Origin of the sequence: Gardnerella bivia, assembly GCF_049262715.1 — a bacterium.
In the GTDB taxonomy this organism is placed as follows: Bacteria; Actinomycetota; Actinomycetes; order Actinomycetales; family Bifidobacteriaceae; genus Bifidobacterium; species Bifidobacterium vaginale_A.
The window spans coordinates 57,672-115,342 of the sequence record NZ_CP058399.1; the positions used below are offsets into that span (position 1 = coordinate 57,672).

The 57,671-nt window shown below is 38.6% G+C and carries 57 protein-coding genes, 1 tRNA gene and 3 pseudogenes (2 of these 61 cut by a window edge); 14 read left to right on the top strand and 47 right to left on the bottom strand.

Annotated features, from left to right (window positions below):
* The 23 genes from HXT27_RS00370 to HXT27_RS00480 form a co-directional block, all read right to left on the bottom strand.
* On the bottom strand, positions 1-714 hold the 5' portion of the coding sequence (locus HXT27_RS00370; protein WP_103043219.1) for a phage major capsid protein. 471 nt of this gene lie to the left of the window's left edge; the window shows 714 of its 1,185 coding nt (coding positions 1-714); the start codon lies at positions 712-714; its stop codon lies beyond the left edge, outside the window.
* A gap of 2 nt (positions 715-716) precedes the next feature.
* Entirely contained in the window at positions 717-1,451 is a 735-nt protein-coding gene (locus HXT27_RS00375; RefSeq protein WP_081264724.1) for a head maturation protease, ClpP-related, read from the bottom strand.
* Positions 1,399-2,697: a phage portal protein gene (locus HXT27_RS00380; RefSeq protein WP_103043220.1), complete on the bottom strand. Its 1,299-nt coding sequence runs from the start codon at positions 2,695-2,697 to the stop codon at positions 1,399-1,401. The genes HXT27_RS00375 and HXT27_RS00380 overlap by 53 nt, the downstream gene beginning before the upstream one ends.
* A 9-nt stretch (positions 2,698-2,706) precedes the next feature.
* Positions 2,707-4,299: a terminase large subunit gene (locus tag HXT27_RS00385; protein WP_422113159.1), complete on the bottom strand. Its 1,593-nt coding sequence runs from the start codon at positions 4,297-4,299 to the stop codon at positions 2,707-2,709.
* A gap of 121 nt (positions 4,300-4,420) precedes the next feature.
* Positions 4,421-4,693, bottom strand: coding sequence for a hypothetical protein (locus HXT27_RS00390; protein ID WP_103043221.1), 273 nt, complete (start codon positions 4,691-4,693; stop codon positions 4,421-4,423).
* Positions 4,686-4,973: a DUF2089 family protein gene (locus tag HXT27_RS00395; RefSeq protein WP_103043222.1), complete on the bottom strand. Its 288-nt coding sequence runs from the start codon at positions 4,971-4,973 to the stop codon at positions 4,686-4,688. Before HXT27_RS00395 ends, HXT27_RS00390 begins: the two co-directional genes overlap by 8 nt.
* Before the next feature lie 221 nt (positions 4,974-5,194).
* A complete protein-coding gene (locus HXT27_RS00400) occupies positions 5,195-5,419 on the bottom strand; it encodes a DUF7678 domain-containing protein (RefSeq protein WP_004117088.1) in 225 nt (74 codons plus the stop codon).
* Positions 5,420-5,553: 134 nt separating this feature from the next.
* Entirely contained in the window at positions 5,554-5,838 is a 285-nt protein-coding gene (locus HXT27_RS00405) for a transcriptional regulator (RefSeq protein WP_103043223.1), read from the bottom strand.
* Between the two features lie 105 nt (positions 5,839-5,943).
* The gene (locus HXT27_RS00410) at positions 5,944-6,174 is read right to left on the bottom strand and encodes a DUF4314 domain-containing protein (RefSeq protein ID WP_233186106.1); all 231 of its coding nucleotides are present in this window, start codon (positions 6,172-6,174) and stop codon (positions 5,944-5,946) included.
* A complete protein-coding gene (locus tag HXT27_RS00415; protein ID WP_103043225.1) occupies positions 6,171-6,806 on the bottom strand; it encodes a virulence protein in 636 nt (211 codons plus the stop codon). Before HXT27_RS00415 ends, HXT27_RS00410 begins: the two co-directional genes overlap by 4 nt.
* 66 nt (positions 6,807-6,872) lie before the next feature.
* On the bottom strand, positions 6,873-8,360 hold the full coding sequence (gene dcm, locus HXT27_RS00420) for a DNA (cytosine-5-)-methyltransferase (RefSeq protein ID WP_103043226.1): 1,488 nt from the start codon (positions 8,358-8,360) through the stop codon (positions 6,873-6,875).
* Complete coding sequence (locus HXT27_RS00425) at positions 8,353-9,621, bottom strand: site-specific DNA-methyltransferase (RefSeq protein ID WP_103043227.1); 1,269 nt, start codon at positions 9,619-9,621, stop codon at positions 8,353-8,355. The genes dcm and HXT27_RS00425 overlap by 8 nt, the downstream gene beginning before the upstream one ends.
* A 14-nt stretch (positions 9,622-9,635) precedes the next feature.
* Entirely contained in the window at positions 9,636-10,421 is a 786-nt protein-coding gene (locus HXT27_RS00430) for an S-adenosylmethionine synthetase N-terminal domain-containing protein (RefSeq protein ID WP_103043228.1), read from the bottom strand.
* An 11-nt stretch (positions 10,422-10,432) separates the two neighbouring features.
* Positions 10,433-10,984 (bottom strand): P27 family phage terminase small subunit, encoded by a 552-nt coding sequence (locus HXT27_RS00435; protein WP_101890248.1) that lies wholly within the window; start codon positions 10,982-10,984, stop codon positions 10,433-10,435.
* A gap of 160 nt (positions 10,985-11,144) precedes the next feature.
* Complete coding sequence (locus HXT27_RS00440; protein ID WP_020760705.1) at positions 11,145-11,504, bottom strand: HNH endonuclease; 360 nt, start codon at positions 11,502-11,504, stop codon at positions 11,145-11,147.
* 152 nt (positions 11,505-11,656) lie between these two features.
* The gene (locus HXT27_RS00445; protein ID WP_101887643.1) at positions 11,657-12,085 is read right to left on the bottom strand and encodes an RNA polymerase subunit sigma-70; all 429 of its coding nucleotides are present in this window, start codon (positions 12,083-12,085) and stop codon (positions 11,657-11,659) included.
* Positions 12,045-13,484, bottom strand: coding sequence for an SNF2-related protein (locus HXT27_RS00450; RefSeq protein WP_103043229.1), 1,440 nt, complete (start codon positions 13,482-13,484; stop codon positions 12,045-12,047). Before HXT27_RS00450 ends, HXT27_RS00445 begins: the two co-directional genes overlap by 41 nt.
* Positions 13,465-13,755 carry a VRR-NUC domain-containing protein gene (locus HXT27_RS00455; RefSeq protein ID WP_004125727.1) on the bottom strand — a complete coding sequence of 97 codons (291 nt, stop codon included), beginning with the start codon at positions 13,753-13,755 and terminating at the stop codon, positions 13,465-13,467. Before HXT27_RS00455 ends, HXT27_RS00450 begins: the two co-directional genes overlap by 20 nt.
* Entirely contained in the window at positions 13,727-14,062 is a 336-nt protein-coding gene (locus HXT27_RS00460) for a hypothetical protein (RefSeq protein WP_103043230.1), read from the bottom strand. Before HXT27_RS00460 ends, HXT27_RS00455 begins: the two co-directional genes overlap by 29 nt.
* A 228-nt stretch (positions 14,063-14,290) precedes the next feature.
* Positions 14,291-16,624, bottom strand: a complete 2,334-nt coding sequence (locus tag HXT27_RS00465; protein WP_103043231.1) for a virulence-associated E family protein — start codon at positions 16,622-16,624, stop codon at positions 14,291-14,293.
* Positions 16,624-16,992, bottom strand: a complete 369-nt coding sequence (locus HXT27_RS00470) for a DUF4406 domain-containing protein (RefSeq protein ID WP_103043232.1) — start codon at positions 16,990-16,992, stop codon at positions 16,624-16,626. The genes HXT27_RS00465 and HXT27_RS00470 overlap by 1 nt, the downstream gene beginning before the upstream one ends.
* Complete coding sequence (locus tag HXT27_RS00475; protein WP_103043233.1) at positions 16,985-17,743, bottom strand: phage antirepressor KilAC domain-containing protein; 759 nt, start codon at positions 17,741-17,743, stop codon at positions 16,985-16,987. Before HXT27_RS00475 ends, HXT27_RS00470 begins: the two co-directional genes overlap by 8 nt.
* A gap of 12 nt (positions 17,744-17,755) precedes the next feature.
* A complete protein-coding gene (locus tag HXT27_RS00480; protein WP_103043234.1) occupies positions 17,756-18,373 on the bottom strand; it encodes a hypothetical protein in 618 nt (205 codons plus the stop codon).
* A 402-nt stretch (positions 18,374-18,775) separates the two neighbouring features.
* Here HXT27_RS00480 and HXT27_RS00485 point away from each other — a divergent pair, with 402 nt between their 5' ends.
* From HXT27_RS00485 to HXT27_RS00505, 5 genes are read left to right on the top strand one after another with little or no spacing between them, the layout of a single operon-like run.
* Positions 18,776-19,909: an ABC-three component system protein gene (locus tag HXT27_RS00485; RefSeq protein WP_233186108.1), complete on the top strand. Its 1,134-nt coding sequence runs from the start codon at positions 18,776-18,778 to the stop codon at positions 19,907-19,909.
* Complete coding sequence (locus HXT27_RS00490; protein WP_075523302.1) at positions 19,893-20,117, top strand: ABC-three component system middle component 7; 225 nt, start codon at positions 19,893-19,895, stop codon at positions 20,115-20,117. The genes HXT27_RS00485 and HXT27_RS00490 overlap by 17 nt, the downstream gene beginning before the upstream one ends.
* A complete protein-coding gene (locus HXT27_RS00495) occupies positions 20,108-21,772 on the top strand; it encodes a DUF2326 domain-containing protein (RefSeq protein ID WP_075523303.1) in 1,665 nt (554 codons plus the stop codon). The genes HXT27_RS00490 and HXT27_RS00495 overlap by 10 nt, the downstream gene beginning before the upstream one ends.
* Complete coding sequence (locus HXT27_RS00500) at positions 21,762-21,965, top strand: helix-turn-helix domain-containing protein (protein WP_075523304.1); 204 nt, start codon at positions 21,762-21,764, stop codon at positions 21,963-21,965. Before HXT27_RS00495 ends, HXT27_RS00500 begins: the two co-directional genes overlap by 11 nt.
* 48 nt (positions 21,966-22,013) lie before the next feature.
* On the top strand, positions 22,014-23,105 hold the full coding sequence (locus HXT27_RS00505) for a hypothetical protein (RefSeq protein ID WP_075523305.1): 1,092 nt from the start codon (positions 22,014-22,016) through the stop codon (positions 23,103-23,105).
* A 173-nt stretch (positions 23,106-23,278) separates the two neighbouring features.
* Here the strand turns inward: HXT27_RS00505 and HXT27_RS00510 are convergent, their stop codons facing one another.
* The 3 genes and pseudogenes from HXT27_RS00510 to HXT27_RS00520 form a co-directional block, all read right to left on the bottom strand.
* Positions 23,279-24,175, bottom strand: coding sequence for a hypothetical protein (locus HXT27_RS00510; RefSeq protein WP_004122116.1), 897 nt, complete (start codon positions 24,173-24,175; stop codon positions 23,279-23,281).
* Positions 24,176-24,267: 92 nt separating this feature from the next.
* Positions 24,268-26,001: a type I restriction enzyme endonuclease domain-containing protein gene (locus tag HXT27_RS00515; protein ID WP_306467725.1), complete on the bottom strand. Its 1,734-nt coding sequence runs from the start codon at positions 25,999-26,001 to the stop codon at positions 24,268-24,270.
* Positions 26,002-26,067: 66 nt separating this feature from the next.
* A pseudogene (locus tag HXT27_RS00520) lies at positions 26,068-26,238 on the bottom strand (hypothetical protein); the annotation flags it as partial.
* A 557-nt stretch (positions 26,239-26,795) separates the two neighbouring features.
* On the opposite strand from HXT27_RS00520, the gene HXT27_RS00525 reads away from it, so the two are divergent.
* The 3 genes from HXT27_RS00525 to msr(D) all read left to right on the top strand — a co-directional run bounded on the left by HXT27_RS00525 (position 26,796) and on the right by msr(D) (position 30,152).
* Complete coding sequence (locus HXT27_RS00525) at positions 26,796-26,966, top strand: hypothetical protein (RefSeq protein WP_000873143.1); 171 nt, start codon at positions 26,796-26,798, stop codon at positions 26,964-26,966.
* A gap of 385 nt (positions 26,967-27,351) precedes the next feature.
* Positions 27,352-28,569 carry a macrolide efflux MFS transporter Mef(A) gene (gene mef(A), locus HXT27_RS00530; RefSeq protein WP_000417519.1) on the top strand — a complete coding sequence of 406 codons (1,218 nt, stop codon included), beginning with the start codon at positions 27,352-27,354 and terminating at the stop codon, positions 28,567-28,569.
* Between the two features lie 119 nt (positions 28,570-28,688).
* Positions 28,689-30,152 (top strand): ABC-F type ribosomal protection protein Msr(D), encoded by a 1,464-nt coding sequence (gene msr(D), locus HXT27_RS00535; protein WP_000420313.1) that lies wholly within the window; start codon positions 28,689-28,691, stop codon positions 30,150-30,152.
* Between the two features lie 117 nt (positions 30,153-30,269).
* Here the strand turns inward: msr(D) and HXT27_RS00540 are convergent, their stop codons facing one another.
* Positions 30,270-30,560, bottom strand: coding sequence for a DUF5960 family protein (locus HXT27_RS00540; protein WP_004121959.1), 291 nt, complete (start codon positions 30,558-30,560; stop codon positions 30,270-30,272).
* Positions 30,560-30,772, bottom strand: a complete 213-nt coding sequence (locus tag HXT27_RS00545; protein WP_004121956.1) for a helix-turn-helix domain-containing protein — start codon at positions 30,770-30,772, stop codon at positions 30,560-30,562. The genes HXT27_RS00540 and HXT27_RS00545 overlap by 1 nt, the downstream gene beginning before the upstream one ends.
* A gap of 311 nt (positions 30,773-31,083) precedes the next feature.
* Between HXT27_RS00545 and HXT27_RS00550 the strand changes: the two genes are divergently transcribed.
* The 4 genes from HXT27_RS00550 to HXT27_RS00565 all read left to right on the top strand — a co-directional run bounded on the left by HXT27_RS00550 (position 31,084) and on the right by HXT27_RS00565 (position 36,686).
* The gene (locus tag HXT27_RS00550; protein WP_103043235.1) at positions 31,084-33,408 is read left to right on the top strand and encodes a phage/plasmid primase, P4 family; all 2,325 of its coding nucleotides are present in this window, start codon (positions 31,084-31,086) and stop codon (positions 33,406-33,408) included.
* A 420-nt stretch (positions 33,409-33,828) separates the two neighbouring features.
* Complete coding sequence (locus HXT27_RS00555; RefSeq protein WP_004121942.1) at positions 33,829-34,776, top strand: phage major capsid protein; 948 nt, start codon at positions 33,829-33,831, stop codon at positions 34,774-34,776.
* Between the two features lie 18 nt (positions 34,777-34,794).
* Positions 34,795-34,962, top strand: coding sequence for a hypothetical protein (locus tag HXT27_RS00560; RefSeq protein ID WP_004121940.1), 168 nt, complete (start codon positions 34,795-34,797; stop codon positions 34,960-34,962).
* Between the two features lie 71 nt (positions 34,963-35,033).
* On the top strand, positions 35,034-36,686 hold the full coding sequence (locus HXT27_RS00565) for a recombinase family protein (protein ID WP_050567752.1): 1,653 nt from the start codon (positions 35,034-35,036) through the stop codon (positions 36,684-36,686).
* A gap of 90 nt (positions 36,687-36,776) precedes the next feature.
* Here the strand turns inward: HXT27_RS00565 and HXT27_RS00570 are convergent, their stop codons facing one another.
* From HXT27_RS00570 to HXT27_RS00650, 17 genes and pseudogenes are all read right to left on the bottom strand, one after another.
* Positions 36,777-37,841: a DNA cytosine methyltransferase gene (locus HXT27_RS00570; RefSeq protein ID WP_082266231.1), complete on the bottom strand. Its 1,065-nt coding sequence runs from the start codon at positions 37,839-37,841 to the stop codon at positions 36,777-36,779.
* Positions 37,838-38,020 (bottom strand): sucrose-6-phosphate hydrolase, encoded by a 183-nt coding sequence (locus HXT27_RS00575; RefSeq protein ID WP_075523306.1) that lies wholly within the window; start codon positions 38,018-38,020, stop codon positions 37,838-37,840. The genes HXT27_RS00570 and HXT27_RS00575 overlap by 4 nt, the downstream gene beginning before the upstream one ends.
* Positions 38,021-38,547: 527 nt before the next feature.
* Positions 38,548-39,066, bottom strand: coding sequence for a ClbS/DfsB family four-helix bundle protein (locus HXT27_RS00580; RefSeq protein ID WP_020757400.1), 519 nt, complete (start codon positions 39,064-39,066; stop codon positions 38,548-38,550).
* 245 nt (positions 39,067-39,311) lie between these two features.
* Positions 39,312-41,069, bottom strand: a complete 1,758-nt coding sequence (locus HXT27_RS00585) for an InlB B-repeat-containing protein (RefSeq protein ID WP_225362600.1) — start codon at positions 41,067-41,069, stop codon at positions 39,312-39,314.
* 10 nt (positions 41,070-41,079) lie between these two features.
* Positions 41,080-41,838, bottom strand: coding sequence for a hypothetical protein (locus tag HXT27_RS00590; protein WP_020757402.1), 759 nt, complete (start codon positions 41,836-41,838; stop codon positions 41,080-41,082).
* Between the two features lie 650 nt (positions 41,839-42,488).
* Positions 42,489-43,940 carry a class I SAM-dependent RNA methyltransferase gene (locus HXT27_RS00595; RefSeq protein WP_422113160.1) on the bottom strand — a complete coding sequence of 484 codons (1,452 nt, stop codon included), beginning with the start codon at positions 43,938-43,940 and terminating at the stop codon, positions 42,489-42,491.
* Between the two features lie 178 nt (positions 43,941-44,118).
* The gene (locus tag HXT27_RS00600; protein ID WP_103043513.1) at positions 44,119-44,928 is read right to left on the bottom strand and encodes a DUF3159 domain-containing protein; all 810 of its coding nucleotides are present in this window, start codon (positions 44,926-44,928) and stop codon (positions 44,119-44,121) included.
* A 239-nt stretch (positions 44,929-45,167) separates the two neighbouring features.
* Positions 45,168-46,103: a DUF3710 domain-containing protein gene (locus HXT27_RS00605; protein WP_082266323.1), complete on the bottom strand. Its 936-nt coding sequence runs from the start codon at positions 46,101-46,103 to the stop codon at positions 45,168-45,170.
* A 205-nt stretch (positions 46,104-46,308) separates the two neighbouring features.
* Positions 46,309-47,184, bottom strand: a complete 876-nt coding sequence (locus HXT27_RS00610) for an exodeoxyribonuclease III (protein WP_103043512.1) — start codon at positions 47,182-47,184, stop codon at positions 46,309-46,311.
* A gap of 242 nt (positions 47,185-47,426) precedes the next feature.
* Positions 47,427-48,011 (bottom strand): annotated as a pseudogene (locus tag HXT27_RS00615) (tyrosine-type recombinase/integrase); the annotation flags it as partial.
* A 477-nt stretch (positions 48,012-48,488) separates the two neighbouring features.
* Positions 48,489-48,758: pseudogene (locus tag HXT27_RS00620) on the bottom strand (site-specific integrase); the annotation flags it as partial.
* 53 nt (positions 48,759-48,811) lie between these two features.
* On the bottom strand, positions 48,812-49,117 hold the full coding sequence (locus HXT27_RS00625) for a DUF6725 family protein (protein ID WP_199172747.1): 306 nt from the start codon (positions 49,115-49,117) through the stop codon (positions 48,812-48,814).
* A 10-nt stretch (positions 49,118-49,127) separates the two neighbouring features.
* The gene (locus HXT27_RS00630; RefSeq protein WP_422113161.1) at positions 49,128-50,267 is read right to left on the bottom strand and encodes a prephenate dehydrogenase; all 1,140 of its coding nucleotides are present in this window, start codon (positions 50,265-50,267) and stop codon (positions 49,128-49,130) included.
* Between the two features lie 33 nt (positions 50,268-50,300).
* On the bottom strand, positions 50,301-51,092 hold the full coding sequence (locus tag HXT27_RS00635; RefSeq protein ID WP_075523987.1) for an isoprenyl transferase: 792 nt from the start codon (positions 51,090-51,092) through the stop codon (positions 50,301-50,303).
* A 139-nt stretch (positions 51,093-51,231) separates the two neighbouring features.
* Complete coding sequence (locus HXT27_RS00640; protein WP_422113162.1) at positions 51,232-52,575, bottom strand: Yip1 family protein; 1,344 nt, start codon at positions 52,573-52,575, stop codon at positions 51,232-51,234.
* Positions 52,576-52,803: 228 nt separating this feature from the next.
* A complete protein-coding gene (recO, locus tag HXT27_RS00645; protein ID WP_075523989.1) occupies positions 52,804-53,529 on the bottom strand; it encodes a DNA repair protein RecO in 726 nt (241 codons plus the stop codon).
* 53 nt (positions 53,530-53,582) lie between these two features.
* On the bottom strand, positions 53,583-54,884 hold the full coding sequence (locus HXT27_RS00650) for a DivIVA domain-containing protein (protein WP_297643436.1): 1,302 nt from the start codon (positions 54,882-54,884) through the stop codon (positions 53,583-53,585).
* Positions 54,885-54,980: 96 nt separating this feature from the next.
* Here HXT27_RS00650 and HXT27_RS00655 point away from each other — a divergent pair, with 96 nt between their 5' ends.
* Together HXT27_RS00655 and HXT27_RS00660 are read left to right on the top strand one after the other, a co-directional pair.
* On the top strand, positions 54,981-55,871 hold the full coding sequence (locus HXT27_RS00655) for a S16 family serine protease (RefSeq protein ID WP_422113163.1): 891 nt from the start codon (positions 54,981-54,983) through the stop codon (positions 55,869-55,871).
* Positions 55,872-55,961: 90 nt separating this feature from the next.
* Positions 55,962-56,035, top strand: a tRNA-Val gene (locus tag HXT27_RS00660).
* A 218-nt stretch (positions 56,036-56,253) separates the two neighbouring features.
* Here the strand turns inward: HXT27_RS00660 and HXT27_RS00665 are convergent.
* Positions 56,254-56,976, bottom strand: coding sequence for a Crp/Fnr family transcriptional regulator (locus HXT27_RS00665; RefSeq protein ID WP_422113164.1), 723 nt, complete (start codon positions 56,974-56,976; stop codon positions 56,254-56,256).
* Positions 56,977-57,436: 460 nt separating this feature from the next.
* Positions 57,437-57,671, bottom strand: partial view of a S9 family peptidase gene (locus HXT27_RS00670; RefSeq protein WP_103043549.1) — the 3' portion only. It continues 2,414 nt past the right edge of the window; only the last 235 of its 2,649 coding nucleotides appear in the window; its start codon lies off the right edge, out of view; its stop codon occupies positions 57,437-57,439.

Here is a 57,671-nt window from a genome sequence, read left to right on the forward strand (position 1 = left end):
ATCCCCGTTAAGAAAAGCGTCTTCCTCCGCGTTAGCCAACGCCATGCCGAAGGATGTAAGAATATGATTCTCGAGATTAAATGCATTATCATGCAAGAGTTCTTCAGTAACTTTTACCGCAACGTGAAGCTTATGAGCGTCAAGCAGGATTTGCGCGAACTTGGAATCCCCAAAGTTAAGGCTTGCGCCTTCTTCAATCCAAGCCGCCGCAGGATCGCTCATCGCAATATTAATCTTATGCTCTCCACTAGTAGTAATAGTGGTGGCAAGAACACGCATAATGTTTTCTTCTTTCAACGTTTCAATCAGACGATTATCGTATTCTTCCGGCACAAGATACCCGCCGTCAGCGTCCACGCCTTCCTGCAACACGTTATCGACTCGTTTAAAATTACTTCTAAGAGCTGTAAGCATTGCCTGCTTATACTCGTCACGCGCACGACCTTGTTTTTCAAGGTTCACACCTGTTTTCATAGGTTTTGCAACAATCGCCTCAGATGTTGGTTTTGAAAGCTCCTTATCCATTTTTTCCATCTGTTCCAAGCGTTCAATTTCCATACTGTAAGCTTTCACTTTCGCTTCCATCTCATCATAGGTTTTCGCGTCTTCTTCTGAAATAAGCCCGTCCTTGTCACGTTTAGACTCAAGGAAAGCTTTTGCACCCTGCCAGGCCTTGTTACGTTTCTCAACCATGTTTGAAATAGTGTTCATCATGTTTACCTCCAATTTTTGATTAAAAAAAGACGATCCATAAGATCGTCTGCACTAATATTGTTTGTTTCCTTACCGCTTATCCGGCAGGCTTTAGATATTTTTTCCAATAACGTGTTTTGCACGCTTGCTTTCGAATACAATGTTGAAACCTGTGGTATGCCAATATCAGTGGTTTCACCTCTAGTTAAAACACCGTCCGCGAACCCGAGTTCTACCGCCTTGTTAGCATCCATCCACGTTTCCGAATCCATTAAATGCGAGAGTTTCACACGGTTAAGCCCTGTTTTAATCTCGTAAGCGTTAATAATGGACTCTTTGACCTCATCAAGCATTGATATTGCTTTTTCCATTTCGTTTCTGTTGCCAAAAGCAACCGTCATAGGATTATGGATCATAAGCATTGACACCGGGCTCATATAAACCTTTGTTCCAGCCATCGCAATCACCGAGGCAGCACTTGCTGCAATACCGTCAATCTTTACCGTCACACAACCCTTGTAATCCATGAGCATGTTATAGATTTGTGCCGCAGCCACACAATCGCCGCCTGGAGAGTTAATCCACACGGTAATATTCCCACTACCCGCGTTTAACTCGTCTTTAAAAAGTTGTGGTGTAATATCATCATCAAACCATGATTCTTCAGCAATCGTACCGTTAAGAAACAGTGTCCTCTCCAATATTTCATTTGACTCCTGATTTTCCTTTTGGTTTTTCCACTGCCAAAACTTCCTCATCACCTTTTTCCTCCTTTCCGCTACTGTTTGCGAACGCTCCTGCACGGTTAAGCGGGAGCATGTTGCCGTTAATCAAATACAAGTCACCGCCTTCACAGGCTGGAATCTTATCCAAGTTTTCTAACTGTCTAATATCGTTTGCGCTCATCCAACCGTTTTGACGAGCGGTAGCATAACCATTCATACGACTCTGATAGTCTCCTCGAAGAAGACCATCCACGTTAAACTTCACATAATAGGTTTCTTTCTCCTTATCAGTAAAAAGCCGTCTCGTAATAGACTGTTCAAACCGTGCCACCCAAGGATCAAGCGTGTATTTCACAAACTCCAACGACTGCTGCTCAATATTAGAAAAACTCGACTTTTCTAAATCACCAACCATGTGTGGTGGGACTCTAAAAATACGAGCAATCTCGTTAATCTGAAACTTACGAGTTTCAAGAAACTGTGCTTCGTTAGGCGAAATAGAAATAGGCGTATACTTCATGCCTTCCTCTAAAATCGCTATCTTATGCGAGTTAGAACCCGAGAACCCCTTATTCCAACTATCCCTCATACTTTGAGGATCTTTTACTGTTCCGGGGTATTCCAAGATGCCGCTTGGTGTAGCACCGTTAGCGAAAAACGATGCACCATACTCTTCCGTAGCTATCGCCATACCGATAGCGTTTTTTGCCATCGCAATAGGCGAATAGCCAACAAGACCGTCAAAACCAAGACCGGGAATATGAAGCACGTCAAAAGGTTTAAGTTTCACACTCGTTTCTTTACCCGCTAAAACATCACTATCATTTAACGTATACTCGTAAAAAATTTGACCACTCTCATCCCGGTCAACTCTCATACGATCAGGCATTAAAGGGTATAAGCCTAAAACCTCACCTTTACCGTTTCGAATAATCTGCGCGTAAGCATTACCCCATAACAATAGATGCGTCATCAAAGTTTCTCTAAACACGAAGCTTGTCATTTCAAGATTCGGCTCATCATGAAGCACCTTATACAAAGGATGTTTAACCGCTTTAGCCGTACCCGTACTCGTCCGCTCATACACGTGAAGCGGCAGACTCGCCACCGCTTCAGACAGGATACGCACACACGAGTAAACTGCCGTCATCTGCATCGCCGAACGCTCATTCACCCTCTTACCCGACGAGGACGTACCCATTAAGAAACGATAACCACCGCCTAACATCCTGTTTTCAGGCTTATCTCTTGATTTAAATAGTCTGCTAAAAATGTTCATTGTCACCTCCTACATAAACAAAATCCCGCGATTGTCATACACGCTTTGAGTGTTCGCGTTACCGCATCTTATAGCACGGTCAAGTGCCATGATGGTGGCTATAGCACCGTCGATTTTCTCGGTTGATTTTTCCTTATCTGCCTTAATGTTTCCTGCCGGATCTGTGCGGATGAAAATGTTATCCATGTTCCAGCGAAGCACCGGATTCCCTGCGTGTGCGATTTTCTGCTCGAGTGTAAGCTTCATAAGCTCCTTGGTAGGCGGACTCATATCCTTGAATCCCTGTCCGAACGGAACCACGGTAAACCCCATGTTTTCAAGGTTTTGCACCATTTGCACTGCGCCCCAACGGTCGAAAGCAATCTCACGAATATTGAAACGTTCACCTAAAGTTTCGATGAATTTTTCAATAAACCCATAGTGAACAACGTTTCCTTCCGTGGTCTTAATAAACCCTTGTTTTTCCCACACGTCATACGGCACATGATCTCGTTTCACGCGCAAACTCAAGGTTTCTTCAGGCACCCAAAAATAAGGTAGGATACGAAACTTATCCGACTCATCTAAAGGCGGAAACACAAGCGAAAAAGCCGTAAGATCAGTGGTGCTTGAAAGGTCAAGACCCCCGTAGCAGACCCTGCCCTCTAGTTCTTCCTCATTCACCTGAAAACCGCAAGCATCCCACTTTTCCATCGGCATCCAACGAATAGACTGTTTCACCCACTGGTTAAGACGAAGCTGACGGAAAGCATTCTCTTCACCAGGATTTTGCCGGGCTGACTCGAAAGCAGCCTTAACTTTCTCCATTTGAACCGTCACCCCAAGAGAAGGATTAGCTTTCTTCCACACCTTAGGATCCGTCCAATCATCCGAATCTTTTGCACCATAAATCACTGGGTAAAAAGTTGGATCAATTTTCCTACCCTCGAGAATATCCACTGCTTTCTGATGCGTCTCATAGCAGATAGAATGCGTATCCGTACCGGCTGTGGTAATCAGAAAATACAGTGGCTGCATGCGAGCGTCCCCGGAGCCTTTAGTCATCACGTCAAAAAGTTTACGGTTTGGCTGCGTGTGAAGCTCATCAAACACGACACCGTGAATGTTAAACCCGTGTTTAGAGTACGCTTCAGCCGACAACACTTGGTAGAAACTGTTAGTTGGTAGGAAAATAATACGTTTTTGCGAAGCTAAAATTTTAACCCTACGATTAAGAGCCGGACACATTCTAACCATGTCCGCCGCCACGTCAAACACGATTGTTGCCTGCTGACGGTCCGCCGCACAACCATAAACTTCCGCACGCTCCTCATTATCCCCACAGCATAAAAGCAGTGCCACTGCCGCGGCAAGCTCACTTTTACCCATTTTCTTAGGTATTTCAATATAAGCAGTATTAAACTGACGGTAACCATTCGGTTTCACCACGCCAAACAAGTCCCTAATAATCTGCTCCTGCCAGTCAAGGAGCTTAAAAGGCTTACCAGCCCACGTTCCCTTCGTGTGTGTTAAACATTCAATAAAACTCACGGCATAATCCGCTAAATCCTTACTATACGTTGAATCTTCTTTTTTAAACTTAGTAACCTCGTATTTTTCCAACTTAAGCTCCTCCTTTCTCTAGGCATAAAAAAAGACGCTTACTTGCGCCCTTTCAAAGAAAAAGCAGTAAACCTTCCGATTTACCGCTTTAAACTATCAAGATAAATTTTCGAATGATATTTCATCCTAAGTTCTTTATTTTGAATTTTTCGTCCTCACTATTCCTTCTATGAAGCCAATCTTCGATATAAAAGCCTACCAAAACGACAGCCTGCAATAACGAAGAAAAAGCGCCAAAATTCACTGAAAATGGGATGGATACAGCAATCGTAATAATCCAAACTGCGCCAGGTATAATCCATTTATTTGCTTTTCTGCTTTTAACAACGTAAATTTCAAGCCCGGCTAAAACAATGCCCATCACTAAATATAGAAGCAATAACTCTCTATTCATTTGCTTGTCTCCTTTCATTGTATTTATCAATCAGTTTCTTCGTAGTTTCATAATCATATCTATCTTGCAAAGCTAAAGACTTAATGAACTTCACGTACGGATCTTCATCCACCTCCATAAGCTTTACCTTTTCAATTAACTGATTAAGATTACTTCTGATTATGTGGTAGGAGCTATCATAATAGTCAGCCATGCTCTTCAATGATCCAGACGATAAAATGAACTGCTTAATAAATGCTATTTCATTATCATCGAGATTAAAGATCCAATCATTCTTCATAAGCACGCTCCTTTCTCTTTTATAATAACCTATTTTCTAATAATATTCAATAATAAGCTTTTATTTTCAACTTTATTCAACTCTCAATTTAATATTATTTTGAAAAGCGCACAACAATAACCCAAACATAAAAAAAGACGCCTTCAGCGCCCACATCATTTCTTTCTTAACGAGAAACAGGGCCTTAAAAAGCCCTGCTACTTTTAATAAAACTTCGGTTTTTAGTTTCTAGCGTCTAGGATCATTTCTAAAGCCTCGTTTGCAAGCTTGCTTGTTGGCATAATATCCCAGCCTCTATCGTAGTTTGCGATAACCTTGTTATTGTTTTTCAAAGTAAGCTTGGAAATTCGCCCCTGGTTAATCCCATATTCGCTTGGCTCTTCAAAAACCTTCATGCTGTAGCTTACAACCTGATCTTCTACTTTAAGCGTATCTTGTTCCCACATGGTTTTTTCTCCTTTGCGTCTGTGCTTTTTGCTAGTACTATATATCACTCTAAAAGCACATAATAGCAAGTCATAAATGAGAAAAAATCGCAGGTAATTCCACGATTTTTCTTTGTTTTTCGCCAATTCTTCTTTTAGTTTCTTGCCTGTTTAATCACTTGGTAGGCTTTTTGAATATCCTTGTCCAAGGTTTCAGCATCCGCAAACAGTTCGAATTCTTTACTGGTTAGTTTTCCTTCGCTTACCTTCCAAAGCTCCTCGTGAGCCTGCTCAGCGCAGGTTTTTGCTGTTTGTGCAATATCGAGCATGCTGATAGCCGAGCTAATTTTTCCTTCTTCAGCTTTTTTGATTGCGTTTAGAGCGTAGCGTCTGCAGGCTTTAACTTCGCTTGTAAGTCTTTGTAAGGTTTCTTTTTTCATAGGTTTTCTCCTTTGCTTTTGCTGATACTATATATCACTCTAAAAGCACATATTATCAAGCAATAAATGGGATAAAACCGCTGATATTTCCACTAATTATTGTTCTTACAAGTCGCTAATTTTTCGGCACTTATCCACGCCATAAACAACGCTTAGCCCGCTTCCTGTTTCCCAGGAAACCATGATTGAACCCATATCATCAACACCTCGTACTCTGCCTTTAGTGCCGATAGGAAGTGCCTGAACATCATCCATTAAGATAAGCTCTACCAAACAACCTTTAGGATAAGTTTTTCTAAGCTTTTCAACCTGTTCTCTACTTAATGCTCTCATCATTCACCTCTTTCGTTTCTAAAAGCACATGAGCCTTCTAAATGGGAAAGCAGAATTTTCCTGTCTTGTTTAAACTCATCTCCGATAAACCCGAGTCTAAGAAGAAAACATCTGAAGGCATACTTATCGTTAACCGGCTTATGCTTAGTTTCATTCACATGTTTTACTTCCAAGCTCATTTTGCAAAGAGCAGAAACAAGCTTCATGTAAGTATCCATATGGTCTTGGCTTACATCTTTAAACCAAGGAAAACTAACTGTTTCATCGTTTTCCTCTATTTCAAGACTTGTCACATCGAGTGCTTTTTTAATTAAATCACCCTTGTTTTTGATGATTTTTCTAAGCTTAGTCACATCCAGCTTATCTTTTGGAAACTCGACTGTAAGCATGCGTGTGCTTTCACTCAGGTTTTCCGGAAGGCTTATACCATAATCGCCCTCAAGTATTTGTTTTAGATCCTTTAGGTCTTCAGCATCCGTAGATGTTACTGTCCCAGTTTTATCAACTGTGAAAGGACCTATCTTGTAAGCCATGCTGGGTGTTTTAAGATACGCGGCTTTAAGACCTGTTAAGTTTTCTATTGCTTGTATGAGTGGTTTTCTTTTAGAACCTTTTAAACCATATTCTAAGCTCATTTTAATACCTCCTTTAGGTTTTTCCTTGTGTATATACATCACTCTAAAGAAGGTTTATAGCAAGTCTTATGTGCTTTCTTTTCCCTGAAAATAAGCGATATTTTTGAGAACGAAATACACGCAGGGAAGTGCCACGCCGTTGCCCCACATCTTGTATTCTGCCGAATCAGTGTGAGGATTTTTAAGCCATTTGATTATCTGATTTTTGCTTTTAGGCTTACAGGCGTTCGTGACTAGTTTCCGATGTGTTTCAAACACATCCTGCCAAAAAATAAGATCTTCATCGGTTGGATTTTCTGTTTGAAGATTATCACACCAACAGTCAGGAAAGCCCTGCAGTCTTGCACACTCTTTCGGGGTTAAACGTCTAACAGCATAGTGCTTATCCTCATTTATATCGTTTATGACAGGAGGATCTTTATAGTCACTTGCCACAAGCGTGTCTGTCATTTCTGCCTGAGCATTCGTGTGATGCGAGTTTTTACTCGTACAGTACACTATTGCAAGACCGCCTTGATTAGCTTCAGGCGAGTTTAGCCCTGTGTTAATTGTTCTTGCCAGTTTCGTTTCATACACGTTAGCACGCTTGTTTTTCGTGTTGAGTGATGTTAAACGAACGTCAAAACAGGTTTTATCACAAACCACAAAAGGCTGATTATTCCCACCTGTTCCAAACGTGGAAAGCACGGTTTGAGACACGCTAAGAGGTCCTTTATACCGTGAGTCCTGTCCGTGATTTTCAAACACGAGCGGTGGATGGTTTCCCACACTTGCTGTAAGCGTGCCGCTTTTGTTTTCAAACACGTCCATTCTGTTTCCGCCCTGATCGTTTAAACAGTATCTTTCGATTGCATCACCAGTGCCTGTTTCAAAATGTCCGGTAGTTTCTTGCCACGGCTTTCTGCTCGCCGTAGAATCCCAAGGCATGCTTTCTTGCTCAAATAATATTTTTCCGGCACTTTGTCCATCAAAATCTGCGACAAGAAAGATACGTTTTCTTCTCTGGGGTACTCCGAAGTATGAAGCATCAAGTACCCGCCATGCGAGTGAGAAATCTTCTGCCATGACAAGTCCTGCACTGCTCCATTTTTCAGGTCTAAGAGCATTAAACGTATGTCCTTTGACAGCACAGATTTCTTTGATAACTTTCTCGAAGTCTTCTCCTTTATTTGAGGAAAACGCTCCCGGAACGTTCTCCCAAACGATATATCTTGGTTTTTGTCCACCTGTTTTCCTCCTCATCTCTTTAATAATCCGAACCGCTTCAAAAAACAGGTTCGAGCGAGAACCGCTAAGACCTGCCCGTTTACCGGCAATCGACATGTCCTGACAGGGGCTTCCAAACGTGATAATATCAACCGCTTCCACAGCATCGCCTTTAATCTTTGATACATCACCTAAATGCTTAACATAAGGCAATCTTTTAGTGGTAACTCTTATAGGAAACGGCTCGATTTCACTTGCCCATAAAGGTTTAATCCCTGTAAGCGTAGCCGCTAAAGGAAAACCGCCCGAGCCATCAAAAAGGCTGGCGAGTGTAAGTGTTTCACTCATCGCCAGCCTCTTTCATCATTTCAATTGCCTGCTCGTAGCTATACTGTTTCCCATCTCGTATAAGAAGCACGTCCTTGGTTTTATCATCGTGAAACTTCATATACCGTTTAACCGCAACGTCAATGAATTTAGGTTCAAGCTCCACTCCAAAACAAACTCTGCCAATCTGTTCACAGGCTATAAGCGTGGACGCTGATCCTAAAAACCCGTCTAACACAACACTGTTTGTTTGCGTGCTTTGTTTAATAAGATAAGCAATCAGCGGCACGGGCTTACTGGAAGGATGCCCACAGCCTTCTTCCTTCGAGTTTTTAATTCCGTCAAATTCAAACACGGCTGTCTGTTTCTGATCACCATACCACTTATGTTTACCGTCTTTACGCCAACCGTAAATAATCGGCTCCATGTTAAACTTCCAGTCCGTTCGCATAAGTGGAGCTCTCGGCTTTTTCCAAATTAAACCAGCCGCCACCTTAAACCCCGCGTCCTCAAAAGCATCGTAGAAAACACGTGCTTTCATCGTTGCGTAAAACTCATAAATAGACGCGTCAGCTGCCATAGAGTTTTTGAAGTTGGTAAAAACTTTCATTAAAAACTCGTAGCCTTCTTTATCACTTAAATCATCATTTTTAATTTTCCCTGACGCGGTTTCAAGGTTTACGAAATAAGGTGCGTCTGTGCAAACAAGATTTACTTTCGTTTCACCCAGCAGTTTTTCAAACGTGGAAGAATCAGTTGAATCACCGCAAATAACACGATGCTTACCAAGCGTCCACACGTCACCTGTTTTAGAAAAACACGGTTCTTCCAATTCTTTTTCAACATCAAAATCGTCTTCGTTTACGTCTTTATCAGCATCAAAAATACTGGAAAGCTCCGCCTCGTCAAACCCGAGAAGATCAAGGTTAAAATCAGCCCCTTCAAGCTCCGACAACTCAACAGCCAATAGCTCATTATCCCAGCCTGCGTTAAGTGAAAGCTTATTATCCGCGATAATATAAGCACGCTTTTGTGTTTCAGTTAAATGGTTTTCTTTCACGCACGGAACTTTTTTAAGACCCAGTTTTAATGCCGCGGCAAGCCTGCCGTGGCCTGCAAGAATCGTATTATCCTCAGATACCAGAATTGGTGAGAGGAAACCAAACTCACGAATACTTGCCGCTATCTGAGCTACTTGCGCCTCCGAGTGCGTGCGAGCGTTTCTCACATACGGTATAAGCTCACTTACGTCAGCTAAATAATACTGCATCTCTTTTTCCATAAGCTTTCCTCCCGTTAGAAAAGACCCCAGCAAGCGAACTTTTCAAAACCACCCACCGAGTCAATGTAATCTTTCGCAATTTTCACAATCTGCGCATACGGTTTACCATCAACCATTTCATCTCCGATAGCACAAGAAAACTCAACCACCCTGCCGGTTTCCTGTGCTTTCAAAAACGCGTAAATATTAACCGACACGTCAGCTTTTGTAAGATCCTTACCATGAAGACCTCCGCCTGTAACAGAATCAGCCATGTCTGACCCGAGTTTTCGGTTAACCGCTCCCGTATCAACGTTGATACCGCCCGTCCAGTCGCCTAAAGGATTAACAAACGCATTCGGATAGTCTTTCAATAAGTCTTCTCGTTTAGCGTGAGACTGGCAGATGATAAGTTTTTCGCCATCAAGAACATACTTGCCGTCATACGGATACTTTTCATAAACCTTTCGGGCAATAGCCGAGAGTTTCTTCTGTTCGTCTGTTAGTGGCATGCCTTTAAAAATCCCGTTATCCGCGCAACGAACCATGCCGTTTTGGTTTTGGCTTAAATGCTTATCCTGTGGCACGACCGTAATATCAATCTTTACTTTCCCAGGGCTTAAACGGTGGATAATATTTTTAATATCCTTAAATTTAAACATCACCGTGCTTTCAATGAACACGGCACACTTACCATGCCCGAGCATCACTTCAACAGCAATCTTAGGATTCTCATCAATCTTGTAAGCAAGATCAACAATTGCCCCGGCAATACGATCCGCAATCTTGTCCGGGTGACTTGGATTTACTTTTTCTATCATAATTTTTCTCCTTATAATTTTTTACGTGTTAAAAGCAGGCGTTCCATTAAATCGTTTTGAGGTGAAACACCATCAAACTCAGTCGAACAGTTTTCTTTCACAATTTGGAAAATCTCATTCCAAAGCCTGACCGCCTGATTCATGTAGTTAATACCAATGTTGATAAAAGGCGATGGTATCGGTTTTCCTGTGGTCGGATGCTTGGAAAGAAACCCGAGTTTACTGGTTACTTCCTCGCATTGAATCCAACGAGCACAGCTCATTGCATACCGTTCAATAAGAGGAGATGGCACTTTACTGCTAACACCAATGTCTTTTAGCCACTTCCATGTTTCTTCAAAAATTTCTCTAGCCTGAAGCTGAGTGCCGTCTTTTTGCGTGGCGGATAAAAACTCGTGAGGCTGAGGCATTTCAGCACCTTCAAGCTCCGGAATATCAAGCACGCTTAAAGGCCTACCACCGGGGTTTCCTTCACTAGCTTTTTCAACAACCGCTTTCTTTTTACGCCCGGCACCTACGCGTCTGCCGCCACGACCGCCGATATTATTTGATTTTGTAGGCAAACTTTCCGCCTCCTTTCCTCACGAGTTTTAATTATTAAAAATTTTCGTTTTTGATTTCCCCCTATTGCCCTTTTGATTTCGCTGTTTTTGCACGCGAAGCCCTGCGCCCGTTCCCCAGGGAATAGGTTTTTAGAGATTTTGACCGCCCCTGGGGTGGTTTTTATTTGTTATGCCAGCGGTCTCCACGCTTAGCGTGAATTTTAGAGTGACAGCTTTTACATAGAGAAATAAGATTCTCTCTAGCGTGTGTTCCGCCTTCAGCAATCGGTTTAATATGATGAACCTGCTCAACAGGCACAAGCATATGGTTCTTAAAGCAAAGCTCACAGAAAGGATGCTCTTTCACATAAGAGTCCCTGACTTTCTGCCATGCTCTGCCGTAACGCTTGTGAGCATCATAAGGACGCTCGTATTTTTCGTAGCGCCGGTTCTCTTGTTTTAAGTGTTCCTCACAAAACCTGCCGTCAGTTAGGTTCGGACAGCCTTGATAAGAACACGGTCTTTTAGGTTTTCTTGGCAAGACTTATCCTCCCTTCGGGCATGAAAAAAGCCCTGAAAGATTAGTCTTTCAAGGCTTAGTATTTATAATTTTTGCTAAGTTTATAATACCATATAGAAGGCAGTGCCATCTCATGCCAAACCATGCCAAAGCATGCCAACTTTTCTCAATTTTTAGATTCGAATAGGGTTTTCAGGAAAAACAAGATGCTCTAACGCATTACCATGCCATCTGATAACTGTTCTGACACCTGCATGGAGTTCTTTACCAATATCCTCCCACGTCATGTTACTCATGTAACGGTAGCGTAAAATCATCTGCTCATCCACGCTTTCAAGTTTAGAAATCACGTCCAAAATCTGCTCTTTCAAACTGATAAGCAGCGTAATCTCCATGTTAATCTTTGCTTCTAAATCCATAACCCTTATAAGAGCTTTCACAAACGGAGCTTCTATACTTCGAGTCGTCTGCACATACTCTCGGTCGTATCTTAATGAAGAAACACTTGTAGCAAGCTCACGCAGTCTTACTACTTCATCCATGTCAGCCTTAATCCGTTTATCAAGAAGATAGGCTTGCCGTAAGTATTCTTTTTTGTTCATTCTTACCTCCATTTTGAGGTAAGTTCTCTCTAGAACCCCTTTCCCTCACTTCGTTAATTTGTAGTCTTGCTTTAACCGACTCGATTAAAGCATCCTGCACTTTAGCCTTCATGCTTAAAGCCCTCATCACGTCTTCATCAATCGTGTTCTTAGTGATAATGTGATGGATTACAACCGTGCTGGTTTGACCCTGACGGTTAAGCCTGGCGTTTGTTTGCTGGTAAAGTTCCAAGCTCCAAGTCAGGGAAAACCAGATAAGTGTAGAGCCGCCAGCTTGTAGGTTAAGACCATGACCCGCGGAAGCCGGGTGAATCAACGCTACAGGAATCATGCCGGCATTCCAGTCAGCAATATCAGCACTCGTTTTAATCTCACGCACGTTAAAACGTTTCTTAATCCGTTCAAGATCATGCTTAAACCAGTAAGCTACAAGAACCGGTTTACCGTTAGCAGCCTCGATTAAATCCTCTAACGCGTCCAGCTTACGATCATGAATATGAACGCTTTCTTTTTTCTCGTTATAAACCGCGCCGTCTGCCATTTGAAGAAGCTTATTTGAAAGAGACGCTGCGTTAATCGCATCAATCTCTTTACCCTCCAACGACACCACCATATCCTGTTTCAGCTCATCATAAAGTTTCCGCTCCTTACCGGATAACTCTACTTTCACCTCGTTTATCACACACGCCGGCATTTTCAAATAGTCTTTCGACTTCATCGAAATCGTAATATCAGCTATCTGCTTATAGATTAAACTCTCAGCACCATCTTTAGGCTTATAAGAAAAAACCATGTGCTGGTTACGCTTATCAGGATCAAAAAAGTTCTGCCGATAATACGTAATATAGCGGCCAAGCCTTTGACCCATATCAAGCAGCCTAAACTCAGCCCACAAATCCATAAGCCCGTTAGAAGAAGGAGTTCCTGTAAGACCAACAATCCTTTTAACTTTCGGCCTAGCCTTCAGTAATGCTTTAAAACGTTTCGCCTGATACGATTTAAAACTTGAAAGCTCATCTATCACAACCATGTCAAAATTAAACGGCAGGCCGCTTTTCATTATCAGCCACTCCACGTTTTCACGGTTAATAATATAAACGTGAGCAGGCGTTTTTAGTGCTTGAATCCGCTCCTTCTCAGTGCCCGTCACAATAGAATAAGTTAGGTGTTTTAAATGCTCCCACTTTTCTAACTCTAAAGGCCACGTAGTGTTTGCGACCCTAAGAGGAGCGATAACAAGAGTCCTGGAAACATCAAACGAGTCAAGCATCAGGTCGTTAATCGCTGTAAGACTTATAACACTCTTACCAAGTCCCATTTCAAGCAAAACCGCTGACACCGGGTGTGTGATAATAAAATCAGTCGCATACTTTTGATACTCATGTGGCTCGTATCGCATCAATCACACCTCCAATCTGACTCTTGTCATCAACCACGAAAACCTTAAAACCTAAAGCCTGTAAATCCTTCATCCGTTTCACCTGTAAAACTCTAGGCTTTTTACCTGGTGCTTTAAGCTCCACAAAACCAATCTTTCCACCGTTAAGTAAAACCAGCCTGTCAGGAAGCCCGTCAACGGAAGGACTCGTAAGCTTTAAACAAAGTCCTCCCATTGCTTTGACTTCACAAACGAGTTTTCGCTCAGTTTCCTTTTCTCGTAAAAAGCCCATCAGATACCTCTTTTGCCACCTCAATGATTTTCTTATCCACTTCGTTTCTCGGATCATTAGCAACATCGCCGTAAAACACGTCAATATAGTCTTTGCTTAAATCGGGATAGTCTTTAAACATGTTTTCTTCTGCTACTGAACATAGCTGACGGACTTTATCCATGGCTCTCATCAATTTATCCTGTTCTGTTTTTAAGAGGATAGAGCCTGTATCTGTGATAAGCCTTGCGCTAAGGCTCTTAAGCAGTCTCATTTCAGCTCCTGCTTTCATGTATCTTTCCATTGTTCTTGCTTGTTTACTTCTCATAATTTTTTATCCTTTCTATCGGGACAAGGACTGACAAGTGACTAAAAATTCCTTTACGCGCGAATACACGTGTTACATGTACGCTATAAGTAATAAATAAAGATTTTATTTAATATAGAATTTCATCTCTTGTCTGTCACAAGTTGTCTAAACTCAGTAACATCAGGCGTGACAACTATCAGATGATGTGACAAGCCTTAACAGCTTGTCACTAAACAACCTAAGTTGTCACACATCTTGTCTTTCATAGACTCGTTGTAAGCCATAAATTCCCACATGCTTTCGCGTGCCTGTTTTTTGCCAGTCTTTCAAACGTTTCATAATCGCCGATATTGCGTAACTGTCGATAGGCTTAATATCTTCTTTGGCTTTCCCGAAGCATTCGCACCATATTTCAATGTTGGATACTTCCATGCGTTTAATCGTGCCTTTAGGACGTGTCGAATCCTCCATGTCACGGAAGTAATCTCGCCGCCTGTAAATATCCATTTCATTCCAAGTATCGGGTAGAAGCATGTTAAGATACTCCCTGACAATGCCTTCACGGTCGTCTTGCTGCATGGCTTCACGCTGTTCTTCTTTAGCGAAAGCCTCCAAGCTCGCGTCAAGGAATAGTTCTTCACCCGCCTTGGAAATAACCATGGTTTCCGCCCATATTTGGTCAACCAGTTCTCGTGTCATTTCCCAAGGCTTATACTTGCCGTTTCCCGACACTTTCACATTCCAAAAACGCCGGTTACCCGTAACATCCCTTAAATAACCGTTTTCACTATTCGTTGTACCGAAGAACACGCACTGCCTCGGGTGTGGCGCTACACGTTTACCAAAAGAAGCACGATACTTATCGTCACGTCTTGAAACAAAAGCTTTTACCTTATCAAGGTCAGCTTTTTTCATGCCGGCAAGCTCGCTGATTTCATGAATCCAATATCCTTGGAGTTTTTCAGCCGCCGTCTTATCGTTCATGTCTGAAAGCGTGAGACTGTCTGAAAACCATTCCATGCCAAGGTTTGCTATAAACGTTGACTTGCCGATACCTTGCACACCGTTAAAAACAGGAAGGTAGTCAAATTTAATACCGGGATGGTAGATACGCATGTATGCTGCACACAGTGTTTTTCTACACACTGCACGAATATACGCGTTGTCTTCAGCACCAAGATAGTCGATAAAAAGCGTGTCTACACGTTTCACACCATCCCATTGAGGAAGACTCTCAAAATAGCGTCTTATCGGATGATAACTTCTATCATCTGATACTTTCGTGACAGCAATATCATAGTTTCTCTGTGAAAACGAGCCATAATGGTCGTCCACATAGCAGATAAGCTGCGCGTCGTCCGCGTCCCTCCAAAACTTCGCAGGATGCTGCCAAGGCACATCGCCTTTAATTTCAAGACCATCAGCCAGCTGGTTAAAAACGATTCCTTTAAGCAAAGGATCGTGTTTAATAATGAGTTTCGCATTATAAAGTGAGTTTTCTAAAACCGCGCCTTTAGACGTGTAGCGTAGTTTTTTCTTCCAATCCTCACTGTCAACAAAATCATCTTTTGCTTCCGAGAGTCTCTCGTTTGCCGCTTGAAGTTTTACTTCATCAAGACTCATCGCAAACTCGCTCATTTTCTTAAACGACTCTTTCTCGTCTAAGCTAGCGAATTTGTGCGTGCGAACAATATCAAAAGCGTTACACAGTTTCAAATATGCTGGGTCTTTAGCATGATGAGAGTAAACGAACTTGTCTTCGATAATCTCAACCCCTGCCATACTGTGTGAGGCTATAAGATGCCAGCGGTTTTCGTTATCCGTCGGCTCATACACGTCGCTTAAAAACTTTTCCAAAGCAAGACTTATCGGGTAGAATACTCGGTTAAACAATCCAACCACACCATTTTTCGCGAGTGGATCTTGCACTTTCTGCTTTTGCACCTGATTCGCTTTACTCTCACGAGACGAGGTCGGAAGCCTGGTTGGATCTATCCACTCGGGGTGAGCGGATAAAATATCATCAGGATTAAGCCAGTCTTTTTCAACCTCTTTATACTCATACACGCCGTTTCGTGGCGTGGACGGCCAGTACATGAGCTGGTTAGGCAAGTAAGAGCATTCATCAAACTGGTCAATACCCAGCATGTCAGCTAAATAACGGGATACTGCTACAAACTCGTCAGGCGTTACATTCCTCGTTAAAGGAAAAACAATTCTCACCCTCGGATTATCAGGCGTGTGGCTGTGTGTCGTGTACAGAAAAGACGTGTAAGGCGCAACACTCTCATAGACTGCAATAAAGTCTTTAGCAACATGATCCCCGTCTAAGGCAAGCATGGAGCGAAACTCAACACTGTCGACTTTTCGTCTACCATAAGCCAACGCTCCCGCAACGAAACCACCGTGGTCTTTTGCAAGATCACGGTCTGCTTTTCTCATCTTCGCATACTCTTCCGCTGACTCTGAGGTACGAATCGTAACTTTAAGACGGTCTTTAAGCTCATCATAGGTGATGGTCTTATTCACCCATGTTTTTGCCTGCCTGTTGTTACCGTAAGCGATAGCTAAACTACGCATCAATATTCACCCCCTAAATCCTTATCTGTAAAATACTTAATCGGCTGGTTTCGTTTTTCTGCCAGATTGATTTCTACTTGCATGCCGCCTGTGATTTTTTCTCCGAACACCCATAGTTCGTTGCACTTGCCTAAGAGGATAATGTCCATAAACATCGCATCCCCTCTATGCTTTTGATTCTCATCATCCATAAACGGGAAAAGCAGGTGTGGAGTGATTGGGATTGCTCCACGTGAATACGCGTAAGCCGCACACCGAATAGCGTGACTCACGTTTCTTTCTTTATCTCCACGGTAGGGAGCACAAATGTAGACGATAGGCTTAAAGTTCGGTGTTGTTTCTAAATGCTTTTTATAAGACTTACTCATCTTTAGCCTCCTGTTCAATCAAGGGGTATATCCCGTGTTGTGTCATGAGGTGATAGATGAAAAGCCTGCCTTTCTGCGTCCAATAGGTGTGAACCTTTGAATGAGTAATACCCTTAGCGTCTTCATAAGCATGCGTTTTTGTGCTGGTATAGCCTTTCTCAGCATATTTTTGATATAAAAGCCAAGTATCAGATTGCTTAAATTGGACACCAAGTTCATGTAAATAGTTGTTCATCCACTGTGCCGATTTACCATAATCTTTTGCAATCACACGCATGGAGATTATGTCTTTGCATTTAAGCACCACATCGTAATAGCTGGCTTTCGGTTTAAGCTCTGCTATCTGCTGTGTTTGCAAAGCTACAGTATTGGTAAGTTTCAGATTTTGTGCTTCAAGCAGACTCAATTTCTTATTGGCTATTTGCAACGCACGTGCCATTACCGCATCAGGCGAGTTCCACTTCTCTTCAACAGAAATAAAGTATTCTCGGAATTTTCTGCCAAGTTCTGTACGCTGAATCATACATAGCTGTTTTGCCATATCAATAGTAAGCTGATGATTGGTTAATGGACGACCTCCCGTACTTTCGCTCAAAATTGAGCAAAAGTCCCTACCTTCAATAAAACCGTAATCACACATCCTTGGAAACCAGTCCTTATAGGCGGTTTTAATTTGAAGTGCTGTATGCAAGTCTCTGCCACTTACCGTTAAATTCTTACTATCTTGGTTTACTGTAATTAGCTCTTTCATAGTAGCTACCTCCTAATTTTTATTGGAGGAACTGGCTCCTCCTATGAAGTAGCCACGGCGGATGCCAAAATCTGACGCTTTTTTGAAATTCTTTACTAATTTTTTCTCAGCCCGCTTAAGCTTCTGTGTAATGTTGTTAGCCAAGCGATCCACTGCTTTTTTGTAATCAGCATCCGTTTCAAACGCATCACGGCTAAGCATGGATGCAGCCTTTTCGTTAATCGCCATCTTCCTAATACGGACAGCCATAAAAAGATCCGCCACATCCGGCTTTAAAATCGAGTAAACAAATGACTCAACTGCCCTATATTCTTCTGAAGCGTTAATTTGATTTACTGTTTTGAAAAAGATGCCAGAGTCTCTGACATCACTCATGCAAGACTCATAATCATCAGTTTCCTCACCGTCTTCACCGCTGTAAGGCTTAGTAAAACCTTTATGCCTCTCATATTTATGCAGAGAGTTATACTCGGGACGGTTAAACTCAGCATCTACCTTTTCTTGTGCTCTTTTCTCAAACTCTTCTTCGCTTTCATCGGGAAGAAGGTCGATATTAAGCCAGCCTTTAACCTCATCAAGCTTGAGGTCGAATGTTGTAAAATGCTTGTCACAACGTAATTGAATTCTCATAAAAAATCCTCCATCTGATTTCCGATGAAGGAATTACTTGAATTCAGCTCAAATAAGGCATGACAAAACACCACAAGCTAGAATGAAGAATTCCTTCATCTTGGCTTGCAGCTGCCTTATTCGGTAAGACCGCTGTACTTATTTAGTTGTTCTATGCGGACTCCGAATAATCCTTAGCTAAGGGATATTTCCGCATAGAGGTTGAGGCATAGGCCTCTTTGCAAAGCTACTGTCCTTTTATCGAACTTTTGCTTTGCTCAAAGGTATCTTTGCGTGATATAATTTACACATCAGCAAAGTTGTTTCTTTGATGATTTGATTGTATTAAATCGGATTTTTTATTTGGTTCTTGTTTGGATCAATGTGGTTCAATGTGGTTCAAAAAGAAAGGAGGGGGTATCTTTGGACTTTAAAATGTTTTGTGCAATGCTATACAAACGTATCAGTGACGATTATGATGTTCCTCAATTTGTGAAAGATTTAATTGTCATGATTACAAGCGTGCCTGAAGGTGAATGGGGCACAAAAAAAGATCCCTCTGAATCCGTAAGCACGAATACATATCGTAATTTTGCTAAAAGAGGTATTTCAAAAAAAGTTGCTCGAGCAATTTGCTATAGGCTTACCCCTGAAATTTTTATAGAAAGCCTGAACTCAAGACCTTCAGAAGTTTTGAAATTATTAGCTCAAGATTTACGTCCGTATGATCCGAATGTTACTACTGCTAATGTTGCTGAAAAACTTGCTGATATATTCGTCAATATTATTAGAGAAACAGCAGGAATAATCGCACCTGATGTATTGGAAAAGAAAAAGCAACTACAATCCTCTTCTGATTTAAAAACCAGATACGGAAAATATTTATTGCAAGAATGTGAAAACCATTGTGTAATGAACGGTTGTTCTAAAACACTCGTACTTTCTAATGATTCCAATGTTTCAGAAGTCTATGAAATAAGTCGCATTGATAAGACTAAGGAGCCAACTATTGATAATCTTATAGCTCTTTGCCCTCAATGTTTTGCTGTATACCAGATGGACAATAGGAAAAAAGTTACAAGCCTTTTGTTCAAAAGAAAAAAAGCCCTAGCTAACCACATGGCAAACATAGGCTTACTTAGTTCCTCACAGCTGGAAAAAGGACTTACAGACGTTATTTACAAAATTACTAAACTTAATCAAAAAGATTTATTTGGCTCTTCTCTAGATCCAAAAGAATTAAAGGAAAAAATAGATCCTAACAATGATTTCCATCTTTATCTAACAGTAAAACAACAAGTTACTAGTTACTTCGTGAAAGTCCAAGAAATCCTTATTAACTTAGATAAAAGTAATGTTATCGATTATGAAGACTTACAAGCTCAAATGCGATCCATTTATAAAAAGCTTAAAAAAGCCAAACGGAGCGACATGGAGATTTTTGAAGAAATTTCTGAGAAACTGCATAAACTAACTCTTCAGCAATTGATTTATTGTCAAATCGTTGTGAGCTACTTTGTGCAGAAGTGCGAGGTGTTCGATGCAATTACCAAATAAGCTATACCCATATGAAAAAAGCACTCTGGCAACACTACCAGTAGTGCTAAAAATAATAAAAAGCGGAAAAACGAATGTAAAAGATATTTTTCAATCTACTTTGAACTATTTAGACGAACCTACAGACTTTTTATCCGTTATGGACTGTCTTTACGCTCTTAATGCAATTGATATGACAGATGAGGGTGAGGTGAAACTATGCTTATAGAAATTTATTCTCCTGCCTTTAAAGAAAATAACAATATTAGACCAATCATTCAATTAAAAAACGGGCTTAATGTTATTCAAGGAACACAAACAGGATCCAACTCAATAGGCAAATCATCTGCTCTATTAGCAATAGATTTTGCTTTCGGCGGCAACTCCTACCTTGATAGCGATGGCGTGAAATATGTGGGCAACCACGTTATATATTTTTGTTTCAAGTTTGACAAGAAATACTTTTTTAGTAGAAGCACAGCTGATGCAGATACGATTACTGTATGTAATGAAAAATATAAAACCACAGACAAAACACTGTCCAGAAAAGAATTCATCGAGTGGTTGAAAGAAAAATACGTCAGCAATAAAACCAATCTTTCCTTTAGACAATTAACCAGTACATTTTTTAGAATCTATGGAAAGAATAATCACGATGAAAATTATCCTCTGCAAGGATATAGAAATCAACCAACAAAAGAATCCATCAAAATTCTCATGAGCTTATTTGATTTCTACAAAGATATAGAACCATATCACAATCAATTAGACGTACAAATAGACAAGCTCAAAACATTTAAAAACGCTAGAAAATATAGTTTCATCTCCAATCTGGTTGGTGGCAAAACACAGTACGAAGAAAACATTAAAATCCTTTCCAATCTACGGGCTGAACTTAATGCGTTAACACTTAATTATGAGGTAAATGCAAGCAGTGAAGAAATCGAAAGCAATAAAGCTCGAGAAAATTTGAAAGCTAACAAATTAAGTTTAGACACCCAACTTGAACGACTTCAACGACAATCTAAACTATTAGAAATCAGTATAGAGTTTGGATTATTACCGACAGAAGCTGACATTGAATCGTTAGCCGAGTTTTTCCCTGATATCAACTTAAAGAAAATTTATGAAATCGAGCAGTTCCATAAAAAACTTTCAGCCATCTTAGAAGATCAGTTCAAATCAGAAAAAGAATCACTTGATACAAAGACTGCTGAAATAAAAGATTCTATAGAACAAGTAGAACGACAAATGTCAGAATTAAATATTACTAACTCTATTTCTAAAGATTTTCTTGACAAACACTCTGAGCTTAACAAAAAAATAGAAGCCCTAGAAGAACAAAACAAAGCCTATCTTGAAGAAACACAACTACAAGAGGCAAAGCAATCAGCTACACAAAACTTAGAGAAAAATGTCGAACATATACTTTCTGAAATAGAATACAACCTCAATACAAGGATGCATGAATTTAACGATAGGTTATATGTTGAAAAACGCAACTCACCAAAGATAGAACTTAAAAACTATAACAGTTATAGATTCTTCACTCCAAAAGATACTGGGACTGGTACAAACTTCAAAGGTTTAATCCTACTAGACCTTGCTATACTTTACACTTCGGCATTACCTGCTTTGGTGCATGACTCATTATTCTTTAAGAATATTGACGACGAGGGTATTGACGGAATTATGAAAATATACAAAGATACGGCAAATTTGAATAAACAAATCTTCATTGCATTTGATAAGCAAAGCTCCTACAGTAACGAAACATATGAAATTCTACAAGACAACAAAGTCCTTCAACTATACAGTGGTGGAGGCGAGCTATATGGACAATCTTGGAACAGAGAAATTAAAGGTGATAAAAATGAAATTTAGTTATAACAAATTATGGAAATTACTAATCGACAAGGGTTGGACTAAATCCAAACTCCGTGAAGAGGCAAAAATAAGCTCCTCTTCCATGGCAAAACTTAACAATGGCGGAAACGTAACTACTGAAATACTAGTAAAAATATGTGGTGTTTTAGATTGTGACATCAGTGATATTGCTGAAATCGTAAAGGAATAATTATGTGCAACTAAAAACTTTTCATTCACTCAATATAAGGAGGAGTCTATGAGTAGTACTGACGAAAGAAATTCAAAAATAATAAACATACTAAATGACTTTTATGCTAATGCTGTTAGTAATGATTATGTGATAGATGAAACGGATTATAAAAAATCCTTAGATATGCTTTTTTCAACTACCGCATGGGGGTTCAGAGAAATCCTTCTGGTTGTGATAATAGGTATGAAACTAGATGCAAATTTTAGAGCCTCAACCAGTTTATACGATTGTAATCCACGTGCGATATATGAAGGACCCATAAAAGAGTTTCTAATAAGAAAAGAAATACCGCATAGGAAATCCGGGCCATTGAATGTTGCCAAAGCAACTGTTGGTCTTGATGTTACTTGGGCAGCACAACGTAGACCGTCAGCTGTTGCTCAGGAAGTAGTTAATTTGATTAATTATATTGAAAAAGATAGAGCGAGAATCGATAAGCTTGCTATTTCGCTACTAAGAAAACTAATTGATGAATCTAAGCGGCTAGAAACACTTAGCATTACCATCAATCCATCATCTGATCCTATACACTTAAGCAAACTGTGCTGCGACCTTATTGCAAAAGTACCAGACTCTGGAAACACACCACAGAAAATTTCGGCTTTACTCCTGAAAAGTTACCACAGGTCCATGTGCACAAATGTGGTTGTAACAGGCGAAGAAGACAGAGCATCTGTAACAAGTACCACCAGCAAGAAACCTGGTGACGTTAACGAAGAATCTACAGATGGAACAATCTATAAAGTTTATGAAATAACGGTAAAACCCTTTGATTTGGCTCGTATTAGAGATTCATATGACTGCGTTCAAATTTATAATGAAAATACCGAGGATAGTGTCAACGAAATAATAGTTATTTGTCGCACTGAAGATTGTCCAAAAGAAATGATTAAAAGCGATTTCCATCTTTTTATGGGAAGTTATAGCTATCAAGATATAACTTACTATTATTGGAATATTTACGAATGGGTTGCAGATACTTTACAGCGAATGACACCAAAAGCTAGAAGTAATTTTTATTATGATTTAAATTTATATATTTCAGATATAAATACTGCTGAATCAGTGAAGAAGGAGTGGCAGGAGCTACACAAATAGATATTTATAAAATAAAAAAGAAGAACCTAAAGGAGTGTTCAGTAAGGGATTAAAAGAAAACCAACTGAAAGCCTTTAAGCGGGAACATAAGAAATAAAACGACCATACAAGAGTAGAGATACTCTGTGTGGCCGTTTTCTTATACTCAGATACCGAAATAGTATTTGAGATTTTTAGAACAAACCTTGTATTTGAGCTTGTATTAACACTGCAGTAACGCTGGCACCTGTATTAATTAAAAAGTCTTTTAGTCCAACCAATGCTGATTTTAAAATATGCGGTTTCTTCTCTTCTTCAATTTTTAATTTGATGTCAGCTAATAATTCTGTTGCGGTTTCTATATCCTCTTTTGATAAATCAGATTCACTAATACTTTTTTCAACGGCATCAACTACATCCTTAACTTTATCATAGGAAAATGTAACTGTATTCTCACTTCCAGACACTATCTGTACATTATCGGATGGCGAATTGATCACACTTGTATTCCCGTAATAATTATTCACGGTTTGCGGCATGTTCACTGCGGATTCTTTTTCAGTCTCAGAGAAAACCATATTTTCCCCTACAATACCTTCCGATTCTAATTTCAATGTCCATTCTAAAATAGTATTTTTGACTTTTTCTTCAATGTCTTTAACTGCAGTTGTAGGTACATGTAATGCATAATCCATTGGAAGTAGCGAATCAGCCATTTTATCAAACAATGCAAGTTGTTCGCCTGAAAAATCTAAAGTTAATACATTTCCTGAGGACTGACATAAAGAAATGATTTCAGAAATTGAATTTACTAACTTTCTTTCACAAATCTTTTTTTCGTATTCATTATCCTGTATTGAGGTTGGAATCCAACCGCGATAAGGATTGAAAGTTTTTAAACTTCCACGAACCTTTCTATACTCAGGGCAAGATTCTGGGTCAGGATAACCATTTAATTCGTGTTGAATCCATTGATCAAAATCAGCAAGCTTTAATTTTGATGCAATCAAATGTGCTTTGCGTAATATATTAACAACATCGCAATTTGATGACACAATTTCATTCTGTAATTCTAAAACAATACTTCCCATGTTATTCACCATCCTTCTTTCTACCATATAGGGCACTATTCTCAGCAAACATCATAGTTCTTCACATAGAAGCAATAAGGAAAAGGAATAATCTAACTTTCTGAAGTTGTTTCAGAATGCTCCTCAAAATTTTCTACCTGCTCCATCACCTTTGTGAACACTTCAGGACTATACTGTGGCGGATAGCCGTTCTTAACCAAACAAATCTTTATCTTCAATTTTAACTGATTACGCACATTCTGATTGTTGAGCCAGTCCACAAATGAAGACTCGGTATCTATTATTTCCTTAACTTTTTTAGCAAGTGTCTTGCATTTATCGTTTATCACAACACCGTTAACTTCTTTGTCAATGCCATATTCAAACTTATACTGGTCACGAAGAGCAATCAAAATATCATAGAATGCCTTTTCTTCAAAGGTTAATCCTATTTTACGGAAACTCTCACGATTTTCGTTCATCTGACGAAGTATCACTAAAGCTTGTTCAGTTGCAGCCTTAATAATATCTTCTGAGGCAGCTTCCTGTGTTGCCCCGGCTTCTTCAGCAGTAAGGTGCTTACGTCTTTCATGGTACTCATCAATAGTCTTTTCAATCATTTCTTGGAAAGATTTCGCTGCTAATTGGTTAACCCTGCCATATTCCTTTATTTGCTTACGGAGCATTTTGATAAGTAATTCTAACTTTGTAGCAGGCATTTCTACATCTGATAATTTTTCAAAGTATTCAGGAGAGAAGATATCTTCTTCCTCGCCACTTTCAAGAACACTTTCTACCTTATTGTATTTTAATGCCTCTTCAACCATCTTTGATACCACAAGATTCATAGTTTCAGCATCAACATCGCTGGTTCCACTCATTTTACGAACGAAGCCTGCTATAGCCATAAAGCACTGTGCAAGCGCAGATTCTTCTTCGCCCAGATTTCCAGAAGGTTGGCAAATATCAAAAGCACTTCTCATTCTCTTAACAGACTTTAAGAAATATGTCTTAAATGAGACCTGATTAGTTTTTCCGTTTCCTTCTGTCTGCAAGACCTGTGCTGATGTAAAGACATACTCAGCCGCTTTGGAAAGTAATTTATATCTTTCAACAGGGTCACATTTCGTATTAAGGAATGGAGCTAAGTCATAATCTGTAAACAGTGCTTTAAGTATTTCAATCTCCTCCCTGAATGCAGAGGTAGCCTGCTCAACGTCATCCGATGTGGGAGCAACTGATGTATCACCACCGTAAACCTTCATGGCCTCACGCATATTATCGCGAATGCCAATATAGTCGATAACCATACCATATTCTTTGCCGGGATATTTTCTGTTTACACGACTGATAGTTTGAATCAGCAAGTGCTTCTTCAAAGGCTTATCGTTATATAAATATGTAAGTGACGGAACATCAAATCCCGTAATCCACATATCAACTACGATAACAATATGGAAATTAGACTTTTCCTGTTTAAAGGCTGCATCCAGTTCTTCGCAACGTTTATCATTTTTAACTCCACCAAGATAGTTATACATCTCAGCTTCATCATTACTTCCAACACTCGATACCATAGCCATAAATGGCATAGGCTTTAATTCTTTAAGTTCTTCATCTGTTGCAGTAACTCCGTCAGGAGTTTTCTTTTCTTCAAACCATTCCGGATATTTATCCTTGAATTTCAAAAGAAGTGAATATGCAATTTTTCTGCTAGAGCAGACAATCATTGCTTTCTGAATTCTATCTGGGTCACTATCACAAGATGAAATATAATGGTCATGAATATCTATAGCAAGCCTCTCCAAGCGAGAAGGCTCGCCAAGGATAACTTCCATAGAACTCATTGCACGTTTACTGGCTTCAATATCATCATACGTTGCACCATCATCGGCACACTTTTTATAGTAATTTTCAATTTCTTTAGCTTTGGTCTTATCAAGTAACACCTTGGCAATACGAGGATGATACTTAATAGAAACAGTTAGTCCATCTGCGACCGCCTGATCCATAGTGTATCTATCAATTTCCTGACCAAAGGTCTGATATGTTTCGGCAATAGGAGTTCCTGTGAAACCTACAAACGTAGCATGTTGAGGCGGTAAGTTTGCTAGTCAAGGAGTAAAACGACGAAGATTAGCATTTACTTCCGCCCATGCGATAGCTGTCCGTGATTGACAAGTGCTAGCACGCAGACAGAACGGAGATAGCGAACCGCTGAGTGTGTCGCTCTGCTCGTAAAAGCTTAGAAACCTTTGAACGAAAGGGATAATGAAAGCCTTGATTGCAAGGCTTTTTGCTTTATGGTGGGTAAGTATCAGAGTGAGAAAATTTTTGGAATGAGTAGAAGTGATAGCTAGAAATTATCAGTTTCTATTTCCATTTACCCTGTGGGTACGTGTTTGTTTCCATTGACAAGGAGTTTGTGGGAATAGAAATGTACCCACCTTGTTTGAATCAAGTGAAGTGTAGTTGAAGGAAATCTGTTGAAAGCAATACTTCATTTTACCGAATAAGTAATAATTTAGGCAACTTCAAATCGATTAAAAAAAAAACTATTTTAAAGGTTAAGAGTAGACAAAAATTGTCCACTCTTTTTTGCAAACTCAATTTATCAATAAATGAAATGAGGGAATGTAAAATGAAATATTTTGAGGTTGAGTTAGAAAATCCTGATGAATTTTTAAAACTACAAACAGAAGATTTTGTGAAAGCTAATCGCTTGCTACTAAGGAAGATAATCCAGAGCGTTACAGTCTATGAAGAAAACTTCGTCATATCCTTTAAATCTGGCATCGAATTGGAAGTATGAGTCTCATTCCATAACTTTTATATTGAACATATCATCTTGTTGTGTTATACTATAAATTGATATAAACAAAGATGTAGGAGGAACCGAAACTATGACAGCCTCAATGCGTTTAAGATAAGCTGGCAATAAAAAAAGCAGAATCTATACCCGATGATAGGCTTTTTTGTTGTGCTTATTTATACGATATTGAGCATTCATTAGTTACGGTGAGGATATTGGTTATTTAACTATACCTTTATTTAACTATGTCTTTAATATGAATGTTTCCAAATTGTATGTATGCAGACCAAAAGCCACATTGTGGGGTTTGGCCTGCATTTTTTATTGCCTAGAATGCTATTCAAAATAGAAATTCAAGCAAAATAATATGCAGGAGATAATATAAATGGAAAAATACAACAATTGGAAACGAAAATTTTATGCAATATGGGCAGGGCAAGCAGTATCATTAATCACTAGTGCCATCCTGCAAATGGCGATTATTTTTTACCTTACAGAAAAAACAGGATCTGCGATGGTCTTGTCTATGGCTTCATTAGTAGGTTTTTTACCCTATGCGATTTTGGGACCTGCCATTGGTGTGCTAGTGGATCGTCATGATAGGAAGAAGATAATGATTGGTGCCGATTTAATTATCGCAGCAGCTGGTGCAGTGCTTGCTATTGTTGCATTCTGTATGGAGCTACCTGTCTGGATGATTATGATAGTATTGTTTATCCGTAGCATTGGAACAGCTTTTCATACCCCAGCACTCAATGCGGTTACACCACTTTTAGTACCAGAAGAACAGCTAACGAAATGCGCAGGCTATAGTCAGTCTTTGCAGTCTATAAGCTATATTGTTAGTCCGGCAGTTGCAGCACTCTTATACTCCGTTTGGGATTTAAATGCTATTATTGCCATCGACGTATTGGGTGCTGTGATTGCATCTATTACGGTAGCAATTGTACGTATACCTAAGCTGGGTAATCAAGTGCAAAGTTTAGAACCAAATTTCATAAGGGAGATGAAAGAAGGAGTTGTGGTTCTGAGACAAAACAAAGGATTGTTTGCCTTATTACTCTTAGGAACACTATATACTTTTGTTTATATGCCAATCAATGCACTATTTCCTTTAATAAGCATGGAACACTTTAATGGAACGCCTGTGCATATTTCTATTACGGAAATTTCCTTTGCATTTGGGATGCTAGCAGGAGGCTTATTATTAGGAAGATTAGGGGGCTTCGAAAAGCATGTATTACTAATAACAAGTTCATTTTTTATAATGGGGACCAGTTTAGCCGTTTCGGGAATACTTCCTCCAAATGGATTTGTAATATTCGTAGTTTGCTGTGCAATAATGGGGCTTTCGGTGCCATTTTATAGCGGTGTGCAAACAGCTCTTTTTCAGGAGAAAATTAAGCCTGAATATTTAGGACGTGTATTTTCTTTGATCGGAAGTATCATGTCACTTGCTATGCCAATTGGGTTAATTCTTTCTGGATTCTTTGCTGATAAAATCGGTGTAAATCATTGGTTTTTACTATCAGGTATTTTAATTATTGGCATTGCTATAGTTTGCCAAATGATAACTGAGGTTAGAAAATTAGATTTAAAATAAACAATATTGGAGGAATATTTATGTATCTTATTTTCATGTAACTCTTCCTGCTAAAATCGCAGGGTTTTCCCTGCATACAAGCAAATGAAAGCATGCGATTATAGACAGGAGGAAATGTTATGGAATTAATATTAAAAGCAAAAGACATTCGTGTGGAATTCAAAGGACGCGATGTTTTAGATATAAATGAATTAGAAGTATATGATTATGACCGTATTGGTTTAGTAGGAGCAAATGGTGCTGGAAAAAGCACTTTACTCAGGGTACTTTTAGGAGAATTAACTCCCCCAGGATGTAAAATGAATCGTCTGGGTGAACTTGCCTATATTCCCCAGTTGGACGAAGTAACTCTGCAGGAGGAAAAAGATTTTGCACTTGTAGGCAAGCTAGGTGTTGAGCAATTAAATATACAGACTATGAGCGGTGGTGAAGAAACAAGGCTTAAAATAGCACAGGCCTTATCGGCACAGGTTCATGGTATTTTAGCGGATGAACCTACGAGCCATTTAGACCGTGAAGGAATTGATTTTCTAATAGGACAGCTAAAATATTTTACAGGTGCACTGTTAGTTATTAGCCATGACCGCTATTTTCTTGATGAAATAGTAGATAAAATATGGGAACTGAAAGATGGCAAAATCACTGAGTATTGGGGAAACTATTCTGATTATCTTCGTCAGAAAGAGGAAGAACGTAAGAGCCAAGCTGCAGAATACGAACAATTTATTGCGGAACGTGCCCGATTGGAAAGGGCTGCGGAGGAAAAGCGAAAACAGGCTCGTAAAATAGAACAGAAGGCAAAAGGTTCTTCAAAGAAAAAAAGTACTGAAGACGGAGGGCGTTTAGCTCATCAAAAATCAATAGGAAGTAAGGAAAAAAAGATGTATAATGCTGCTAAAACCCTAGAGCACAGGATTGCGGCCTTAGGAAAAGTAGAAGCTCCGGAAGGCATTCGCAGAATTCGTTTCAGGCAAAGTAAAGCATTGGAGCTCCATAATCCATACCCTATAGTCGGTGCAGAAATTAATAAAGTATTTGGGGATAAGGCTCTGTTTGAAAATGCATCTTTTCAAATTCCGTTAGGAGCAAAAGTGGCGTTAACTGGTGGTAATGGAATCGGAAAAACAACTTTAATCCAAATGATCTTAAACCATGAAGAAGGAATTTCTATTTCGCCTAAGGCAAAAATAGGTTACTTTGCACAGAATGGTTACAAGTACAACAGTAATCAGAATGTTATGGAGTTTATGCAGAAGGATTGTGACTACAATATATCAGAAATTCGTTCAGTGCTAGCATCTATGGGGTTCAAACAGAACGATATTGGAAAAAGTTTATCTGTTTTAAGCGGTGGAGAAATTATAAAATTGTTGCTTGCTAAAATGCTCATGGGTAGATATAACATCCTAATAATGGATGAACCCAGTAACTTCCTTGACATACCAAGTTTAGAGGCTTTGGAAATACTAATGAAGGAGTACACCGGAACTATCGTGTTTATCACCCACGATAAACGATTACTCGAAAATGTAGCAGATGTAGTTTATGAAATTAGAGATAAGAAAATAAATCTGAAACATTAAATTTAAGGTAGTCGCTGGTCAGTATAGTCTGTTCTGGTTGGCGACTCCATTGTTAAAGAGTATAAAGACTTTAGATTTTATGAATATTAAAAATAGGAACAGTCAATTGAACTGCTCCTATTTTTCTGCTAAATATATTGTAGTTTTCTTATATGTATAATGATAGATTAGCGGATTCTCATCTACGGTACTTACTTCAAATATGAAGAAGTGATCGCGGTTACCTGCATATTTGTTTTCTAACGCTTTTAGTGCGAGTAGGTTATCTCCATGTATGAGCATGTTTTCTGTATTAGGATCATTTTTGCAGTTTGATTTTTCTTTATCCTCAACTAGAATCCTAGGCTCTATTTTGATTTCTTTATCCTTACCAAGCCACGTAAGTTCCAGTTTTTGATTATTAGCCATTACTTTTCATCCTCCGCTATAAATTCCAAAATATCGTTGGGCGTGCAGTGTAAAGCTGTGCAGATACCTTCCACTTTTTCCAGTGATATATATTGCCCAGTGCGTAGTTTCGTAATAATGTTGGCGGAAATATTGCTCATTCTCATTAAGTCCTGATTGGAAATATCTTCTTCAATCATGCGATGTAATAGTTTTTTATAACTAACAGCCATAATTCCCTCCTTATTTTAATAGTTAAATATTATCACGATTCTGTGAGTATATCAACGATATAAAGAGCTAGCCACTCCGGAATATAGCAGATTAAAAAAGTCTCCTTTGCTATTCATTCAAGGCAAATGCCTAATGAATGCTTAGGAGATTTTTATTGTCAAAAATTTTTTCTAAAACCGTCAGATTACACCCTCTTTCATGGCTACCAAGTAGAAGACCAAAAAAACTTTTTAAGACAGGTTAAAAAGTCGGCTTTTTCTTTTGCCTGTGATGTAGAAGGGATAAGCCTTCTAGAAAAGGAGGATCAAATATGGATCTAGAGAAACTGCCAAAAGCACTAAAGAACAAGAATATCTTTTGTTCATGGAAGTACGAGCAGCAAGAAAACGGTAGGCTCACTAAGCCGCCTTATAACCCCATAACGGGAAAGAAAGCAGCTACAGACAACTTAAGCGATTTCACCTCGCTTGATGATGCCATGAAAGTAAAAGACCAATACGACGGAATTGGTATAAAGCTTGTTGATAACCTCTTAGGCATCGATTTAGACCACTGCATCGATAATGGCATCATTAAAGACTGGGCAAAAGAGATTATTGCCCATTTCAAGCACGCTTATATCGAATACAGCCCAAGTAAGCATGGCTTTCATATCTTGCTTCTGTTTAACGGCGCATACGATAAAAAGTCTTATTACATCAAGCATGGGGATATTGAGGTTTACAGCGCTCTAGCTACGAATCGCTATCTAACAGTTACGGGCGACGTGTATCAGGAAGGCGAGCTTTTAGAAGACGATGAAGCCATCATGTGGCTTTTAGACACGTACATGAAGCGAAACATAAACACTCATGAAAAAGAAAATAACGCGTGTACAAGGTCATATTTAAGCGATACATCTGTTATTGAAAAAGCTGGCAACGCCATAAATGGAGCTAAATTTACAGCACTTTGGCATGGTGACATTTCGGCTTACCCTTCTCATAGCGAAGCAGATGCCGCGCTTGTGTCTATTCTTGCCTTTTACTGTGGCGGTAACAAGGAGCAAATAGACCGACTTTTTCGTAAGTCTGCTTTATTCCGTCCTAAGTGGGATGAACACCGTGGCGCGGATACTTATGGCAACACAACCATTCAGAAAGCTGTTTCTAAATGTCATACCTTCTATGAGCCTTTCCATAATGCAAGTGCTGAGGAAGACTTTGATGATCTCTTATCTAAATTACAGGAACTAAAGCCTGATGAAAATATACGATATCGCAACGGTGATTTAGGTAATGGCAGATTGTTTGCTGATATTTTCCAAAACATTCTGCACTATGTACCGGAGCGCAAAATGTGGTTCATCTTCGATGGTGTACGTTGGACTTGCGATATTGGAACGCTTAAAACGATGGAACTATGCAAGGATTTAGCTCTTTCTCTTATACGTTATGCTGGTGTCATTAAAGACGAGAGAACCCGTTCCATGCTTGTTGAGTATTGGAACAAATGGAGCAGCCGTCGTAACCGTGAGATTTATATCAAGGAAGCTCAAAGCGTTTACCCCATTTCGATGGAAGCGTTCGATAAGAACATTTATCTATTTAACTGCCAAAACGGAACTTTAGACCTTGAGCATGGTGTTTTTCGCAAGCACTTAGCAACAGATCTTATTACCAAAGTATCACCTGTGTTTTATGACCCGAAGGCAAGAAGTGAACGTTTTCGCCAGTTTGTCGATGAAATTATGAGCGGAGATTGTGAGAAAGCCTTGTATCTTCAAAAGTCATTAGGCTATGCGTTAAGCGGTGATACACGCTATGAGTGCATGTTCTTTCTTTTTGGAGAAAGCACAAGAAACGGTAAAGGCACACTCATGGAAAGCGTTCTGTCTGTGATGGGCGATTACGGAAAAGCGGTACGCGCGGAAACCATTGCTCTAAAGAAGAACCCTAATAGCTCACAGCCGACCGAGGATGTAGCACGCCTTGCCGGTGTTCGCTTTGCCAATATATCTGAGCCGAGCCGAGGACTATTCCTTAATTCAGCCCAAGTTAAATACATGACGGGAAGTGATACCTTAAACGCTCGATTCCTGCATGAGAACAGTTTTGACTTTAAACCACAGTTCAAACTGTACGTGAACACCAATTATCTGCCCGTCATCAGCGATATGACAGTGTTTAGTAGCGACCGCATGCAGATTATTCCCTTTAACAGGCATTTTGAAGCGTGGGAACAGGATAAAACCTTAAAGGCGGAGTTTTCTAAAAAAGAGGTGCAAAGTGCCATTTTAAACTGGCTTCTTGAAGGCTTTACCCACCTCCGAGATGAAGGCTTTAAGCCGCCTAATAGCGTTCTTGATGCCATTTTTAGTTATGCCCACGACAGTGACAAGATGGCACAGTTTGCTGAAGATGTACTCGTTAAAGACCAGAGCTCTGAGATTCGAACGGCAGTTGTATACGACCACTACAAGAAGTGGTGCATTGATAACGGCTGTTTTTCTGAGAACAGCAGAAACTTCAATCAGGAATTAAGAAAATTTGCCGAGGTTGTAAGAAAGCGTCCCAAGACAGGCGGAGAAAAAACCACGCTTCTTAAAGGCTACAGGCTTAAAAGTGAGTTTAGCGATTTTTTAAGTGGCAACTAGTGGCAGTTAATAACCTATATCCCCATATAACCCTATAAGGCAATAACGAAATTTAACTGCCACATCATGCCACGTTTAAGGAGGTGGTGCCTATGATTGCGTAATTCGTATCGCAAACCTGTGTTGAACATGAAGAAGAAATACTATCATGCACAAATCAAAATACTGAAATGATTTCAGCTTTTTGACAACATTGAAGAAAGAAAACCTGCCTAGGTACTGTGCTGTTAGAAATTTATTCGCATACTACTTTCTGAACCTAACCCCCTAGGGGGGGGGTCAAATCTCTAAAGAGTACCCCTTCGGGAACGGGCGCAGGGTCTTGCGTGCAAAAACAGCGAATTCAAAAGGGTAAATGGGCAAAATCAAGCAAATTACTGCAGTAATTGCAGAAAACAGTAATGAAAGGAACTAACAATTATGATTAACAGAGATATTGAAAAAGAAATGAAACTAGCAAGTCAGGACTACCACAACACGTTTTGGAACGTACTGCGCGACGCAAATGGTAATGCGAACAATATTGCAGGAAAACTGCGCCACATTCATACAGGTGCCTATGATTTGCCGACTTCTTCTCTAGCAAAACTCGAAGCAAAACTTGCAAACAAAAGTAATCTTAGAAAACTGTGTACAGTGGTAAAAGCACACTCGCAATCAAGCAAATTGTTCATCTATGAAGGTACACCGTTCACTAAATGGATGAAAGATTATGATGCGAATATCATTACGCATATGCCTATTAAAGATGGCTTTAAGCGTATTGATGTAACGGATTATACCCTAGTTAACCTTATTCGTTTGGGTACGGATTTTACAGCTGATCTTGACTTTGATATCGAAGAGTTCATCACAAGCGAACTGACAAAGCAATTTACATTGAGTGAGTCGGAAGCTTTTATAAATGGCGATGGGATAACTAAGCCGACAGGAATTTTATCAGATACATCAGGTGCTGAGGTTGCTGTGCAAGCAAAAGAGATTTCCGCAGATACCATCAAACATTTATTCTTCTCGCTAGATAGTAAGTATCGAGAAAATGCCACGTGGCTTATGAATGATGAAACTGCTCTTTATCTTCAAACCTTAAAGGACACTACCGGAGCATACATCCTACCTGATTTTGATGGCAACTTAATGGGCAGACCTGTGGTCATTGACAATGCCATGCCTTCTTCGCAAAAGGGAGCAAAAGTTATCGCCTTTGGTGATTTTTCCAACTATTGGATTATCGAACGCCATAACCCAACCATCAAGGTTCTAAACGAAATATTTTCTCTTATAGACCAGATAGGTTACCTCTCTTTTGAGTATTTGGATGGGAAACTGGTACATCCTGAAGCAATTAAAGTATTGCAACTTTCTTAAACAAGGAGGTCAAAATGCATGGATGAACAAATTAAGGATACACCGGTAAAAACCGAAGTGTTAAGAATCGGAAATACTGAATTTACGGTTAACTCTCTTGAAAGCAAGAGTGCTCAGAAAGGTGTCAAAGACCTAATCAAACACCTTATTTTAAGCAATTTAAACCATGTAATAGAAGCTAAATAACTTGATAAATTCTGAGTTATACGGGAATATATACTGACCGCTTGAAGGCTGTCGGAAAGGAGGAAAAACAGATGAATAAACTAAATAGACAGCCTTCTTATACTCTAGATAATGTAGGCAAGATAACGGCACTTTACTGCCGTTTATCCAAAGACGATGAATTACAAGGTGACAGCAATTCCATTATCAATCAAAAGAGCATGCTGAAAAAGTATGCCGAGGATAATCATTTCAACAATCTTATGTTCTTTGTAGACGATGGCTACTCGGGTACTAATTTCCAGCGACCTGATTGGCTTAAATTAACTGCTCTCATTGACGAAGGAAAGATTGGAACCATTATCGTCAAGGACATGTCACGCTTGGGTAGAGATTATCTGCAAGTTGGTATGTATACAGAGATGGTATTCCCTAACGCTGATATTCGCTTTATTGCAATAAATAACGGCGTAGATAGCAATAATCAGTCAGACAACGACATGACACCTTTCATCAACATCTTCAATGAGTTTTATGCTAAAGACACAAGCAGAAAAATAAAAGCTGTGTTTAAAGCAAAAGGACAAAGTGGGAAGCCGCTCTGCATCAATCCTCCTTACGGATATCTTAAGGATCCTGAAGATAAAAATCATTGGATTGTAGATGAAGAAGCTGCCAGTGTAGTGCGTGAAATCTTTAGACTCTGCGTTAATGGGTATGGGCCTAGCCAGATTGCCAATGAGCTAATCAAAAGGAATATTCCAACACCTTCTGAGCATTTTTTCTCTCTTGGTATTAAAATTCCTTCCGCGAAATCGGAGATTAAGGGAGTCTGGAATCAAAAAACTATCTCTAATATGCTTGAAAAGCAAGAATATCTTGGGCATACGGTCAATTTCAAAACAAGAAAGAAATCGTACAAGTGCAAGAAAACATTATTGAATCCCAAAGAAGACTGGCTAATTTTCAAAAACACACACGAAGCAATTATTGACCAGGAAACTTTTGATATTGTTCAACGTATAAGAGATGGTAGACGAGTGCGTACCAATCTTGGAGAGATGCCGGTGTTATCGGGAATGCTATTTTGTGCGGATTGTGGTAACAAGCTTTATCAGGTTCGAGGAAAAGGTTGGAGCCATGATAAAGAATACTTTGTCTGTGCTACATATCGTAAGCAAAAAGGCAAATGCTCATCACATCAAATTAGAAATATTCAGATCGAAGCAATACTGCTTCACGAGCTACGAATGATTACTTCATTTGCCAAACAGCACGAAGAAGAGTTCGTGGGACTTGTGATGAAGAAAAGCGAGAAAGAACTAACCCAAAAGTTAAAGTCCTCTAATAGGGAACTCGAGCAAGCAAAAGCAAGAATTAGCAAACTTGACACAATTGTTCAGCATCTCTATGAAGACAACTTAGACGGTAAAATTTCTGATGAACGATTTAAGAGCATGTCTGAGTCCTACGACAAGGAACAAGCTGAACTGAAAAGCAAGATTGAATCCCTTGAAGCCTTTATTTCTAAAGCGCAAGAGGAATGTCTCAACGTGGATTCTTTCTTGAAATTAGTACGACAATACACAGATATACAAGAACTTAATGCAGAGATCATTCGAACCTTTGTAGATAAGATTTATGTTGAAAAATCTGAAAAGGTAGCAGGTACAAGAACCAAGAAACAAACCATATGGATACAGTGGAATTACATAGGTGCAGTTGATATTCCACTCCATAAGTAAAATCGGCGTAGCCGGTAGTAATACCGATTACGCCGATAATTTTTTAGGAATTAAATCCCTAAGTGAATGCCCCTAAAAAGTTCTTCTTTTTTATTTTTTCCCATCTAAATACTGCATGACTGCTTTAGCAACTGCTTCGGCTAGCTTACAAGGTACCGCATTCCCTATTTGAGTGTATATACGTCCCTTATTTCCACAAAAAATGTAATCGTCAGGAAAAGTCTGTATCTTTGCTGCTTCCTTTATCGTGATACGCCGTAACCGCTTAGGTGCTTCCTGAAACTTTGGTTTAGTACTGCTGTTTTCTAGAGATTTGTGATATTGTGTTACCCAATCCTGATTTGCATTTCCATACAAGTACTCTTCATCAACAAATGGAGTCTTATTACCGCCCATAGATGCGGGTAGCGTATTAGCATACTCATCAACATTTATTGGTCTTCCTTGTCCATTAAAATACATTCCAGCGTATGGAGATTTTCTCATAATTGGATTTGTTGCAAATGTAATTTTAGCTGTACAGGTATTTGGATTACGTTCGGTACCCGCCCTTCCTAAATCTTTTAACACTTCTCTAACGCATGGAGCAGCATTTATCTGACTATGCAAAAGTTGGTGCATAGTAGCACCAAAAGTTTTATCATCACAACCCTTCAAACCTATAAAAAACACCCGTTCTCTTTTTTGTGGTACGCCATACTCAGTTGCATTCAATAAATATATTTCACAATTATATCCGATGGATCTTGCTTCATCTAAAAATCTCTCTCTAACAGACTTCCATTTTTCTAATTTGCCCAACGCCTTGACATTCTCCATGATAAACATTCGAGGCTGTACAATACTAACAACTTTAAGGAAACTGAAAATCAACTTGCTTCGATCGTCGTCTGGATTCATTTTACCAGCAACAGAAAATCCTTGACATGGAGGACCGCCGAATACGAGATCTACACCATAATATTGAGTGAAACAATCCATTATATTATTTATATCGTCATTCACTAATTTTGTTTCAGGGTGGTTGATGCGGTATGTTTCACTTGCTTCTTTTACAAGTTCATTGGCAAAAACTACAGATACACCAGCATTTTCAAATCCAACATCCATTCCGCCAGCACCACTAAAAAGAGAGACTGCTTTTATCGGTTTCACTTAGTTGACTCCTTACCATTCACTTTTAGCACTAGACATTTACTATTAGAATCTAAGTAGATATCAAATTTTGTCTTTCCTTTTTCGATATTTAAGTTTGATAAAATCGTCTTAGGTAGTCTTATTCTCATATCTTGCTGTAAAACATATGTGTCTAAATATATAAATTCTTCTGTCATAGTCTTCTCCTTTACTAGGTTAATTTTAGCCTAATTTTAGACTAAAATCAACCTAACTTTTAAGCAACGCATATGAATTCCTATTGTTTTCTTAGCATCAAAACTACCGTACTAAATCTAAAACATAGTACATTCTCATGCATAAGTTCTATTAAACTAGCTATAATACATACTCACTAAATCAAGAACATATACCTAAAAAAGAAAAAGTCTAGCGTAAGTTCACGCCGGACTTTCATTCACGTTCTTCTGCTTAGTCAGCCTACAATAAGCCCTTATTTACAGTGTTCTTTTAAGCAACAACCACCAAACTTTGTATCATTTTCTGTAAAGTCATATCTATTTTCATTACGTGTTGGATACAATGAAACCTTGCCCTTGAACTCTGAAACTATTGATCTATACTCTGAAACTTTAACTTTGAACTCTGAAACCTTATTTTATCCATCAAAAAAGACGGTATTGATACCGCCTTAACCATACTGACTATCCACGTTGGGGACCTAATTTTTATGCTGATTCCTTTCCTACATTGCCACCTTTTTCCATTTCCTGATCTTGGTTCTGAATGTTCCAAAAGGTGCAACGGTATTCACGTGAATAAACTTATACACTTCCCATACTGCTGTTTTGGTCGCTTCATCCGCCCAGACCCTCATATGTGGCTTGAACAATTCCGCCTCACTTAAGGAATCAATCATCATGTAGATTGACGTAATATTTTCTTTTAGTCTCGCTTTTAATTCTTCTAACGACAAGTGAGCATAGGTATCAGTAAACCACTGGTATAGTTCACCCAGTTGATTCCACTTAAATTGATCAGACGGAGTATCTACCTTCCGCCCATTTTGCTCCTCTTGTTCCCATTGCAGAAGCAAGGTCGTCCAGCCGACTTGATAGGCAAGATTTTCTGCTGGAGTGCGATCGACTTCATCCACACGCTTATCTTTTAATATCTCTGGAATCACATCAAATTCAGAAATGTACTTCTCGAAAGTTTTCTTTATCTCTGATTTCAGTTCTTCTTTGCTGCTATAAGCTTTCATAAAATCACCCCTTTGTTTTACTAATAACTAAGTAAAAAATCCATTATCTTAATTATATGTGACAAATAAGCCCTTTAACAGCAAAGAGCACGTCCGCAGCTAGCCGATATGCTATATTGTTTTGTCTTATTATGCTGCCTATTTAATATAACGTTTTAGCTTTGAAACATTAAAAAAAGATGGCTCTAACATATCGCTAGAGCCATCTTCTAATAAGCAATGCTCGTTACTTAAAACAAGCGTGCTTACTTATTGTTTTCTTCCATCATTTTCTTCTTACGAAGAATTGCAAGTCCAGCAATCGAGAAACCTATAGCTGCAAGCAATCCTGCAAATGATGCTGATTCACCCGTCTTAGGAATCATGCCAATATGCTTTTCAGGCTGCGGCTGAGGAGCTGGTGTCTGAGGATTTGGTTTAAGTTCCGGAGTCGGTGGATTAGGCACTGGATCCGGTGTCGGTGTAGGTGGGTTTGGAGTTGGATCCGGATTTGGTGCCGGAGGATTCGGAATCGGATCCGGTGTCGGCACAGAATCTTTCGTGTAAATAGCATACACAGTCATATCGCTATTAACTTTGCTTGCTCCAGTAAACGTCTCACCCTTACCGTTTTCCTTTGTATTCCATTCCTTGAAGGTACAACCAGCCTTCGTTGGATTAGCAGGCATAGACTCATTAGGCAACGCATCAGTATCAATAGCCATACCAGTTTCTACCTTTACTGTTGCATGCGTCTTATCGCCGTCCTTGAATGTAACCGTGCTTTGAGCAGGCTTCTTCACTTGGAAGGAATAAGAGATTTGTTTAGACTTATTTTCTTCTCCGTTCGCATCTAACCCTTTAGAATCCTGTTCAGCTGCAAAAAAGAAATAATTGCGATTAGCACAGTTATTATCTCTTGCAGTGGTTGCTTTCACAAAATTCTCTGTGGAAGAATTGGCGAAATCATAGAAACCGGATACCGTTCCACGAATTCTATATTTTGTACCTTCAGTAGCTGTCTTTTTCACAGATAGACCAGTTACTGAAATCACGATATTGCTGGTATCTACATTTTTAACTTCTTTAATAATGTCTTGCCATTTCTGAGTTGTTCCAGGATTATCTTTCTTCAATGTAACAATGAGTGTTTTACCATTAGTTGTCTTGGTTACATTAGCTGAAAACCCCTGAAGCCCACTAACTTTAGCAGACACATCCTTAGCTACTTCTACACCATCTGGAATATCTAACGTAAAAGCAAATCCTGCATCAACCTTACCGTAGCTATTGTGGAATTTCTCAACATCAGAGTCATTCATACCACCAACTCTTGTATAGTTTAGCGTCCAACCATTGAGATAACGCTTAAACCATGGGATACTAACTGAAAAATCAAGATTCAGTTGATCCCCAGGCTGTAGTTCACCAACCGCTTTGGAATCCGTTGCATCCTTGAGCTTTAGATCACCGTATACTTTAAGTTTATCAACTGGATTTTTAATTTCATCTTGAGTTAATAAATCATTTTTCCCAAAGCCAAATGGGTTGACACGCTTTTCGATAGGGCTTGTAGGATGTTGTCCTGGTTTTGTATCTCCTTCTGCCGTATCTTGCCCTGCGAGATAACCATATCTTTCTTCAAAATTCATCCCAGGCAAGAACCAATACGTATTAGAGCTATTCACTATCCCCGCATTTGGAGTACTAGTCATGCCGTCTAAAGAGTTAAATGGAAAATCAGCAATCGCTGTTTTACTTGGAGAGGTTAAATACTTAGGGAATACCCCATAATAAGTTTTCCCTGTAAAACCATCGGTTATCTCTTTCTTTTCCACATCAACCCAATACGTATTCTTTAGTGCACTATCGGTCAAATATTCAGACGGAGCAGCCAACAAATCCTTAATTAAATATGGAAGCGGTTCGCTCTTATCCGCAGCAAACACTGGTGACACAAATGCTGTTGATGCAATCAATGTGGCTGATACTATCGTTACAGCCATATTTTTTAGTAATTTCATACAAAGCCTCCTACGGTCTCTTGATTTCAAGTGACTTTAATGGGGAGGTGATGTTAACGATTGGATCACTAACTGGGTGATTGCCAAATTTGTATAATTGACAAATTCCTGAACCAGTTATAGTTCCAAGTAATTCTTCTTTTCCTTCTACGGTATATGGGATATTTACGTTAATTTCGTGCCCAGTTTGATTACGTTCACTTTCTACAAGCTTAAAGAATTCTTGATAATCATTCCAATTTCCTAATTGAATGGTGATAACAACTGAATTATCCTTTTCTACATATTCAGCCTCAATGCCACTGATAGCAGATGAATTTTCCGTAGCTTTAATTCCCGTCTTATCAACGTGGAAGTTAGAAGGGAATTTTACCGTATACTGAGCAATAGGGAACTTTTCACCTTCACTAGACATGATTATATTTTCAAATTTCCAAGGTCCAAAACCTTGTCCTTTTATTTCTTTCTCATATACTTTGTAGGCTCCTTCAAAAAGGTCAGCAGCTTCCACGCTTGCGCTTATAGTACCTGTATAAGAGTCTTTTTGCCCTTCAATTGGCGTGACGGGAGATGCAGTTACAGTCTTACTCACATCAACGGTTCCTGTAATTTTCTTTAAGAAAAAGGATCCGCTTACGTTTAATTGACTATCAACTTTATATACAAGTTGTCCTTCAGCCGCAAACGCTTGCGTAGTTCCGGCCATTACACCAAATGCTACTAATGTTGCCATCAATAGACCCATCGTCTTTTTTACTAATGTTTTCATATTTTCCTCCTTATCAATCTAATAATGTTCTTTTTATTGTTTTGAAAAATTGCATAAAAATAGGCAGAAACACATACCTATCCATCAGGTATATATTTCTGCCAATTAAAAAAGTCTACGTGAAAAAAGACAGAACTACACTGTCTGTCTGTCTGTCTGTCTGTCTGTCAAGGATTTTGTCAGTCTTTTCATGGCTTGTCAACCTTTTATGCTAATTTTTCTTGTGCTAATTATACAAGAAAAAATCTATATTGACTAGCCTTTATATATTGTATATTTGTTATTTTTACTCGTCTATTTTCATTACGCTCCCATCTAGCTTCATTACGTGTTGTATACAATGAAGCTTTGCTTTTGAACACTGAAACTATTGCTCTGTACTCTGAAACTTTGATTTAGAGCATCATATTATTTCTTACTATATTATGCTTGTAATACTGTATATCCCCACTTCACCAGCTGGGTGCAAAGTGGGTGCACTTTTTAACGTTAACATCCTGTGCACTCGACCCCAGAGCGTTGACATCTTCCCACATACAGCAAAATCACGCTCAAAAACCGCAAGAACCCAGCTTAAAACTGCCACGCATTAAACCTTTTAACGATAGCCCTCGCTAAACCCTGCTACACAAGGGCAAACTTGCACCCACCTAATCAGCCTTTGACATCAATACAACACTCTCGACGTGATGAGTATTTGGATACAAATCAAACGCACGCAAAGACTGAACGTTGTAACCAAGTTCTCTAAAAGTGCCGACATCGCGAGCAAGACTAGTCGGATCGCAAGCAACATACACAACGCTTCTTGCTCCAGAATTCGCAATCTGCTTACAAACTTGAGCTTTGGCGCCAGCGCGCGGAGGATCCAACACAACAACATCTGGATGCGCAAATCGGCGAACAATCTTAGATGACTTACTCGCCTTAAACACCTGTGACTCAAGCGTTTGCGCAACATCACCTTCAAGAGCTTCAACAACATCTCTACTAAGACCAGCACGTCCAATATTTCTCCTTGCATTCTTTACAGCAATCGGAGCACCCTCAATACTAAGCACGTGAGCTGGTTCAGCAGCCCCACTAGCACCCGCAGCACCACTAACACCAACACCAACAGCAGAACCCCCGCTCACATTAGCCAAAGTAGCAAGCGGAATAGTAAACAAACCCGAACCAGAATACAAATCCCACAAAACCGTATTTTTACTACGCCCACCAAGCGTAGAACGAACTAATCCCAAAACATAGTTCACTAAATGCTCTGGAGCTTCGCGATGAATCTGCCAAAAACCGCGCGCATCAACATCGTAATCAAAAGTACGCATACGAGATGAATCACCATCAACAGCAACACGTACACGCTCTCGCAACAAAGCAGAACCTGCAACAATCTCATCGTTTACTATAAGCGCATAATTTTCGCCAATCGCACTAAGAAGCGCAGCCTTATCACTAGGATTATCACTAGAATCAACACCAAAATCCAGACCCTCAACCCTAGGCTCTGGAACAGCAAGGCGAATTTGCGAATTCGGCTCAAATTTACGATTCCACAAATCCAAAGAATCCGCAACAGCTAAAACAGCACGCGATGCAAGTGGCATAGTATCAATCGCAATGCGATCATGTGACTCGCGCTTTCGCATAGACAATCGCCCTTCATTATCAGCAACCAACTCCATGCGCGTACGCCAATTAAATCCGTTAAGCTCCTCATCGCCTGGCATTCGCTCAACTCTAACATCGTTATCCAAAACATCCATATGCGCTAAACGCTGGAATTGATTGGCAATCACGGAAGATTTCCAACGAATCTGTCCAGGCAAAGAAACGTGAATTAAATCAGCGCCTCCAACTCCGCCGCCCTGAGCCAAGGGACCCGCGAGTTTCCATTTCGGCTCCACACGATCCGCGCTAGGCTCTAAAACTTCCACAACTTCACCAGTGAAAAAGTGAGCTTTTGCACGCATCGGCTCATCCATGCGTACAACGACCAGCTCTCCAGGGAGCGCAAATCGCACAAACACAACGCGTCCATCAAGATGACCTACACATCTTCCTTGATCTGCATAACGCTCAATACGCATCGTAACTTGCATAGACTACCCCTTAATTTTACGTTTGGACGAACTGATTTTCATCACTCTAATTTACAGCTACAGTGCTCGAGCTTTGATTTTCTCCACGATGATTAGTTTCACGATGATTTTCTCCGCTCTGATTTTCTTCGCTATAATTTTCCCACGATGATTATCTTCGCACTGATTATCTTAGCCCTTATTTATTTTCACTCTGATTTACTTCACTCTTATTATCTTCACTCTTATGAGGTAATGGAAGATTAGTTTCATCCTTATTATCTTTATCTTTATCTTCACGATTTTTATGATGCAATCTCATAAACGGAGTTGCAATAATCAAGTAGGAAACCCAAATCGCGAGCGCCCAGAACGGCAATCCCATAATCAATCGAACAGTTCCAAGCCACACAAAGTGATTCATCAAATATAATGGCACTTGCAAAATAAGTCTTAACGCAAAAACGCAAATCCACAATCCAGTAACATACATGTAAGCTCGCTTAAGCGGCTTATAGTCAAGCCACTCATGAAGCCAAGCGCCAAAATTTTCAGTAGGCATTTTACGAATCGACTCAATCACAAGCCCTAAAGCAGGCACTCGAACAATTAGCGATATAGCAAGAAAAACACCGTAAACAGCATTGGTAATAAATCCCAACACGTAATAGTCGCCAGCTTTATGACTTGTCCAAACCCAAATAAGGCATATTGTAATGGAAACAAGTCCGCTAATTACTCCCATAAGCGACTGCTTCTGAATAAGACGAATCACAACTTGCAAAACAGCAAGAACAGCGGATGCAATAACAGTTGTCTGCACGTTTCGTGTTACAACATAGCAAATAACGAACAATAAGCCAGGTAGCATGGATTCAACTATTCCTCGAACTCCACCAATTGAATCAACTACAGAAAAATTGTTTCCTTTAGATCCAATAGAAGCCAAAGATGCCAACCCTGAGCGTTTCTTATTTGATGTATTATGGCTTAAACCATTATTCTCCAACAGCGTATCCTTTTACTATCGAACTTATACAAGTCATATTAACTAGACTTATTCACAAGTACTTCTAACTAGACTTACAGCTAAACGCATTCATTAGACTTAAAACTAAGCCTAATATGATTATTACGAAACTTACTACTTACAACTACTCGCAACTACTTACGATTACTTCAATCGCAAATATCTAGCTTGAAACCGAAAGCTTATCGATATCTAACTTATAGAAATCTAGATTACTTCTATCTAATTTCTGAGAACATAGGGCCACGAGTAAGAGTAGTCTTAACTTCAACTTGCTGATCTTTACCTAAAGGCCTATCATCACGCTTTAGAATAGAATCTTGAGAACTATCACCGCTTTCACCAGAGTTCTCACCAGAGCTTTCACCAGTAGCATCTTCCACTTCAACAGTAGCTTCAGAAAGCCCTAGTGCATCTCTCAACGCTTCAGCGCGCTGCTTAGCAGTTATTGGTTCATGCATAGGAATTAAATCACGAGGAGCCATAGGTTCATCTCCTCGATTCACAACAATATTTGAGAACCAGCCATTAAGTGCTAAAGTTTCATCACTATTTTTCATAGATTGTTCAGCAGCCTGCCCAGAGAATATGCCACGAAGCATCCAACGCGAACCATCTACACCAACAAATCTAGTTTGTACAGTTTTACCTTCAACGCTTACTGGAAGAAGCAATTCTTTACCAAAAGCTCCATCTATTTCAGTTATTTTGTCATTACTCTCAATAAGCTCTTTACGAATATCATCCCAAATCCCACTAGACTTAGGTGCTGCAAATGCCTCGATTGACACGCTTGATGAACCATATGTAGCAATAACTCCCATTATATGATTTGTTTCACGATGCTTCTTCAAACGCAACGAAATTCCTTGAAGGAACGGTAGATAAAAAGAACCCAAATCCAAATAATCACTATAGTCTGGAACATTATCATCATTGACATCCCAAGGACCATGCTGTATTTCACCATCATAATCAGAAGAATTAGCAGAATCAGCAGAATCATCATAATTATCAGACGTTTTTGAAGCGCTGATATAATTGTTATCTTCTTTATTATCTAAATCTTGTTGTTTTTCACGCGATTCTTCCACTTCCTTAGTGGACTTTGCATTAGCAGCATGAGATCCGCGCTTAAAACCAAACCAGCCCATCATTCCTCGTTTCTTATAATTACAACTTAAAAACAATCAGCATTATATAAATTATTTAAGATTGCTCGACTCACTAAGACTACCACAAGCAAAGCACCATATTTATGCGTGTATTGAAACTATTTTCTAAATTAAAAGCAAAACAATACTAAATTTAAAAAAAGTCACAACAATACAAACGCACAACGAAACAATGAAACTACTATCACAAATTATATCGAATCGTTAAAGGAGCATGATCCGACCATCTAGTATCGTAACTTTGTGCTCGATCGATAACAAATCCGCAAGCTGTTTCAGCAAGCTCTGGAGTAGCAAATTGATAATCTAATCTCCATCCAACGTTATTATCAAACGCCTTACCGCGCTGACTCCACCATGTATATGGACCTTGAATATCTCCTGCAAGCATTCGCATAACATCAACAAACTCATACTCGTTAATCCAACGGTCAATATAAGCACGCTCTTCAGGCAAGAATCCAGCATTTTTTTCATTAGCTTTAGCATTTTTTATATCTAAAGCAGTGTGCGCAATATTAAAATCACCGCATAAAATCGCCTGATTCCCACCGCTTGCAGCGATATCACGAAGTTCACCTAAACGAGTGAGCATTGTGTCTAAAAATCGGAATTTTTGATGCATTTTTTCAACGTCATCAACATTGCCAGCATGAACGTAGACACTTACAACAGTAATCTCATAACCTTGCGGAGTGAGCACATCTGTTTCAATCCAACGTCCAGAATCCACATCCTCACTTAAACCAGGCAATCCATAGCGCTTTCCAACTACAGGAAGTGATGTAACTAGTGCTACGCCAGCACGACCTTTTACTTTGCAAACTTCGTTGATATACGTAAAATTGTCGTTTTCATGAGAATTTTCTTTAATCTCATTATTTTCAGATTCGATATATCCAATTTTAATTTTCGACATAATTGCATCGATTGCATCTTGAGGAGCACGCACTTCTTGCATACACCACACATCAGAAGTGTGCGAATCAGACCAATCAAGCATACCCTTTTTAGAAGCTGCACGAATACCATTTAAGTTTGAAGTTGTAATTGCAATCATATTAAACCTTCTGATTTTTACGTATATATAAGAGTCTAGTCTAAACACAAAAATACGAAAACACGAATAAACAAGAAAAACAGGAAAGACAACAGGAAAGACAAAAACAGCAATACAGGAAGACAAAAACAAGAAAGACAAAGACAGCAAGAAGAAACACTACAAGAAAACGCTACAAGAAAACACTACAATAGAACAAACGCAACAACACAAAAATATAAATAATAAGAATCGCCTATAAGCTACGCTCTAGGAAATGCTTGAGAATAACGTTTTTTTAGAGCTTCAATTGAAACATGAGTATATCTTTGAGTAGTTGTAAGCGAAGAATGACCTAATAATTCTTGCACTTCACGCAAATCAGCTCCACCATTAAGCATATGAGTTGCAGCACTATGTCGCAAAGAGTGAGGAGAAATATCTGGAACATGAGCTAGAGCAGCCATTCTATGAACTACTTCTCTAACTACCCTTTGATCTATCCTCTTTCCACGAGCTCCAACAAATAAAGCTTTTTCAGCAGTATCATTTATTTCACGACTCGATTCATGATTACGATTTTTCTTATTAAGCTCTATAACATCACCGTAACCTTTATTTGAAAAATTATCAAAACAATCTACTTTTACAAGCTCTCCTCGCCCATAAGTAGAAAGCCATTCTTGCAAAGCACGCGCAGCTGGTATACCAAATGGTATTACTCTCTGCTTATTGCCTTTACCTGTAACCTTAACTGTATTATTTTCAAAATTAACATCATTCAAGCTTAAAAGTACAAGTTCCCCAACACGCATACCTGTAGCATATAGAAGCTCTAACATTGCAGTATCACGCAAACGCAATGCCCTATCATGAGAAGATTTATTAGCTGGTTTAACAAAGTTACTAGAAGATTCACTATCAGAGTTACCAGAAGATTCATTAACAGAACTATCAGAGCCGTCAGAGATATCAGAATACTCACTATCAGACCCGTCAGAGATATCAGAATACTCACTATCAGACCCGTCAGAACCACTTGAAGATTCATTAACAGAACTATCCGAATTATCAAAATTATTAGAATTATCAGAATTATAAGAAATATCAGAAGATTTATTCTGCTCACTTAAATTTGAATTATTACATAAACTTTCATTCACAGAAAAAGACTTGAAAGAAACAGAATCACTTTGCGAATCCGCATAGTCCATAAGTCTTTTCGCAAGGGATTCATCTAATACATTTGGAAGAACATTTGCTATTTTAGGAGTACAAATAATTTGTGCAGGATTAGATTTTATGTTATTTGAATGCACACACCAATCTAAAAATCCGCGAATAGCTACTACTTTCCTCGCTAAACTAGAACGAACAACCTGTGAAGACTCATAAGCCATCCATAATCTAATATCGTTAGTTGAAAGTCTATTTAGTTCTTCTTCACCGCAATCTTCACACCATTTAAGAAATCGCTCAACATCTGAACCATACGCTTTAACAGTATGCTTACTTAAACCTTTATTGTTTGTAATATACGAACAATAATCTTCAAGAAGCTTACAAAATCGCATATTCTTCATAGCTTTCACCATTGATTAAATCTAATTTTTAATATTTAACTCAGCACTTTAATTGAAAGAATATATTATTTCAAAGGTTTTTGAAATCGCCTTTCTAAAATAGGTTTCCACCGAACTATTTCCGATGAGTCTATATACATTTCTTGAGCAGGACGAGAACCATTAGCAGCAGGATCTCGCATTATATGAAGAGTTACACCATCCCAATCAATCACATGACCAATAACGTCATAATATTCACGATGCTTACACTCAGATTCACCTGGAATATTTCTGATTTTGCAAGTTCTAACAACAATTCGAGCGCCCATAGGAATTACATCCGGAAGATTAAAACTATCTATAGAACAAGATTTATTTTGCGATTGCATAGATCACCACTTAACGCATAAATTTCAACATATTTGCGTTTTTTCTTACAAGAAATTCATATGAATATTTACTATCAACAAAAAGCTTGTTAGCAGCATAAAACTTTCCATCAAAAAAGTCTTTATTATTTGAAATTCCAATAATTTCTTCACCTTTTTTAGCAGAATTCAAAAGATTCTCGCGCCAAGAAGATGACGAATCACACTCACAAGAATCACACTCACAACCGTGCTCTAAATGCTTTTTTGAAATATTTTTACTTTTACTTAAACGCATAGCATACTTATATTCACGCCAAGCTTTAGCTTCATCAAAAAATTCTCGCTCAGCATCATCCGAATTTTGTGCAGAATCTTCTAACATACTTGCAGCTTTATCTAACTGCGCAATAAGCGAGCGCAAAAGTATTGACACATTATCTCTATCTTCGCTAACCATAGCACGAGTGCGCTGTGGATCAGTTAAAGATACACGCGTCATATCTCTCCAAGATCCAGCAGCGAGCTGTATTGCAATATTGCGATTAGGATTATTGCATAATACGTTTGCTAGCGCAGTAGCAACAACGTGAGGCATGTGAGATATTAAAGCAGCTGATTTGTCGTGAACACTATCGTTAATTACTATTGCTCTATTTTTACATACGTTAGTAATAACATGTAAAACATTTGCTACACGCCATAATTGCGTACAAGAGTCTACAGTCAATGCCCATAATGCACTATCTAAAAGTTCGTTGCAAGATGCTTCCCAACCACTAAACTCACTTCCAGCCATTGGATGTGCACCAACATAACAATCTGCAAGATTAGCTTCTTTTACTTGCTGTCTAACTAAACTTTTTACACTACCAACATCACTAAGTGTAGTAATAGATTTATCTATATTATGTTCTAATTGCGAAAGAACAATTGGCATAGAAGATAAAGAATTGCAAAGGAATAATACATTAGGCTTCTTCAGTGCAAGTTCTTTAACACTATCCACACATATAATTCCTAATTCTTTTGCTTGATTATACATTTGAGAATGTCGATTATATGCATACACAGTACAGTTTTCTTTAGCTAATCGTTTTGCTAAAGATCCACCTATAAGACCTAATCCCAAAATTCCTACGCTGAATGTTTCACTATTAGTGTTTAACATATTCACTCTATAATGTTTAATAATGTTTATTTACTACTTTTTAACTCCACCAAAACGACGATTTCGATGCTCATAACGCTCTATAGAACGCCACAAAGCTTCTCTAGTGTAGTCTGGGAATAATTCAGGAACAAAATCAAGTTCAGCATAAGATGCTTCCCACGGCAAAAAATTACTCGTGCGCTGTTCACCAGATGTACGAATAACTAAATCACAATCAGGAACATCAGGATTATATAAATGATCTGAAATCATTTTCTCCGTGACACGATCACCTTTGATTTTACCTTCTCGAACTTCTTTAAGAATAGATGCGCAAGCATCAGCAATTTCTGCACGACCGCCGTAGTTAATGCAAAAAATTACATCAATAGTAGAATTATTCTTCGTATATTCTTGTGCACGCTCTAATTCATCAATTACAGACTTCCATAATCGAGGACGTCTACCAGACCACCTGACTCTTACTCCCCAATCGTTCATCTGTTTTACGCGTCTACGAATAATATCCCTAGAAAATCCCATCAAAAAATGTACTTCTTGCGGAGAACGCTTCCAGTTTTCAGTTGAAAACGTATACAAACTCAAGTATCTAACTCCAGCTTCTATAGCTCCAGCAATGATATCGAATACAACTGGCTCAGCAGCTCTATGACCTTCTGTGCGAATCATTCCACGCTCTTGCGCCCATCTACCATTCCCATCCATAATTACGCCAATGTGACGAGGAACTGCATTTTTAGAAAAATCAGGTATGCGCGAAGGGTCGCTAAAAGGAGCAGCAGGAATATCTAAAGATGTATAATCAACATTTTCGCTAAGCATAATTATGAATCTAACAACTCCATTAAACGAACACAACACTCATCTAAAACAATAATTCATAATAATCAAAATAAATTATAAACACCATTAAATGAGCGAAATAAATTATCAATACTATTTTCAAGAAAAATTACTTATGCTACAGATTCATTTCCTCTCTTTGAGGATTAAGAAACTTCGGAAGACCAAGTAGTTTCATAATTAAAGATACAAGCACTGGAATAACAACCAATAATATAACTGAGCTTATCATCGAATACATGTAGTCAGAAACATCATAGCTAGATTTGAATAATATAATCAAAAAAACAAAATGAGTAAATACGTAAATAAATGAAGATACAAACGTTAAAATTATAGAACTTAAAATATTTGATCTTTTACGAATCATAAACTTACATTGCAAAATTTCTAAAACAATAGCAAAAATAACTGTCGGCACTATAGCATAAGCAATGAATTTCAAATACGAGCTAAAATCATGATTTTTGTAAATTATAAAGTCGAGAAATGCTTGAACCAAAAAAGTAGTTGCTATAGAACAAATAGAAGGTAAAATAACTGAATACTTTTTACGAAGCACTATTGCAAATGAGAATATTAGCGTAAACGGTAACAATGAATAAGAAGCCCATAAAAGGTTATCTATAAATAAAAACATAATTTTCGGCAGAGTGTGATAATAATGACGATAAAGATAATAAGAATTAAACGAATCATATAAAACTTTATTAGACAAATATGTAAAGCCAATAGAAACTACGCAAATAATAGCTAATAATATTTTTTCTCTTTTATTCCATGTAGAAGTATAGTATGTTTCTAAGCGTTCAGTTTCAGCATTTTGCCTATATCCATATTGAGAGCTGTTTTGATTATAAGTCATAGAATGCGAATAATCAGGCTTCTTATAACTAGACTGACAATTAAATTGCATCTGAGAATACTGAGATTGTGGATATTGAGCTTGATTATATTGAGCTTGATTATATTGAGCTTGATTATATTGAGCTTGTGGATACTGTTGTTGCGTCTGAGCATACTGAGCTTGCGCTTGAGCAAACTGCGGCTGATTAAATTGATTATAAGCTTGAGAAGACTGGTTATAATTTTGAGGTGCATAAGGCTGAGAAGGCTGGTTAAATTGCGCATTCTGCTGATTGAATTGCATCTGAGAATACTGAGATTGCTGAGGCTGCGCTTGAGGATACTGCGCTTGAGGATACTGAGCCTGAGGATACTGAGCTTGTGGATACTGCGAAGATTGACCGTGAAGATTTGAAGAATCTGAAGAAGGCGAAGAAGATTTAGGATCGAACGAAATACTAGCATCTGAATTCATAGATGATTCATAAGCACTAGAATCTTGTTGTTGTTTGAAACTATTATTGTTATCTTCATTAGAATAATTACTATTTTCAGGAGTATTATTCACTTGATTTTTGCTACTAAAATCATCAATACTATTATTGACATCGCTCATTTAAAACCTCCAAACTCAATGATCACAGTTATAAAATATTGTCATCACTTTCTGATCATAAATCAATCAGCTAGCGCAAATTATTACATAAATATGCAAATTATTACGCAAAACTATTAAACAAGTATACATTAGTAAAACATAAATTTACTTAAAACTGACTTAAAAAATCAGAACATAAAGAAAGAATTAAAACGTAAAAATACTACTTATTACTTACTTCTTAAACTAAAAACTATCCGAAAAATTCATAGAACGAATCGGACGTTCTAAATAATATTCACACCAAGATTTCACACAAGCAACAACAACATCATCTAAAGCACTTCCATCAAGATTATTCCAATCTCCTTGTATCAATGCACGAATTTTCTGGCGAACTTCATCATTACAACGTAAAGATTCACTAGAACAATCAGAAGCACAGGTAATACCACCAGAAGATGGACTAAAATAGCAAAGATTTTCATTCGTTCCGCACACAGCACAAGAATCAATACGTGGCAACCAGCCTGCAATACATAATGCACGCATAACATACGACATTCCTATTGTTTCAGGAGAATGTGCATTACGAGAAAGTGCAGATAAAGCAGCAATAAGCAATGCGTATTGTGAAGAAGAATCTTGATATGAATCACCAACAATATCGTCTACAACTTCAACCATTAGATTTGCATATTTATACAAATCATAGTCTGCGCATATAGATGCTGCATAGGCATACAGCGAAACAGCTTGCGAAATAACATCAAGAGATTTGCCTTTAGCAATCAACGTGCTAACGCGCATAAACGGTTCTAGTCTTCCGCCAAAACGCGATTTTAATTTCCGCACACCTTTTGCAACAGCCTTAACTTTCCCATGGTTACGAGTAAGCATAATAACTATACGATCTGCTTCACCAAGTGGAAAAGTTCTAAGCACTACCGCTTCATCACTATATACAGGCATATTTTCTTACTAAAAACACTTCCTAAATTGCCGTATATAATTTAGGATCGAATCTAATTATTCTCGCTATCTGAAGTATCACTATCCGAAGAGCTGTCGAAAGAGCCTAACTTATTCATTATTGGGAAAGATAAGTCAGGTATATCTAAATTAAGGCTTCGACTTTGCTCAAAATTAAGCGAAGAATGATCCTCACTATTAGAATTCAAATCCGAATTTGAGGAATCAGAAACTAAAGGCTCAGAAACTAAAGGCTCAGAACTGCTTTTCTTAGGAGCAGGAGGAAAAGCTGGAGGAAGTGGAGCAGATGACTTATTAACATTAGACAATACAGTTGCGCTTTGGACCATATCGTCATCTGTATCAGAATTATCATCATCTGAATCATGTTCAACTGGAGCAAAAATACTTTGCTTTTCAGGAACAGCTCCATTAGCCAAATCACTTAACGAAGAAGATACTACAGGATTTTCTTTATCTAACTCAGCATTAGAATCACCAAAAAGATTAGATGCGCTTAGTGCAGCTTCAACAGTTCCTTCAGCATTAGCACTAGAGGAAGTAGGAGCAAATGATGGCAAACTAGATACATTTTTTTCACTAGATTCAGCTGAATTATCCTCACTATTTTTTACTAAAGAAGACAAACCAAACTCAGAATCAGATTTCTCTTCTGAATTAGAATCCTCATAAGAATCAGCAGCGTTCACATCTAAATCATTAGAAATACGGTCATAAGACTCAAGCTTACTTAATACGCGAACACAAGCATTCAAATAATAATCAACTTGACGCTCATCATATCCGCGCTTACCTTTACGTTGTGTAAAAACAATATCAGACACAAATTCAGACTCAATTTCATTAAGAATATCTTCTTCAGTATCCCATGAAGGAGCACGACCCAAAGAAACAGCTATTTTATCTAAAATCTGATTAACCAACTCATCTACTTGAGTACGATCATATGAAGGACGCTTATCTTCGCCTGGAGCAAAACGTTGACGCTCAGCGCGCTTAGCATGCTTTAATAAAGTGCGATAAATATCTTCAAGTTCTGCTTTCCAAACAACTCGACCTCGATGAGAAATATCATACTCAGTGATTTTATCTACTACAGCATTTTCTAAACGAGATAACGCAGCATCAACTTGAGAAATAACATATCCATTGCGTTCCAAATCAAAAGATACTTCTTGAATATCTTTCTGAGTCAATTCCATATCGTTGCTCACATACGATTTGTGAGCACGCTCAAGAAATTCATTTACTTGCGATACATTATAACCGAACTTACGCTTTCCAACTCGTTCCATACTGGAAGTATTACGAGAAGTATTGGTGTTCTGAGCCATCGACGATTGACCTCCTGAGCGAATAATCCTATTTGCTATACTTTACGCGACTGTTTCGACTCGCGCCACAACACATGCTCGAGTATTATTATTAGCATGCTTAAATTTCCTTGTATTACGCACATTATAAAAGACAATTTTGAAAAATTAGTTACGATTATTAAATCATGCTCGAAATCAGTTTATTGTTACTTTTCATACCACTCGATTAGGTATTTTATTGGAATAGCAGCTGTAATACTTGCAATATTTGCACTGATTCTTCCGAGCGCTTACGTAATTGAAGAACCAGGGCCTACACAAGACGTAATGGGTAAAATCGATGGATTAGAAGTTATAAATATAAAAACAGATGCATCAAAAAAATCTGGAAAATTACTATTGCTTACAGTTGGAATTTCAGGCGTACCAGGATATGAAACATCAACATTGAACGCTATTACATCTTGGCTTAACCCAAATCGCGATGTTCTTCCACGCGAATTGATAGTTCCTATTGGTCAAACAGCAAATCAATACGAAGAAGAATCAGAAAATGAGATGAATTCATCTCAAGATAGCGCAATAAAAGCTGCAAAAAATAAAGCTAAAGAACTTGGATTATCTGCTGAAGGCAAAAAAATATCTCTACATGTAGAAGATATAGGCGGACCTTCTGCAGGAATGATATACACTCTCGGAATACTAAATAAGCTATCTAAATACGATATAACAGGCGGAAAAGTAATTGCAGGAACAGGCACTATTGACGAGAAAGGAAACGTTGGAGAAATAGGCGGAATACGCCTAAAAATGATAGGAGCAAAACGTGACGGAGCAACTTGGTTTTTAGCGCCAGAATCTAATTGTGACGAAGTAGTCGGACACATACCAAATGGAATGAGAGTTGTAAAAGTCGCAACGATTGACGAAGCATTGAAAGCTTTAGAAGTTATTAGATCTGGAAAAGACGTGAACAATCTTCCGGCTTGTAGATTAAGAAAATAAAATGTAATAAAAGTGAAAAATAAGCAAAAGTAAAAAATATTACGACACAACTTGACTCTAGTACATACCATAATGTATCTTGTTTCAAGCGGGCGATTAGCTCAGCTGGCTAGAGCGCCACCTTTACACGGTGGATGTCGGGGGTTCGAGTCCCTCATCGCCCACAATTTCCGCTATTGATTATTGGTCACAAAATTTTTTATTCTGAAATCATTTATTCTGAAATTTTTTATTTAAATTATTTTCGCAACTATTTTTAGGAATTATTATCTATTTTTATAATTCTTATTCTTAACATTTATTCAAGCTATTTGAACTATTCGAACTATTTAACTATTCAAGCTATTCAAACTATTTAAACTATTTGAACTATTTAAACTATTTAACGTTCTGCTCTACGAATCAACATTCCGGGTTCGAAAATAATAATTGACCTTCCACGACGTTTAATCCATCCTCGATTAGAAAAATCCATCAAAGCTTTATTAACTGTTTCACGAGAAGATCCAACTAATTGAGCTAATTCTTCTTGCGTTAAATCATGCTGAACTAATAATCCTTCACGAATAGGCTCGCCAAATCTAGAAGCTAAATTCAATATAGTCTTAGCTAAACGCGCTGGAACATCCATAAACACTAAGTCGGAAATATGTTCATTATTTGCACGAAGTCGTGCAGCTAAAACTTGTAACATGCTCACAGCAACCATAGGATGCTTACCAATCCAAGCAAAAAGCACATCGTGTTCCACCCACAACACAGACGTATTATCTGTTAGCGCAATTGCAGATGCAGTACGCGGACCACCTGCAGGATCAAAAACTGGTATTTCACCAAGAATTTCACCATGAGTGTGAATACTTAAAAGTTGAATACGATTATCACGAGAATGTCTTACAAGCTTAACGCGACCACGCTCAAGAAGATACATTCTGTGATCTTTATCTCCCTCATTAAAAATCACATCACCTTTAGAAAACACAGATTGCCTTAAACTCTCAAATAGCTCACGAGCTTCATCTAAAGGAACATGCTTAAACAAAGTAGTGTGAGAAAGAGGCAAATCTTCCGTTGCGATATTAAAATTACTCTTCTTTAATACCACTTTTACCTCCAATATTCGTAAGCAGCTATCTTCATTGGGCTACTTTGACAACTCCATAAACAATTATATATAACCACCATCTATTTTAATACATTTTTCAATCACTTATTGACAGATTCGACATAAGTCATCTACACATGATACAGGATAATGGATATAACATTATAATGCATTTTATTATTCAAACAAATAATTCATAGTTTTTTGACAAAATACTCTTTGCTATTAGTTAGGCAGAGATTTAAGATTTTTCGCCCTGAATGAGATGAACCTCAGCACGAAGTGGTGATTCATCGAATGAAGAAGAAAAATTGAAAAATCTCGGTGATTAGCCGAAGATTAAAAGACTAAACATGCAAAGAGCTCTCGGAGTTTCTCTTAGAGCAATGTAAAAATCTTGCGATGAGAGAAACTCCGAGAACTCAGCAACAACAAATAGGAAAAATTCTATAAAACTAATTTATAAACTTACTTTCATAGCATCAAGACACCAAGCATTTTCATAAGATACTTCTTTCCAACTATTGTATCTTCCAGAAGTTCCTCCATGACCGCCGTCTGTTTGTATATACGCTATAGCGTCAATTCCAGATTCCTGTAAACGAGCTAACCATTTAATTGGCTCTGTAACAAGAACTCTAGTATCGTTCATAGAAGTAGTAATCAATATTTTTGGAAAATGATTCAAAGTATTT

Bases quoted from the DNA above. Each gene is read 5' to 3' on its own strand.
- HXT27_RS00430 (WP_103043228.1), bottom strand. From the start codon at position 10,421: ATGATAGAAAAAGTAAATCCAAGTCACCCGGACAAGATTGCGGATCGT.
- HXT27_RS00605 (WP_082266323.1), bottom strand. From the start codon at position 46,103: ATGGGCTGGTTTGGTTTTAAGCGCGGATCTCATGCTGCTAATGCAAAG.
- HXT27_RS00455 (WP_004125727.1), bottom strand. From the start codon at position 13,755: ATGGGCTTTTTACGAGAAAAGGAAACTGAGCGAAAACTCGTTTGTGAA.
- HXT27_RS00425 (WP_103043227.1), bottom strand. From the start codon at position 9,621: ATGGAAAAAGAGATGCAGTATTATTTAGCTGACGTAAGTGAGCTTATA.
- HXT27_RS00595 (WP_422113160.1), bottom strand. From the start codon at position 43,940: ATGCAAGTTACGATGCGTATTGAGCGTTATGCAGATCAAGGAAGATGT.
- HXT27_RS00480 (WP_103043234.1), bottom strand. From the start codon at position 18,373: ATGAGAATTCAATTACGTTGTGACAAGCATTTTACAACATTCGACCTC.
- HXT27_RS00445 (WP_101887643.1), bottom strand. From the start codon at position 12,085: ATGAACAAAAAAGAATACTTACGGCAAGCCTATCTTCTTGATAAACGG.
- HXT27_RS00510 (WP_004122116.1), bottom strand. From the start codon at position 24,175: ATGGGAAGTATTGTTTTAGAATTACAGAATGAAATTGTGTCATCAAAT.
- HXT27_RS00475 (WP_103043233.1), bottom strand. From the start codon at position 17,743: ATGAAAGAGCTAATTACAGTAAACCAAGATAGTAAGAATTTAACGGTA.
- HXT27_RS00470 (WP_103043232.1), bottom strand. From the start codon at position 16,992: ATGAGTAAGTCTTATAAAAAGCATTTAGAAACAACACCGAACTTTAAG.
- HXT27_RS00410 (WP_233186106.1), bottom strand. From the start codon at position 6,174: ATGATGAGAGCATTAAGTAGAGAACAGGTTGAAAAGCTTAGAAAAACT.
- HXT27_RS00500 (WP_075523304.1), top strand. From the start codon at position 21,762: ATGAAATTTAGTTATAACAAATTATGGAAATTACTAATCGACAAGGGT.
- HXT27_RS00555 (WP_004121942.1), top strand. From the start codon at position 33,829: ATGATTAACAGAGATATTGAAAAAGAAATGAAACTAGCAAGTCAGGAC.
- HXT27_RS00635 (WP_075523987.1), bottom strand. From the start codon at position 51,092: ATGCTTAGCGAAAATGTTGATTATACATCTTTAGATATTCCTGCTGCT.
- HXT27_RS00575 (WP_075523306.1), bottom strand. From the start codon at position 38,020: ATGACAGAAGAATTTATATATTTAGACACATATGTTTTACAGCAAGAT.
- HXT27_RS00495 (WP_075523303.1), top strand. From the start codon at position 20,108: ATGCTTATAGAAATTTATTCTCCTGCCTTTAAAGAAAATAACAATATT.
- HXT27_RS00545 (WP_004121956.1), bottom strand. From the start codon at position 30,772: ATGGCTGTTAGTTATAAAAAACTATTACATCGCATGATTGAAGAAGAT.
- HXT27_RS00375 (WP_081264724.1), bottom strand. From the start codon at position 1,451: ATGAGGAAGTTTTGGCAGTGGAAAAACCAAAAGGAAAATCAGGAGTCA.
- HXT27_RS00640 (WP_422113162.1), bottom strand. From the start codon at position 52,575: ATGAGCGATGTCAATAATAGTATTGATGATTTTAGTAGCAAAAATCAA.
- HXT27_RS00590 (WP_020757402.1), bottom strand. From the start codon at position 41,838: ATGAAAACATTAGTAAAAAAGACGATGGGTCTATTGATGGCAACATTA.
- HXT27_RS00565 (WP_050567752.1), top strand. From the start codon at position 35,034: ATGAATAAACTAAATAGACAGCCTTCTTATACTCTAGATAATGTAGGC.
- HXT27_RS00630 (WP_422113161.1), bottom strand. From the start codon at position 50,267: ATGTTAAACACTAATAGTGAAACATTCAGCGTAGGAATTTTGGGATTA.
- HXT27_RS00505 (WP_075523305.1), top strand. From the start codon at position 22,014: ATGAGTAGTACTGACGAAAGAAATTCAAAAATAATAAACATACTAAAT.
- HXT27_RS00560 (WP_004121940.1), top strand. From the start codon at position 34,795: ATGGATGAACAAATTAAGGATACACCGGTAAAAACCGAAGTGTTAAGA.
- HXT27_RS00550 (WP_103043235.1), top strand. From the start codon at position 31,084: ATGGATCTAGAGAAACTGCCAAAAGCACTAAAGAACAAGAATATCTTT.
- dcm (WP_103043226.1), bottom strand. From the start codon at position 8,360: ATGAGTGAAACACTTACACTCGCCAGCCTTTTTGATGGCTCGGGCGGT.
- HXT27_RS00395 (WP_103043222.1), bottom strand. From the start codon at position 4,973: ATGAAGAATGATTGGATCTTTAATCTCGATGATAATGAAATAGCATTT.
- HXT27_RS00525 (WP_000873143.1), top strand. From the start codon at position 26,796: ATGAAATATTTTGAGGTTGAGTTAGAAAATCCTGATGAATTTTTAAAA.
- recO (WP_075523989.1), bottom strand. From the start codon at position 53,529: ATGCCTGTATATAGTGATGAAGCGGTAGTGCTTAGAACTTTTCCACTT.
- HXT27_RS00405 (WP_103043223.1), bottom strand. From the start codon at position 5,838: ATGAAAAAAGAAACCTTACAAAGACTTACAAGCGAAGTTAAAGCCTGC.
- HXT27_RS00540 (WP_004121959.1), bottom strand. From the start codon at position 30,560: ATGGCTAATAATCAAAAACTGGAACTTACGTGGCTTGGTAAGGATAAA.
- HXT27_RS00655 (WP_422113163.1), top strand. From the start codon at position 54,981: ATGCTTAAATTTCCTTGTATTACGCACATTATAAAAGACAATTTTGAA.
- HXT27_RS00450 (WP_103043229.1), bottom strand. From the start codon at position 13,484: ATGCGATACGAGCCACATGAGTATCAAAAGTATGCGACTGATTTTATT.
- HXT27_RS00380 (WP_103043220.1), bottom strand. From the start codon at position 2,697: ATGAACATTTTTAGCAGACTATTTAAATCAAGAGATAAGCCTGAAAAC.
- HXT27_RS00515 (WP_306467725.1), bottom strand. From the start codon at position 26,001: ATGAGTTCTATGGAAGTTATCCTTGGCGAGCCTTCTCGCTTGGAGAGG.
- HXT27_RS00465 (WP_103043231.1), bottom strand. From the start codon at position 16,624: ATGCGTAGTTTAGCTATCGCTTACGGTAACAACAGGCAGGCAAAAACA.
- HXT27_RS00585 (WP_225362600.1), bottom strand. From the start codon at position 41,069: ATGAAATTACTAAAAAATATGGCTGTAACGATAGTATCAGCCACATTG.
- HXT27_RS00490 (WP_075523302.1), top strand. From the start codon at position 19,893: ATGCAATTACCAAATAAGCTATACCCATATGAAAAAAGCACTCTGGCA.
- HXT27_RS00460 (WP_103043230.1), bottom strand. From the start codon at position 14,062: ATGAGAAGTAAACAAGCAAGAACAATGGAAAGATACATGAAAGCAGGA.
- HXT27_RS00650 (WP_297643436.1), bottom strand. From the start codon at position 54,884: ATGGCTCAGAACACCAATACTTCTCGTAATACTTCCAGTATGGAACGA.
- HXT27_RS00390 (WP_103043221.1), bottom strand. From the start codon at position 4,693: ATGAATAGAGAGTTATTGCTTCTATATTTAGTGATGGGCATTGTTTTA.
- HXT27_RS00610 (WP_103043512.1), bottom strand. From the start codon at position 47,184: ATGATTGCAATTACAACTTCAAACTTAAATGGTATTCGTGCAGCTTCT.
- HXT27_RS00400 (WP_004117088.1), bottom strand. From the start codon at position 5,419: ATGTGGGAACAAGATACGCTTAAAGTAGAAGATCAGGTTGTAAGCTAC.
- HXT27_RS00625 (WP_199172747.1), bottom strand. From the start codon at position 49,117: ATGCAATCGCAAAATAAATCTTGTTCTATAGATAGTTTTAATCTTCCG.
- HXT27_RS00415 (WP_103043225.1), bottom strand. From the start codon at position 6,806: ATGAGCTTAGAATATGGTTTAAAAGGTTCTAAAAGAAAACCACTCATA.
- HXT27_RS00580 (WP_020757400.1), bottom strand. From the start codon at position 39,066: ATGAAAGCTTATAGCAGCAAAGAAGAACTGAAATCAGAGATAAAGAAA.